Annotated in this window: 45 protein-coding genes and 3 pseudogenes (1 of these 48 running past the window's edge); 27 read left to right on the top strand and 21 right to left on the bottom strand. The window is 69.3% G+C overall.

Annotated features, from left to right (window positions below):
• Positions 1–160, top strand: partial view of a nucleoside/nucleotide kinase family protein gene (locus AB0B96_RS11565; protein WP_362897869.1) — the final stretch only. The gene continues 587 nt to the left of window position 1, outside the view; 160 of the gene's 747 nt are visible here — the last part of the coding sequence; its start codon lies beyond the left edge, outside the window; it ends in the stop codon at positions 158–160.
• Here the strand turns inward: AB0B96_RS11565 and AB0B96_RS11560 are convergent.
• From AB0B96_RS11560 to AB0B96_RS11550, 3 genes are read right to left on the bottom strand one after another with little or no spacing between them, the layout of a single operon-like run.
• The gene (locus AB0B96_RS11560; protein WP_362897867.1) at positions 120–3,503 is read right to left on the bottom strand and encodes a DUF87 domain-containing protein; all 3,384 of its coding nucleotides are present in this window, start codon (positions 3,501–3,503) and stop codon (positions 120–122) included. The two genes, AB0B96_RS11565 and AB0B96_RS11560, sit on opposite strands and share 41 nt — an antisense overlap.
• Positions 3,500–4,321, bottom strand: coding sequence for a hypothetical protein (locus AB0B96_RS11555; RefSeq protein WP_362897865.1), 822 nt, complete (start codon positions 4,319–4,321; stop codon positions 3,500–3,502). The genes AB0B96_RS11560 and AB0B96_RS11555 overlap by 4 nt, the downstream gene beginning before the upstream one ends.
• Positions 4,311–5,525, bottom strand: a complete 1,215-nt coding sequence (locus tag AB0B96_RS11550) for a DUF559 domain-containing protein (RefSeq protein ID WP_362897863.1) — start codon at positions 5,523–5,525, stop codon at positions 4,311–4,313. The genes AB0B96_RS11555 and AB0B96_RS11550 overlap by 11 nt, the downstream gene beginning before the upstream one ends.
• A 282-nt stretch (positions 5,526–5,807) precedes the next feature.
• Here AB0B96_RS11550 and AB0B96_RS11545 point away from each other — a divergent pair, with 282 nt between their 5' ends.
• Together AB0B96_RS11545 and AB0B96_RS11540 are read left to right on the top strand one after the other, a co-directional pair.
• Positions 5,808–6,050 carry a hypothetical protein gene (locus tag AB0B96_RS11545; RefSeq protein ID WP_362897861.1) on the top strand — a complete coding sequence of 81 codons (243 nt, stop codon included), beginning with the start codon at positions 5,808–5,810 and terminating at the stop codon, positions 6,048–6,050.
• A 266-nt stretch (positions 6,051–6,316) separates the two neighbouring features.
• A complete protein-coding gene (locus AB0B96_RS11540; RefSeq protein WP_362897859.1) occupies positions 6,317–7,108 on the top strand; it encodes a TIGR04282 family arsenosugar biosynthesis glycosyltransferase in 792 nt (263 codons plus the stop codon).
• Positions 7,109–7,387: 279 nt separating this feature from the next.
• Here AB0B96_RS11540 and AB0B96_RS11535 read toward each other — a convergent pair whose 3' ends face one another.
• Both AB0B96_RS11535 and AB0B96_RS11530 read right to left on the bottom strand, forming a co-directional pair.
• Entirely contained in the window at positions 7,388–8,656 is a 1,269-nt protein-coding gene (locus AB0B96_RS11535; protein ID WP_362897857.1) for an endonuclease Q family protein, read from the bottom strand.
• 270 nt (positions 8,657–8,926) lie between these two features.
• Complete coding sequence (locus tag AB0B96_RS11530) at positions 8,927–9,463, bottom strand: NUDIX hydrolase family protein (RefSeq protein ID WP_350941413.1); 537 nt, start codon at positions 9,461–9,463, stop codon at positions 8,927–8,929.
• Positions 9,464–9,909: 446 nt separating this feature from the next.
• Between AB0B96_RS11530 and AB0B96_RS11525 the strand changes: the two genes are divergently transcribed.
• From AB0B96_RS11525 to AB0B96_RS11505, 5 genes are read left to right on the top strand one after another with little or no spacing between them, the layout of a single operon-like run.
• On the top strand, positions 9,910–11,187 hold the full coding sequence (locus AB0B96_RS11525) for an acyltransferase domain-containing protein (protein WP_362897854.1): 1,278 nt from the start codon (positions 9,910–9,912) through the stop codon (positions 11,185–11,187).
• Positions 11,184–14,147, top strand: a complete 2,964-nt coding sequence (locus AB0B96_RS11520; RefSeq protein ID WP_362897852.1) for an SDR family oxidoreductase — start codon at positions 11,184–11,186, stop codon at positions 14,145–14,147. Before AB0B96_RS11525 ends, AB0B96_RS11520 begins: the two co-directional genes overlap by 4 nt.
• Positions 14,144–16,726, top strand: a complete 2,583-nt coding sequence (locus AB0B96_RS11515) for a KR domain-containing protein (RefSeq protein WP_362897850.1) — start codon at positions 14,144–14,146, stop codon at positions 16,724–16,726. The genes AB0B96_RS11520 and AB0B96_RS11515 overlap by 4 nt, the downstream gene beginning before the upstream one ends.
• Positions 16,723–18,057, top strand: a complete 1,335-nt coding sequence (locus AB0B96_RS11510; RefSeq protein WP_350941408.1) for a cytochrome P450 — start codon at positions 16,723–16,725, stop codon at positions 18,055–18,057. Before AB0B96_RS11515 ends, AB0B96_RS11510 begins: the two co-directional genes overlap by 4 nt.
• Positions 18,054–20,417 carry an SDR family NAD(P)-dependent oxidoreductase gene (locus AB0B96_RS11505; protein WP_362897848.1) on the top strand — a complete coding sequence of 788 codons (2,364 nt, stop codon included), beginning with the start codon at positions 18,054–18,056 and terminating at the stop codon, positions 20,415–20,417. Before AB0B96_RS11510 ends, AB0B96_RS11505 begins: the two co-directional genes overlap by 4 nt.
• A 76-nt stretch (positions 20,418–20,493) precedes the next feature.
• On the opposite strand, the gene AB0B96_RS11500 is transcribed toward AB0B96_RS11505, so the two are convergent.
• Positions 20,494–21,291, bottom strand: coding sequence for an SDR family NAD(P)-dependent oxidoreductase (locus tag AB0B96_RS11500; RefSeq protein ID WP_362897846.1), 798 nt, complete (start codon positions 21,289–21,291; stop codon positions 20,494–20,496).
• Positions 21,292–21,346: 55 nt separating this feature from the next.
• On the opposite strand from AB0B96_RS11500, the gene AB0B96_RS11495 reads away from it, so the two are divergent.
• Complete coding sequence (locus tag AB0B96_RS11495) at positions 21,347–21,946, top strand: helix-turn-helix domain-containing protein (protein WP_362897844.1); 600 nt, start codon at positions 21,347–21,349, stop codon at positions 21,944–21,946.
• Between the two features lie 76 nt (positions 21,947–22,022).
• Here the strand turns inward: AB0B96_RS11495 and AB0B96_RS11490 are convergent, their stop codons facing one another.
• Positions 22,023–22,760, bottom strand: coding sequence for a TetR/AcrR family transcriptional regulator (locus AB0B96_RS11490; RefSeq protein ID WP_362897841.1), 738 nt, complete (start codon positions 22,758–22,760; stop codon positions 22,023–22,025).
• 214 nt (positions 22,761–22,974) lie between these two features.
• Here AB0B96_RS11490 and AB0B96_RS11485 point away from each other — a divergent pair, with 214 nt between their 5' ends.
• Positions 22,975–23,430: a hypothetical protein gene (locus AB0B96_RS11485; protein ID WP_362897839.1), complete on the top strand. Its 456-nt coding sequence runs from the start codon at positions 22,975–22,977 to the stop codon at positions 23,428–23,430.
• A 118-nt stretch (positions 23,431–23,548) separates the two neighbouring features.
• Here AB0B96_RS11485 and AB0B96_RS11480 read toward each other — a convergent pair whose 3' ends face one another.
• Together AB0B96_RS11480 and AB0B96_RS11475 are read right to left on the bottom strand one after the other, a co-directional pair.
• Positions 23,549–24,202 (bottom strand): response regulator transcription factor, encoded by a 654-nt coding sequence (locus AB0B96_RS11480; RefSeq protein ID WP_362897837.1) that lies wholly within the window; start codon positions 24,200–24,202, stop codon positions 23,549–23,551.
• Positions 24,199–26,316: a sensor histidine kinase gene (locus AB0B96_RS11475; protein WP_362897835.1), complete on the bottom strand. Its 2,118-nt coding sequence runs from the start codon at positions 26,314–26,316 to the stop codon at positions 24,199–24,201. Before AB0B96_RS11475 ends, AB0B96_RS11480 begins: the two co-directional genes overlap by 4 nt.
• A 235-nt stretch (positions 26,317–26,551) precedes the next feature.
• Here AB0B96_RS11475 and AB0B96_RS11470 point away from each other — a divergent pair, with 235 nt between their 5' ends.
• Complete coding sequence (locus tag AB0B96_RS11470) at positions 26,552–27,187, top strand: hypothetical protein (RefSeq protein ID WP_362897833.1); 636 nt, start codon at positions 26,552–26,554, stop codon at positions 27,185–27,187.
• 386 nt (positions 27,188–27,573) lie between these two features.
• Here the strand turns inward: AB0B96_RS11470 and AB0B96_RS11465 are convergent, their stop codons facing one another.
• Complete coding sequence (locus AB0B96_RS11465) at positions 27,574–28,074, bottom strand: DinB family protein (protein ID WP_362897831.1); 501 nt, start codon at positions 28,072–28,074, stop codon at positions 27,574–27,576.
• A gap of 275 nt (positions 28,075–28,349) precedes the next feature.
• On the opposite strand from AB0B96_RS11465, the gene AB0B96_RS11460 reads away from it, so the two are divergent.
• Complete coding sequence (locus tag AB0B96_RS11460; RefSeq protein WP_362897829.1) at positions 28,350–29,933, top strand: MFS transporter; 1,584 nt, start codon at positions 28,350–28,352, stop codon at positions 29,931–29,933.
• A 116-nt stretch (positions 29,934–30,049) separates the two neighbouring features.
• On the opposite strand, the gene AB0B96_RS11455 is transcribed toward AB0B96_RS11460, so the two are convergent.
• Positions 30,050–31,582, bottom strand: coding sequence for an FAD-dependent monooxygenase (locus AB0B96_RS11455; RefSeq protein WP_362897827.1), 1,533 nt, complete (start codon positions 31,580–31,582; stop codon positions 30,050–30,052).
• Positions 31,583–31,684: 102 nt separating this feature from the next.
• Here AB0B96_RS11455 and AB0B96_RS11450 point away from each other — a divergent pair, with 102 nt between their 5' ends.
• Positions 31,685–32,314 carry a TetR/AcrR family transcriptional regulator gene (locus AB0B96_RS11450; protein WP_362897825.1) on the top strand — a complete coding sequence of 210 codons (630 nt, stop codon included), beginning with the start codon at positions 31,685–31,687 and terminating at the stop codon, positions 32,312–32,314.
• 240 nt (positions 32,315–32,554) lie between these two features.
• On the opposite strand, the gene AB0B96_RS11445 is transcribed toward AB0B96_RS11450, so the two are convergent.
• From AB0B96_RS11445 to AB0B96_RS11430, 4 genes are all read right to left on the bottom strand, one after another.
• Complete coding sequence (locus tag AB0B96_RS11445) at positions 32,555–33,232, bottom strand: DoxX family protein (RefSeq protein WP_362897823.1); 678 nt, start codon at positions 33,230–33,232, stop codon at positions 32,555–32,557.
• Between the two features lie 166 nt (positions 33,233–33,398).
• Entirely contained in the window at positions 33,399–34,592 is a 1,194-nt protein-coding gene (locus tag AB0B96_RS11440) for an FAD-dependent oxidoreductase (RefSeq protein WP_362897821.1), read from the bottom strand.
• Between the two features lie 329 nt (positions 34,593–34,921).
• Complete coding sequence (locus AB0B96_RS11435; protein ID WP_362897819.1) at positions 34,922–36,583, bottom strand: multicopper oxidase family protein; 1,662 nt, start codon at positions 36,581–36,583, stop codon at positions 34,922–34,924.
• Positions 36,576–37,082: a hypothetical protein gene (locus AB0B96_RS11430; RefSeq protein WP_362897817.1), complete on the bottom strand. Its 507-nt coding sequence runs from the start codon at positions 37,080–37,082 to the stop codon at positions 36,576–36,578. The genes AB0B96_RS11435 and AB0B96_RS11430 overlap by 8 nt, the downstream gene beginning before the upstream one ends.
• 210 nt (positions 37,083–37,292) lie before the next feature.
• Here AB0B96_RS11430 and sigJ point away from each other — a divergent pair, with 210 nt between their 5' ends.
• From sigJ to AB0B96_RS11415, 3 genes are all read left to right on the top strand, one after another.
• Positions 37,293–38,303 carry an RNA polymerase sigma factor SigJ gene (gene sigJ, locus AB0B96_RS11425; RefSeq protein ID WP_362897815.1) on the top strand — a complete coding sequence of 337 codons (1,011 nt, stop codon included), beginning with the start codon at positions 37,293–37,295 and terminating at the stop codon, positions 38,301–38,303.
• Positions 38,304–38,786: 483 nt separating this feature from the next.
• Positions 38,787–39,128 (top strand): YciI family protein, encoded by a 342-nt coding sequence (locus tag AB0B96_RS11420; RefSeq protein ID WP_350941385.1) that lies wholly within the window; start codon positions 38,787–38,789, stop codon positions 39,126–39,128.
• Between the two features lie 21 nt (positions 39,129–39,149).
• Positions 39,150–40,376 carry an RNA polymerase sigma factor gene (locus tag AB0B96_RS11415; protein WP_362897813.1) on the top strand — a complete coding sequence of 409 codons (1,227 nt, stop codon included), beginning with the start codon at positions 39,150–39,152 and terminating at the stop codon, positions 40,374–40,376.
• A gap of 107 nt (positions 40,377–40,483) precedes the next feature.
• On the opposite strand, the pseudogene AB0B96_RS11410 reads toward AB0B96_RS11415, so the two are convergent.
• Positions 40,484–40,594 (bottom strand): annotated as a pseudogene (locus AB0B96_RS11410) (NAD(P)-dependent oxidoreductase); the annotation flags it as partial.
• A 5-nt stretch (positions 40,595–40,599) separates the two neighbouring features.
• Positions 40,600–42,210 carry an MFS transporter gene (locus AB0B96_RS11405; RefSeq protein ID WP_362897811.1) on the bottom strand — a complete coding sequence of 537 codons (1,611 nt, stop codon included), beginning with the start codon at positions 42,208–42,210 and terminating at the stop codon, positions 40,600–40,602.
• A 29-nt stretch (positions 42,211–42,239) separates the two neighbouring features.
• Here AB0B96_RS11405 and AB0B96_RS11400 point away from each other — a divergent pair, with 29 nt between their 5' ends.
• From AB0B96_RS11400 to AB0B96_RS11390, 3 genes are all read left to right on the top strand, one after another.
• Positions 42,240–42,959, top strand: a complete 720-nt coding sequence (locus tag AB0B96_RS11400) for a TetR/AcrR family transcriptional regulator (protein ID WP_362897809.1) — start codon at positions 42,240–42,242, stop codon at positions 42,957–42,959.
• 139 nt (positions 42,960–43,098) lie between these two features.
• Positions 43,099–43,953 carry an enoyl-CoA hydratase/isomerase family protein gene (locus AB0B96_RS11395; RefSeq protein WP_350941381.1) on the top strand — a complete coding sequence of 285 codons (855 nt, stop codon included), beginning with the start codon at positions 43,099–43,101 and terminating at the stop codon, positions 43,951–43,953.
• 4 nt (positions 43,954–43,957) lie between these two features.
• Positions 43,958–44,758 carry an alpha/beta hydrolase gene (locus AB0B96_RS11390; RefSeq protein ID WP_362897806.1) on the top strand — a complete coding sequence of 267 codons (801 nt, stop codon included), beginning with the start codon at positions 43,958–43,960 and terminating at the stop codon, positions 44,756–44,758.
• Between the two features lie 60 nt (positions 44,759–44,818).
• Here AB0B96_RS11390 and AB0B96_RS11385 read toward each other — a convergent pair whose 3' ends face one another.
• From AB0B96_RS11385 to AB0B96_RS11375, 3 genes are read right to left on the bottom strand one after another with little or no spacing between them, the layout of a single operon-like run.
• Positions 44,819–46,039 carry an amidohydrolase family protein gene (locus AB0B96_RS11385; RefSeq protein ID WP_362897804.1) on the bottom strand — a complete coding sequence of 407 codons (1,221 nt, stop codon included), beginning with the start codon at positions 46,037–46,039 and terminating at the stop codon, positions 44,819–44,821.
• 52 nt (positions 46,040–46,091) lie between these two features.
• Positions 46,092–47,489, bottom strand: coding sequence for an L-serine ammonia-lyase (locus AB0B96_RS11380; RefSeq protein WP_362897802.1), 1,398 nt, complete (start codon positions 47,487–47,489; stop codon positions 46,092–46,094).
• 51 nt (positions 47,490–47,540) lie between these two features.
• A complete protein-coding gene (locus AB0B96_RS11375; protein WP_362897800.1) occupies positions 47,541–48,596 on the bottom strand; it encodes an Lrp/AsnC family transcriptional regulator in 1,056 nt (351 codons plus the stop codon).
• 91 nt (positions 48,597–48,687) lie between these two features.
• Between AB0B96_RS11375 and AB0B96_RS11370 the strand changes: the two are divergent.
• The 7 genes and pseudogenes from AB0B96_RS11370 to AB0B96_RS11340 form a co-directional block, all read left to right on the top strand.
• Positions 48,688–48,844, top strand: a pseudogene (locus AB0B96_RS11370) (imidazolonepropionase); the annotation flags it as partial.
• Between the two features lie 76 nt (positions 48,845–48,920).
• Positions 48,921–50,390 (top strand): MFS transporter, encoded by a 1,470-nt coding sequence (locus AB0B96_RS11365; RefSeq protein ID WP_362897798.1) that lies wholly within the window; start codon positions 48,921–48,923, stop codon positions 50,388–50,390.
• Complete coding sequence (locus AB0B96_RS11360) at positions 50,387–51,610, top strand: amidohydrolase (protein ID WP_362897796.1); 1,224 nt, start codon at positions 50,387–50,389, stop codon at positions 51,608–51,610. Before AB0B96_RS11365 ends, AB0B96_RS11360 begins: the two co-directional genes overlap by 4 nt.
• 121 nt (positions 51,611–51,731) lie before the next feature.
• Positions 51,732–52,649, top strand: a complete 918-nt coding sequence (locus tag AB0B96_RS11355) for an ATP-binding cassette domain-containing protein (RefSeq protein ID WP_362897793.1) — start codon at positions 51,732–51,734, stop codon at positions 52,647–52,649.
• Positions 52,646–53,473 (top strand): ABC transporter permease subunit, encoded by an 828-nt coding sequence (locus AB0B96_RS11350; RefSeq protein ID WP_362897791.1) that lies wholly within the window; start codon positions 52,646–52,648, stop codon positions 53,471–53,473. The genes AB0B96_RS11355 and AB0B96_RS11350 overlap by 4 nt, the downstream gene beginning before the upstream one ends.
• A gap of 30 nt (positions 53,474–53,503) precedes the next feature.
• Entirely contained in the window at positions 53,504–54,676 is a 1,173-nt protein-coding gene (locus AB0B96_RS11345) for a histidine kinase (protein ID WP_362897789.1), read from the top strand.
• 32 nt (positions 54,677–54,708) lie between these two features.
• The gene (locus AB0B96_RS11340; protein WP_362897787.1) at positions 54,709–55,371 is read left to right on the top strand and encodes a response regulator transcription factor; all 663 of its coding nucleotides are present in this window, start codon (positions 54,709–54,711) and stop codon (positions 55,369–55,371) included.
• Between the two features lie 345 nt (positions 55,372–55,716).
• Here AB0B96_RS11340 and AB0B96_RS11335 read toward each other — a convergent pair whose 3' ends face one another.
• Positions 55,717–56,094, bottom strand: coding sequence for a VOC family protein (locus tag AB0B96_RS11335; protein WP_362897785.1), 378 nt, complete (start codon positions 56,092–56,094; stop codon positions 55,717–55,719).
• A 372-nt stretch (positions 56,095–56,466) separates the two neighbouring features.
• Here AB0B96_RS11335 and AB0B96_RS11330 point away from each other — a divergent pair.
• Positions 56,467–56,910, top strand: a pseudogene (locus AB0B96_RS11330) (hypothetical protein); the annotation flags it as partial.
• Between the last annotated feature and the right edge of the window lie 761 nt (positions 56,911–57,671).

The following is a 57,671-nucleotide window of genomic DNA, read 5'->3' as shown; positions in this document are numbered from 1 at the left end:
CGAGGCCGCCGCGGCCTGGGCGCTGGGCACCGACCAGCGCAACGCCGACCTCATCGCCACCACCCGCTTCCGCGCCGACCTCGTCGTCCCCGACGCCGTCCTGCGCTCGATCGGCGAGGTCAGCGGAAGTCCGCCACCGGCCTTCCCGCCCTCGCGATGACCTCCTCGGTGCTGAGCGGGTCTTTCGGATGGTGGCTCAGGCACATGGGAACCTGCACCTTCACGAACGCCGAACCCTCGGAGGCCGCGTAGAACTGGCCCGTCCGCAGCCGCGAGATGTCGGTGACGTCGCTCCCCTTGGCCTGGGCCATCTCCCTCGCGGCGGAAATCTGGATCGGGCTGTTCAGCAGGCCGAAGAACTGGGTCGCGGCGTTACCGGGAATCCGGTTGTGCAGTCCCTTGGGTGCCTGGGTCGCGAACACGAGACCGAGCCCGTACTTGCGGGCCTGGGAGGCGAGCGCGAGCGTGCTGTGCGTGCAGGGCGTCATCGTGCCGGACGGCGCGAACGTCTGGGCCTCGTCCATCACGAACAGTCCGCCCAACGGCCGGTCACCGGCCGGGTTCTTCTTGATCCAGGCGAACAGGGCCATCTGCAGTTGGTTCACGAAGCTCTGCCGCTGGTGGTCCGACTGCAGCCCGACAAGGCTGATCACCGAGACGCGTGCCCGCTTTCCAGGGGGAGGGGTGAGCAGGAGTCCGGCATCCACCGGCGTACCCTCACCGCCGAACAACGGGTCGTTCACCATGGCCGCGGTCAGGTTCTGGGCCAGCTCGGACGCGATCTTCTCCGCGTTGTCGAGCCCGCTCACCCCGTCCGGCAGTGCCGACAGCATCGCGATGAGCCCTCTGAGGCCGCTCGCCCCCTGCCTTCCGTAGTGTCTGAGCGTCTCCCTGAGCACCGCCTGCCCGAGCTGGGCCTTGGCCGTTCTCGCATCCAGTTTGACCCGCGGCACGATGGACGCGACGGCCACCTCCACGGCCTCGGTGAACTCGTCGGGGTTGTCGAGGACACTCGCGAAGTCGGGCAGGGGCTGGAAGCTGAGGGGACGTCCCGCGCTGCGACGCGGCGTCCAGATCACGACGTCGGTGTCGGCGAGATACCTCTCGGCCTCCGCGGGGGCATCGGCGTCCCAGTGCGTCGGCGGGTACGGCCAGGGGTCTCCCAGACGTGCCAGGTCGTTGTTGGGGTCGAGCACGATGGCCGACACGCCCTGGAGCGCGCACCTCTCGATCAGGCCGCGAATGAGCACGGTCTTCCCCGACCCGGACCCGGCGAAGATTGCGGTGTGTTTCCTGAGCGATTCCAGGTCGAGATCGAGGGGGGTGCCGTCGGCCATCGCCCTGCCGAGGGTGACGGAAGGCGCGCGGTTCGCGTCGGGTCTCGTACGAGGGCTCGTGTTGGATTCCGTGCCGGTTCCCGTACGACGGTCCGTGTGGTTCACGGGTCCGTGGTTCGTGGGTCTCGCGTGAGGGCTCGCGTCGGACTCCGTGTCGGGCCTCACAGCGGGTCTTGCCACGGGGGAGACCTGCGGTGAGGAAGCGGCCTGGCCGGGGTGCCCTCCGGCGGCGTGCCCCGCCGTCTCGGCATCTTCGAGAGCGACCTGGCCGGACGGCTCGTCGGAGGTGACGGGAGAGGGCGGATCTTCGGGGCCCGGAAGCTCGCCGGGAACGGTCCACCCGTCACCCAGCGCCTCGCTGAACAGCTTGACGTCACCGCTGGGCTTCCGCGAGACGAGCCAGGCCTGCAGGTTCGCGGGGTCCTCGACGAACAGGTCGCGGAGCGCCGTGAGGATCCTGAGGTCCTCGTCGTCCACGCGGAGCACCCTGCCGCCCGCCCGCTCGAACTCCGCGAGAACCTCCCGGGTGCGCGGCCCCTTCGCCCACTCCGCGTTCCGCAGAACGAACAGTTTCCGCTTCGGGACCCCGGCGTCCAGGCCCGCCGCCACCGAGGCGTTGCGCAGGCGGACCAGCGCGGCGTTGGCGTGCTTGGTGGCGATCGCGCGGAAGCACCAGTGCGCCTCGTCCTCGGTGGTCTCGTCCAGGCTGCGGCGCAGACGCGCGTGCAGGGGAGGCTTCGAGCTCGGCGGGGGATCCTGGCTGAACAGGCGTTCCGCGTCGCCCTGTTCGGCGATCCAGGCGTTGAGCCCCGCCGAGAGCAGCGCGGGCATCGTCATGTCCTCGGTCGATGGAGCGGTCGCCGAGGTCACGTCCGCCCTGTCTCGCAGCACGGCGAAGCGGGCGTCCAGCGCCGCGAACTCCTGCGGGGAGACAGGGGGTCCGGGGACGGGGGGCGGATCCGTGGTGGGGCGGGAGTTGAGGCTCTCCAGCTCCCTGATCTCGCCGTCGACCAGGCAGGAGTGGAGATGCCGGTCGACGACCTTCAACAACTGCCGTGGGGTGAAGTCGGGTGCGTCCTCGAACGCGGACGGCCGCACCGGCCACGTCGGATAGGGCAGCGTGAAGTCGATCCCTCGGAACGGCGGGGCAAACCGCCGCTCGACCAGCTCGCGGCCCACCTTGGCGTCGGGAATGGTCATGAGCTGGACCGTCTTCCTGAACCGGTCCTGGACGGTGTCGGTCGCGAGCCTCTCGATGAGGATCCAGGTCGCGGGGAGGCAGGAGACGACCGTGAGCGTCCTGCGGGTGACCTCCCTCAGTGCCATCAAGCCGCCCGCGACCTGCTCGACAACGAGGGCCTGCTGCCAGTCCTGCTCCAAGTCGTTGACACCGGCGATCGAGGACTGCGCGATGAGCATGTCGATCTGGTCGACCGCGATCACGGTGGGGCCGGTGAGCGCCATCAGCCGCGAGATGTCCTTCACGATCTCCTGCGGTGTCTTCTCACCTCGCCGGATCCCCCACGGGGCGCGCTCGCCTGGCTCCTCCTCGGGGATGGAAGAGAGGTAGGAGGTTCCGATGTCCTGGGTCGCGAGGCCACCGGAGGCGAGCAGGACGAGCGCCCGCACGGTGTTCTGGGTGTCCAGGCACAGCGGTCCGTCGAAGCGGTGCAGCGCCTCGACGAAGGCGTCGAGGGCCTCCCTTGTCAACGCCGTGTTCCCGGTCACCGCGCGCCGCACCATCCGGGGAACCTCGACCAGTTCCGACAGGTGCTCCAGGAAGATCTTGAGCTGGTTCGCCCCGTCCTCCTCCCTGACCTTGCGGGAGAGGCTGTCGAGCATCGATACCACGACGCTCTCCCAGAAGCTCCTGGCGTCCAGCAGGCTCACCAAGATGAAATATCCGCCCTCCCTCAGGACCCGGGCGCGCGCCCAGCCCAACAGGTGCGTCTTGCCCGTGCCCCGCTGCCCCTGGACGACCACACCGATCGGGCTTGGTCCCCGGCTCTCCCCTGCTTCGCCCAGCCCGTCGAGCAGGAGCTGGCCGGTGTGGCGGTGCAGGCCTTTCACGTGGAACGGCGAGGTGTTCCACACGTCGTCGACGGTCAGCACCGAGTTCAGCCTGAGCTTGAACTCCGTCAGTAACCTGCGCTCCTCGTTTCTCATCGCGCCTCGATTTTGAGGAGGTGCTTCTCCTGCTCGCCCATGGTCACCGCCGCGTCCCTGTCCTTTTGGGAGAGCGTCTTCTGGTTGGCCTCGGGAATGATGTTCACGTCATTACTCATGCGGTTCATTCGGATGAGAGTCTCGTCGACCGTCGCCCTCGGTACCTCGCCCAGCAGGGGGCGGAGCCTCGTGAGACTTACCCAGGCGCCCGGCTCGGTGGCCAGCTCGCGGTAGGCGGCACGAATGCGCTGCTCGACGTCCGGAGCCGCCGACGCCAGGGAAGCTGCGGAGGTATCTGCGGAAGCGGAGGCCGTGGGGGCTTCCGCAGGGGTGTTTACAGAAGCCGAGGCTGTGGGGGCCTTTGCGAGGGTGTCTGCGGAAGTCGTGGGCGCGGGCTCGTCCGAGGAGGCCGCGGGTGCCGGTGCGGGGTCGCCGGAAGAGTCCTCGGATACGGGGGTGGTGTTTCCGTCGAAGATGTCGGCGAGATTGTCGTCGGTCCGCTTCATGAAGCCCTGCAGGATGCGCAGGGCGGCGCGGAGCGCGGCCCTCTCCGAGCTTGAGCCCTTCGGGACGACGATCCCGGTCCGGAGCTCGGTGTTCAGGCAGGCCCATCCGGCGTCGGTCAGTGTGTGGAAGAACGCGCCGCGCTTTCCCTTCCGGCTCTCCACGAGCTTCAGGTCGTTCAACTTATCGCGCACCTGTTTGGTCATCGTCAGACCGTGAAGCTTCTTGAGCTCCGGATTGGAGATCTCTTTCGCCTCGATCATCAACACCAGCAGTGCGGCGATTTCCGGCAGTGAAAGTGCTTTATCGGGCATGTTCTAATCCTTCCAACGCTCCGGGGCGACGGTCCCGGAGAAATCGCCTTATCTGGTGAAGCACGGTTTTCGTATCGGTGATGACCTGCGCGTTGGTGAAGCGCAGCACGGCGTAGCCGTCGAGTTGGAGCCGTACGTCCCGTTGCCTGTCCGCCGCGTACGCGCGCGGGGAGTGGTGCTCGGGGCCGTCGATCTCGATCACGCACCGCTCGTCCCGCCAGAGCAGGTCCACCCGGATGGGGTTGACGAGCGGGTGCGGCCGGTGGGTCTGGTTCCACGCGCGTCCTGTCGCCCAGTCGCACGTGGCGAGCGCGGCCTCCAGCGTCCGTTCGGCGACGCTCGCCGGATGCGGCCTTCCCGCCAACGCCGGGTAGGTGACCGTGTGCGCCGTACGGGCCTCGGGCTGGGGATCCGCCGGTTCCGGTAGGCCGCGGAGGAGGTCCGTCACCTCGGTCGGCAGTCGCAGGGGCGTCACGGCGATCCGGTCCACGGTGGCCAGGGGGGCGCCGGTGAGCCAGATTCCCAGGCCACCGTGGTGGGCGAGCCATTCGCACCCCGCGACGAGCGCCTCCTCCGCCGAGGGAGAGAGGTCTGCGGGGACGTGTACGAGGATCGCCGCGCGGGACCGGCCGAAGCTGGCGGCGATCACTCGTCCGAGGCCGGCGGCCCGCGTCTCGGCCGTGAATCTGGAGGGGCGCCGCGCTCTCGCCTCGCGGGAGGCCCCTCGTAGCGCTTCCCGAGCGGCCCGCGACGCCCCGCGAAGTGCCTCCCGGGTCGCCGCCTCCCGCGATGCTCGGAGCGCCTCCCGGGCCGTGGCCTCCCGTGACGCCCCCGGTGGCGGGGGAGGTTCGACCTCGTGCAGCGCCCGCTCGGCGAGGTCGGCGAGGAAGGGGCCGAAGTGCTCGGTCGCGGACGCGGCCCGCAGCGCGAGCACGCGTACGGCGCGCCCGCCCGCGCCACCGGGGCCGCCGATGCCCTCGGCGCCGGGCAGCCACGCGGGGAACAGATCGACGGCGGCTTTTTCCAGCTCACCCAGTACCGAGGAGACCGTTTCCCCTGCGGATCGCGTGTCACCCGCGTAGTAGGTGACGATCGCCGGCGCGTCGTCGGGAAGCGGGTCGATCGAAAGGGCGATGGCATCGGGGTCCGCGCCGCGAACGCGCACGACGCGTCCCGTCGGCAGCTCCGCCCATGATCCTGCCACGCCACTTCCTTTTCCGCGTGTTGAGACTTCGCGAGGTTATACGCCAGTGCTGGGTGATGCAGGCGTTTTGCGAGAAGCGATAAAATTCATCCGTTTCCAATGCCCGAAATTTCGTATTTGAGATGATTTATCCCCCGACCATGGAAGACGTGATTCCAGCTGGTGGACAAATCCGGATGATCCGAATGTGACTCGGTGTGAATCTTGATGGTCGGCGTGGTTCGGCTTTCCGGAAAAAAGGCGATATCTCCGTCGGATCATCCGCACGTCATGGGAGAACCCATGCCTGTTGCCCGCTGTATCACCGCTGTCATCGCCCTCACCGCCTCCACGGTGGTGCTCGCCGCGCCGGTTGCGTCCGCCGCCCTCATCCCGCCCACGCCCGCCATGGCGAGCGAATGCTCGCTCTTCGGGAGGGAGACCGTCAAAAACGGCGATCGTACGGAGACCTGGACGTGGGGACCGGGCTACCAGAGCTACCAGAGCAGTGAGAGCAACTCCCGGACGTTCACCGAGAGCATGTAGGGAGTTCTCCCGAACGCGCTCCTGAAAGAGGTCGGGGGCGCGACGCCGGTTGGTGATCGTGGCGAGTAGGGGTATTCGCGCCGGAATTCCCAAACATTCTCCAACCGTGGGCCTGAACCGGTCATTTCTTGGCAGCACGCCCTCGCCCTCACGAGGGAGCCCGCCCACCGGCCTTAACGTCGAACGATGAAGATCGACGTGGTGCCGCAGTGCCCGTACGGGGAGGCGGTTCTGACGCGCCGGGTCATGGCCGATCGAGCGGACGCATGAGCCGTGCCGGGAGCGGACGGTACGGCACCGGCCCGTTCCCTCACATCTGGAACACCGGGAACACCGGGAACGAGACACCTCATGGCGAGGCGTCCAGGAGCCGACGAGCCTGGGGCGGGCCGTCGCGGCGCGTACCGTCCCAGGGCGGGCCGCCCGAGGGGCAGGTGGTGGTGATCGCGAGGGAGCCGGTGCCGGGACAGGTGAAGACCCGGCTGATCCCGCCCTTCACCGCGCGTGAGGCGGCCGCGCTGGCCGCCGCCGCCCTCGAGGACACGCTGCGCGCGGTCGCCCGCGTTCCCGTCGACAGGAGGGTGCTCGCGCTCGACGGCGCCCCCGGCCCCTGGCTTCCCCACGGTTTCGCGGTGCTGCCGCAGCGCGGGGAAGCGCCGGACGAGCGGCTCGCCGCGGCCTTCGACGACGCCCACCGGCTCCTGCCCGTACCGGTCGTGCTCATCGGCGCCGACACCCCGCAGGTCACCCCGGACATGCTCGTCTACGCCCTGTCCATGCTCAGCGCCTACGACGCGGTGTTCGGCCCGACGACGGCCGGCGGGTTCTGGCTGCTCGGGCTGCGCGCTCCCGAGCCCACACTCCTGCTCGGCGTCCCGATGTCGGAGCCGACCGTCGGAGAGATCCAGCTGCGGAGGCTGGAGGAGGCCGGGTTGAGCGTCGCCCTGATGCCCCGCCTCACCGACGTGGACACCGCGGCCGACGCGTTCGTGGTGGCCGCGCAGGCTCCGCGCTCTTTTTTCGCCGCCGCTCTCGCGAGGATGAGCGCGCTGCGGTGATCCGGAGTCCAGGAAGGCCGCACGCACGGAATCGAGGGGCGCGGTCGCGGAGACCGGGACCGAGGGGAAGCCGGGAGGTCGCGGTCAGCGGGGCTGGGTGTCGGGGCAGCGGGCCTGAAAGGCGGTGTCTCGAAGGCAGGGCCTGAAAGGCGGGGACCTGGAAAGTAGTGCCTGGCAGGCGGGGCTGGTGGCCCGTCTCCGAACGTTGACCGGGTATCACGACCGGGTGACCGGCTCTCTTCAGGTCTGGTTTCCCCAGCAAGGTTGTGTGACGGCCCACTAGAAAAGCGTCGGGGCGGTGTCCTCGCGCGCCCGCTCCAGCTCGCCCGGTTCGAAGAGCCGGATCACGCCGTACGTGCCGTCGTACCCGGGTTCCCTGATCACCTCGCCGCGGCGCAGCCGTCCGACGGCCTCCGCGAGCGGCGGTGAGAGGTCCGCGATGTCCTCGACCGGTACGTCCTCCAGGATCCCCAACTCGGGGCCCAGCGCGGCGGTGAGCCTGTCGACCTCCCTGAGGACCTTCTTGCTCTTCGACCCCACGTCGAGGATCTCGCCGACGATCTCCGGCAGCGGTACGAGGTTGCGGAAGCCCGCGACGCCCTCGGGCCGGAAACCGTCGGGCCGGTCGGCCAGCTCCTGGACCCGGTTCAGCACGCCCACCGTGAGCGGCTTCCCGCACACCGGGCAGATCCCGTCGCGCCCGCGCGTCTCCTCGGGACCCATCCGGACGTCGCACCTGCGGTGCCCGTCGACGTGGTATCTCCCCTCCTCGGGGAAGAACTCGGTCGTTCCCGCGTACCCGGTCCCGGTCCGGAGCGCCCGCAGGACGGCGAAGTAGTCGAGGTCGGTCTCGAACACCGTGGTCTCGCGGCCGACCATGGGCGGCGAGTGGGCGTCGGAGTAACTGACCAGCCGGTAGCGGTCGAGGGCGGAGACCCGCCAGTTCATGGCCGGGTCGCTGGACAGGCCGGTCTCCAGCGCGAAGATGTGGCCGGAGAGCTCGCCGTAGCACTCCTCGATCGTGTCGAAGCCCGACTTCGAGCCGAAGACGCCGAACCACGGCGTCCAGACGTGGGCGGGCACCAGGTAGGCGCCGTCACCGCTGCTCAGGGTGATCTCCAGCAGGGCACGGGAGTCGAGGCCGAGGACGGGGTGTCCGTCCGAGCTCAGGTCGCCGATCCGGTCGAGCCTGGCGTTGAACGTCGCGGCCTCGTCGAAGCCCGGCATGTAGACCAGGTGGTGGATCTTGCGGGTGTGCTCGCCGCGCCGGTAGATCGTGGAGATCTCCGCGGACAGCATGAACCGCACCTCATCGGGGCCGACACCGGCGGGCAGCGGTCCGAGGGCCTCCGAGGCGATCTCCTCGCGGGGCCGGAACAGCCCCGGCTCCGCCGGTACGAGATTTTCGCGTAAATGCTCGAACCACGCCGGATGCGTGAAATCACCGGTGCCCAGCAACGCGACGCCCTTGCGCCGAGCCCACCACGTCAGGTGCTCCAGGTCGCTGTCTTTGCTGCAGGCCCGCGCGTATTTCGAGTGAATGTGCAAATCCGCATGAAAACGCATCCATCGCTTCCTGTCCCGGGAAGGCCGGCTCGGCGAGGGCCACCCGTAGGCGTCGGTGAAGCCCTCATACCCAGACCGTCATGACCCAGACCGCCACAGCCCAGGAAAAAGGATCATGGCCGTACGTCGCCGAAGGTGATCGACCTGTGCGGCGGTCGGGAAAGCGGTCGATGCGTGCGGCACCGGCCCGAGTACGACGACCGGTCGTTTCCCCAGGGCGTGCGACAGGGCGTGCGACAGGGCGTGCGACGGTCAGGAAAGGCAGCCGACGTGTGCGAGGGCCTGCTTCAGCAGGAGGCCCTGCCCGCCGAGCATCTCCTGCTGCACCACCGGTGAGGAAGCCTCCTCGGGGGTGAACCAGACGAGGTCGAGGGCGTCCTGCCGAGGACGGCAGTCGCCGGTGACCGGGACGACGTAGGCGAGGGAGACCGCGTGCTGCCGGGGGTCGTGATAGGGCGTGACGCCGTGGGTCGGAAAGTACTCGGCGATGGTGAACGGCTGCGGGGAAGGGGGGATGCAGGGCAGTGCCGTCGGACCGAGATCCTTCTCCAGGTGCCGCATGAGCGCGTCGCGGACGCGCTCATGGTGAAGCACGCGGCCGGAGACGAGGGCGCGGCTGACCGCTCCGTCCGCTCCGATGCGCAGCAGCAGGCCGACGCGCGTGACCGTTCCCGTCTCGTCGACCCGTACGGGGACGGCGTCGACGTAGAGGATCGGCATCCGCGCGCGGGTCGCCTCCAGTTCTTCCGGAGCGAGCCAGCCGGGCGTGGTTTCGGTCATTTCGGTCATTGACCGATGGTACTTCGCGGTCGGCTCGGAAAGACGTCGGAGCGGCCGGTTCTTCCCGGCGAGCGCGGTCGGATCGGCATTCCGGGACACGACCAGATCGTAGGTCAAGGCGAAGCTCGCCGCGGGATGCTCCACCGGCTACAGGCCGTTCCCCGGCGACTTGAACCATGATCTACGAATGTAGTTAAAACCTTAGGGGTGCCCAGTGCATCATGATCGCGGTTGTCGTCAAAAGAGTCAATCCCTCGCACGCATTTTTTCGTGGGGACTGCAATGGGCGACGCGTTTGCCTGTTCTTCATGCTCGGGGAGGGAAAGGAAATGCTGGGCACCGTAGAGATAGTGGTCGGCCTTTTCCCGGGTCAAGGCGCATATGTGCCGAACGCCCTGCGATGGTTGAAGGACCATGGAAATGGTGCGACAGAAGCGATTGAAATCATCGACGAAGTGGCCAGGGGAATGCTGGGCAAGGGCCTGGATCGCGCTTTTTCCGGTGATTCCCCGGAGCGGTTGCTGAATGAGGCGCCGGATGTCCTGCAGCTGGCCGTGTTCGCCGCGTCCACCGCGGCTCACCGCGCGCTCACCGAGGAGGGAGCACGGTTCAGCGTGCTCGTCGGGCACAGCCTCGGCGAGATCGCGGCCCTGGTCGCCGGCGGCGCGCTGAACATCGCCGAGGGGGCGGAGATCCTCTGCCACCGCATCATCGTGCTGCGCGAGCACGACAGCAGCGGCGGCGGGCTGCTGGCGCTGGGCTGCGCGGCGGAGCGGACCCAGCAGATCCTGGATCTGCTGCCCACCTCCGGGGCCGTGATCGCGGTGGACAACGGGCCGGATCAGACGGTGGTGGCGGGGCCGGCCGACGCGCTGCGGCGCACGTCCGCGATCGCCGACGCCGTGGGACTTTCCGTCACCGAGCTGCGCGCGCCGCACCCGTTCCACAGCCCGCTGCTCGCCCCTGCCGGGCGGGAACTGGGCCGTAGGCTCACCGGGTACGGGCGGCGCGGGCTGGACGTGCCCGTCTTCTCGCCCATCCTGAGCCGTTACTATCGCGACTCGGACGACCTCGGCGAACTGCTCGCCTCCCACCTCGTCACCCCGGTGCGCTTCGGCGCGGCCGTCGAGCGGCTGCACCGTTCCGGCGCGGGCGTCTGGGTGGAGGTGGGCGCGGGGCGGGCACTGACGTCACGGGTGCGGTCGGCGCACCGGGCCGCGTCCGTGTGCACGCCGCTGCTTCAGGACGTGAACACGTTGCGGGAGACCGGACGTTTCCTGGCTCCCGCCGCCACCTCCCGGTCGGTGACCGCGGAGAATCCCGTTACTCGGTCGACGACCATCGAGAACCCCGCTGTCCAGACGATTTCCGCCGACAGCGCCGTCGCCCGGCCGGTGACCGTCGATGTCCCCACCACTCAGGTGGCCGTCGAAGAAAGCACCGCCGTATCCGCCGGAGGCGCGGCCTCGCAGTCGAGGGAGGCGATCGCCGCCCGCGTGCGCGACCTCTACGCCACCGCCCTGGAGTACCCGGAAGAGGTCTTCGAGGACCATGCCGAGCTGGAGGCCGACCTCGGTGTCGACTCGGTCAAGCGCGTGGAGCTCATGAGCCGGATCAACCTCCTGTTCGAGCTGGGCAGGCGCCCCGAGGACCTGCGAGTGTCCGACTACCGCACGTTCGGCCAGGTGGTGGACTTCACGGTCGACTCGCTGGCCAAGTCGGACGCGGCATGACGGTGTTCGAGGGCCGGGTGGCCCTCGTCACGGGCGGGGCGGGCAGCGTGGGAGCGCACCTCGTGCGCTCGCTCGCCGAGGCAGGCGCCACGGTGGTGCTGAACTGTTTCCACTCCTACGACGCGGCCAAGGAGCTCGCGGCCGAGCTGGGCGGCGGCGTCCGGGTGATCCGGGCGTCGGTGGCCAAGCAAGACCAGGTGCGTCGGATGTTCGACGAGGTGACCTCGGCGTACGGACGGCTGGACCTGCTGGTCAACAACGCCGCCACGGGCACCTTCGTCGGCTGGGACGAGCTCACCGAGGAGCACCTGGACCAGGCGTACGAAACCAACGTCAAGGGCGCGCTGTGGTGTGCTCGCGCAGCCCGTCCGCTGCTGGCGCGCTCGGACGGGGGCTGCGTCGTCAACGTCTCCTCGGTCGGGGCGGCGTACACACCGGCGAACTACCTGCCGGTGGGGTTGTCCAAGGCGGCGCTGGAGGCGCTGACCCGCTACCTGGCCGCCGAGTTCGCGCCGGACGGGATCCGCGTGAACACCGCCTCCGCAGGGCTGCTGGACAACCCTGTCGGACGGATGTTCCCCGGCTTCGACTCGATGAGCGCGAACGCCGTGGCCGCGACCCCGATGGGCCGGCTGGCGACCCCGGCCGACCTGGCGGACCTGGTGCTGCTGCTGGCGTCGCCGGGTGCGGCCTGGGTCACGGGACAGACGGTGGTCGCGGACGGCGGCCTGTCGCTGCACCGCGCGGCACTGTCCCCGGGCCCCGGGCCGGAGCCCGCGCGGTCGCGACCGGAGCCCGGGCCGGAGCCCGGGCCGGAACCCGGGCCGGAACCCGGATCCGAGTTCAGACCCGTGCCCGAGGCGCGCACAGAGCGGATCCAGGGCGTGGATCCGATCGCGGTGGTCGGCATGGGGCTGGCCGTGCCGGGAGCCAACGATCCCGACGCGTTCTGGCGGCTGCTCACCGAGGGCGCCGACCTGTTCGTGGACGTCCCACCGGACCGTTGGCCGCTGGCAAGCTTCCACGACGACGACCCCGGCGCCCCCGACAAGACCTACCAGCGCCGCTCCGGCTTCATCACCGACTTCACCCCGCACCCCGCCCTGGCCGCGGAACGCCCGGACGCCGGGCTCGACCACACCACGCTGTGGCTGCGGCACAGCGTCCACCAGGCGCTGGAGGGTGTGACCAGGCGGGACGCCGATCGTTTCACCGCCTGCTTCGGCTACACCCCCGACGGCAGCCAGCACCTGGTGGAGGCGCTGGTGGACCTGGAGCTCGGCGGCCCCGGTGTGCTGCCGCACGGCGACGCCCTCCGGTCGGAGCCGCTCCCGCACCGGGTGGGCGCGAGCGCGATCGACGGCCTGCTCCCGGAGGACACGCGGCTGCTCATGGTGGACACCGCGTGCTCGTCATCCCTCTACGCCGTCGATCTGGGGGTACGCGACCTCCTGGCGGACCGGGCCGAGGTCGCCGTGTGCGGCGGTGCGTTCGCGCTGGCCCCCGGCGGTTCTGTGCTGTTCTCCAAGCTCCACGGCCTGTCGCGTGGTGGCGAGGTGCGCGCCCTGGACAGGAACGCGGACGGCGTGCTGTTCTCCGACGGCGCCGGCGTCGTGGTGCTGAAGCGGCTGTCGCGGGCGCTGGCGGACGGCGACACCGTGCACGGCCTCATCGCGGGTGTCGGGCTGTCGGCGGACGGCAAGGGCAAAGCGATCTACGCGCCTTCCAGCGCGGGCCAGGAACTCGCGATCGCCCGCGCCTTCGACAAGTCGGGTGTCGGCGCCGACGACGTCGACTGGGTGATCGCGCACGCCACGGGCACCCCGGCGGGTGACGAGGCCGAGTTCCTCAGCCTGCGTGCCGCCTATGCCGGCACCCGTCAGGTGCGGGTGACCTCGAACAAGTCGCTGATCGGCCACACCGGCTGGGCGGCGGGCGTGGTGTCGGTCATCCACGCGCTGCTGGGGCTGCGGCACGAGACGATCCCTCCCCAGCATCGCTTCTCGGCCGCGCCGGACTCCTTCGGATTGGCGACCTGCAATCTGACCATCCCCACGCGGCCGGTGCGGTGGCCGTCCCGGCCCGATGGGCCGCGCACGGCTGCCGTGTCCGGATTCGGGTTCGGCGGCACGAACGCGCACCTGCTGGTGCAGGAGTTCCTCCAGGACCGGCCCGCTCGTGCGGGTTACGGGGCCAGGAACGACGAGCCCATGGTGATCGTCGGTTGGTCGGCGCACACGCCGGGGGCCGAGGACAACGAGCAGGTAGGCGCGTGGGCGCGCGGACGGCACCTCCAGCCGGACTCGTTCGGCGACCGCTATCCGCATCCGCCGTTCGCCCGCCTGCGGTTGCCGGCGTCCACGATCCGGGCGACCGACCGTACCCAGCTCATGATCATCGAGTGCATGCAGCGGCTGGAGCCGCGCGTCCGCGAGTTCTGCGCCCGTCACAACCGCACGACCGGCGTGGTCGTGGGCCACACCGGTCCCACACGCAACGCCGTCCTGTACGCCGTGCGCGCCTACCTGGACGAGCTCGATCACCTGGCGGGTGAGCGGGCGGTGGAGCTGCGCGAGCGCGTGGAGGGGCTCATCGGGCCGCCGGACGAGGACTCCTTTCCCGGTGAGATGCCGAACGTCATCGCCGCCCGCCTGTGTGGCTATTTCGACCTGCGCGGGCTCAACATCGCCGTGGACGGCGGTGCCGCCTCGCTGGCCGACGCCTTCGACCTGGCCGGACGCTACCTGGACTTCGGCGACGTGGACGTCGTTCTGGTGGCGGGAAGTAACGGCAACAGCCTGCGGTCGTGGGGCGACCTGCTCGGCTGCGGGCCGATCGGCGAGGGCACGTTCCTGTTCGCGGTCACCCGCGAGTCGCTGGCTCTGGCCGAGGGACTGCCGGTGCTGGCCGTGGTGTCCGTCGAGGCGGTCGCCGAGGACAGGCTGGAGGCCACGGCATGAGCAGGGCGAATCTGCTGGGCGCGCAGGGCGCCCGCGAGTTGATCGCGTTCCTGGAGGGCGGGGGAGACGGGGCGATCGAGCTCAGGCCCGACCCCGGCGCCGGCGCGCGCCTCATCAAACTGAGGAGACCTGACACGCAGGACCCGCGGAAGGCAGGGGCCGCCGTGCGGGACGCGCGGTCTCCGGGGTCCGCCGCACAGCACGAACCGCGACGGCTGCTGGACCGTCACGTGTTCGAGCTGGCCCCCGACCCGCGCCGCCCTGTCCGCACGGCACCCCCCGCGATCCCGGCGGACGCCGTCGTGCTGACCAACGCACCGCGCTTCAGGACGGGCCGCGACGACGGTGTGTCCGCGCACGTCAGGGTGCTTGTGGACGCGACCGACCCCCGTCTGCGCGCGGCTCGCCGGTCGGAAGCGGTCGATGAGCTGCTCGACCTGCACGAACGCGTGTTCTTGAAGGCCAAGGAGTGCGCCGCGTATCTGGACGGCGGCTCGTTCGTGGTGAGCGTTGTGGGCGGTGTGACGGAGGCGGGCGTGCCGCTGCCGTTCACGGGCCTGTTCACGGGCCTGGTCAAGAGCCTGGCGCTGGAGTTCCCCGGCGCCGACGTGCTGGCCACCGTGCACGAGGACGTGCCGCTCGACGAGGTGCTGGCCACGGTGAGCGCCGAGCTGGGCGCGCGGCGGCTCATCCCGGTGACCTACCACGCGGGAGGCATGCGGCTCACACCGAGAGCGGTGCCCACCCCGGCCCCGCCGTCCGAGGTCCCGGCGCTGGGCGAGGACGCCCTGGTCGTGGCAGCCGGAGGGGCGCGGGGCATCGGCGCGCCGATACTGGAGGCGCTGGCCGCGCGCCACCGTCCGCGCCTGGTGGTGCTGGGCAGTTCCGAGTTGCCCGACGACGCCGGTGAGGAGCTCGACCGCAGCGCGTTCATCCGCGTCCAGGTGCGGCGGGGAGTCTCGGTGTCGGAGGCGAACGCCCGGTACGACCGGCTCGGCGAGGCGCGGCAGACCCGGCGTACGCTGGCCGGGCTGGAACGGCTGTGCGGGCCGGGACGCGTCCGCTACCTGCGCTGCGACCTGCGTGACGGCAACGAGGTCGGGCGCGCGCTCGCCACCGTGGACGGCCCCATCGACCTGCTGCTCAACATCGCTGGTACGAACCGGGCCTCCGACGTCACCGCCAAGTCCGTCCAGGACTTCCGGGCGGTGCGCGACCTCAAGGTGCGTGCGTACCTGAACCTGAAGGAGGCGACGCGGGGCCGCGAGCCACGCCTGTGGTGTAACTTCGGCTCGTTCATCGGGCTGACGGGCCAGCGTGGCGAGACCGACTACGGCGCCGCCAACGACTTCCTCAACACGGCCGCCGTGAACGCCGCCGGGGAGTTCACCATCGGCTGGACGCTCTGGCGCGACATCGGACTGGGCGCGTCGCCGTTGATGCGCGACTTTCTGGAAGGCAGCGGAGAGTTCACGCCGACGCCGACCGAGGAGGGCGTCGAGCACTTCATGGCCGAGCTGGCCGCCGCCCCGGACGCGCCCGTCACCGTGTTCTTCGGCGCCAAGGAGCGGGCCGCGATCAGGGCCGCCGTACCGGAGTTCCTGGAGTTCTCCGCGGGCGCGAAGCGGCTCCTGCCGTTCATCGACCGGACGTTGCGCCACGACGCCGCAGAGCTGGTGGCCGAGCGGACGTTCTCCCTGGACCGGGACGGATACCTCGACCTCCACCGGGTCCGCGGCTACCCGACACTGCCTGGCACGTTCGTCCCTGAGCTGGCGGCGCAGGCCGCGGTCTCGCTCGTGCCCGACCGGGTGCCCGCCGTCTTCGAGGACCTGCGGCTGGAGTCGTTCCTGCGCGTCTACCGCGCGGACCGGCCGGAGGTGAAGCGGCTCACCGCCAGGCTGGTGCGCGCCGACGAGCGTGAGTCGGTGGTGGCCGTGCGGGTGTTGGGGGACGTGGTCGCCCCGAACGGTGTCGTGGTCGCTCGCGACCGGCTGCACTTCTCGGTCACGGTGCGGCTGCGCGACGCGGCGGTGCCCGGCCCTTCGTGGACGCACTGGGACGAGCACGGGAGCCGGCCACTGCGCGATCCGTACCACATGCCGGGATCCGACGTCCTGCTGCGCGAGGTGTTCGTGTCCACGACCGACACCCGGACGCATCCGCTGGGGCGGCGCGGCCGGCTCGCACTCGACGCGCCCGCGCTGCGCCGCTGGTTTCCCGACCTGTTGGTCCCGTCCGTGACGCTGGACGGCCTGGTGCGAGTGGCCGTCCTGGAGCGGGCGGGGGGCCGCTGGACGCCGGTCGCGATCCCCCGCTCGATCCGCCGCGTCGACCTGTACGGCGGGCACACCGACCTGACGCTGGCCGCGCTGACCGAGCCGGTGGAGTTGTACGTCACCCCGGTCGACCTCGACCTGGAGGACCCCGAACCGGACAACCGGGCCATCGCGGTCGCGTCGAACGGTGAGGTGCTGCTACAGGCGAAGGACATCGTCGGCGCCATTGTCGGCTACGTGGACCAGGAGACCGGTCAGTACGTCGACAGAGAGAGATTCGACCGCGAGGAGCGCCGATGACCCCCGAAGGGACCTGCCCGGTCGCCCACGGCCCGCGAGGGCTGCCGGTGATCGGCGACGCCATCCCCTACTTCAAGGACCCGCTGGCCTACACGCTGCGCATGCAGGAGCGCGACTCGCTGGTGTCGGTCCAGCTGCCCATCCCGTTCGTCCAGGTCACCGAGCCGGAGGCGATCGAGCGGGTGCTGCGCGTCAACCCGGACAACTATCGGCGTGGCACCCTTTACAAGGGGTTCGTCGGCACGATGGGAACGGGCCTGCTCACGCTCGACACCGATGGCTGGCGCGGCCCGCGCAAGGCGGTGCAGCCGGCCTTCACCCCACAACGGGTGACCGGCAGCGCCCGCGAGGCGATCGCGGCCACGGAGAAACTGCTGCGGCGCTGGTCGGAGCACGCCGCCTCGGGCGCGGTCGTGGACGTCGCGCCGGGCCTGATGGACGTGTCCGCACGGGTGATGGGCATGGCCCTGATCAGCCGAGACCTGTCGGGCACCGACTACTCCCGGGCCGCGGGGATCGCCAACAAGGTCATGTACACCAGCACGATCAAGGGCATCTCCGCGCTGATCCCGTCCTTCGTGCCGACGCGTTATCACCGCGACCGCAAGTGGGCGGAAGGGGTGCTCGACGCCATCGTCAGCCAGGTGATCGAGGAGCGGCGGGCCGCGGGCGAGCATGGCACGGACGCCGCCGGACTGCTGCTGGACGCCGGACTGTCCGACGCGGAGGTGTCGGACAACCTGCGCACGCTGCTGCTGGCCGGCTCCGACACCACCGGCCAGGCGCTGGCCTGGACCATGTACGAGCTGGCCCGTCACCCGCAGGCCCGCCGTGCCGTCGAGCGCGAGGTGGACGAGGTACTGGCCGAAGGGCCGCCCGACCTCGAACGGCTTGGCGAGCTGCCCCAGACGACGGCGGCGGTGAACGAGGCTCTCCGCCTGCACCCGCCGGTCTGGCAGTTCCCCCGCGACGCCATCGAGCCGGACACTCTGGCCGGGCGGCACGTCCCCGCGGGCACGACGGTCCTGCTCAGCGTGTACGGCACGCATCGCTCGCCCGAGCACTGGGCGGACCCGGAGGCGTACGACCCGCAGCGTTTCCTGGGCGACGCCCAGGACGAGCGGCACAAGCACGCCTTCCTGCCGTTCGGCGGCGGGCGGCGTATGTGCGTCGGCAAGGGACTGGCGATGGCGACGCTGGTGACGGCGGTGGCGATGCTGTCGCGGCGCTACCGGCTGCGGCTGCCGGGCACGCGCCAGGTGCGCAGCGGCCACTACATCACGCTCTTCCCCAGCTCGGGGCTTCCGGCGGTCGTGCGGGAACGGACGTGACCGTGACGGCGGTCCGGCCGCATCTGGTGTCGTTCGAGACCGGCTCCTTCGTCAGGCCCGTGCGTCGCATGGTCTGGGAGCCGGTGCCGCACCCGCTCCCGCCCCCGTCCCCGTCCCCCGTGGCGCGGCGGCTGCTGGTCATCGGCTCGGACCCGGACCTGGCCGTGCGGCTGGCGAGCCGCCTCGGCGCCGACGTGTGCGCCCCCGGTCGCGAGCCGGAGCACGACGACTGGGACGGAATCGTCGACCTGAACGTCACCGGCGTCCCGTACCGGCTCGGCGGCGGCGAGTGGCGGGACGCGCTGGACAGGACCACCCGCATGGTGCAGCGCCGCTACGCCTCCTGGCGGGCGGAGTCGCGCGCCGACCGATGCTGCTACGTCGCGGTCACCCACCTGGGCGGCCTGATGGGCTACGACGACGGGCGGATCGGCACGCCCCTGGGCGGCATCTGGGCGGGGTTCGCCAAGTGCCTGCCACGCGAGCTGCCCAACCTCGCGGTGAAGGTGCTGGACGTCGACACCGCCGACCCGGACGGGCTCGCAGGGCTTCTGGAGTCCGAGCTGGCGGCGTGGGACCTGTTCGAGATCGGCTACCGGCGGGGCGTGCGCCACGCGCTCACCGCCCTGCCGAGCCCGGAACCGCAGCCGCGCCTGGACCTGGACGCCGACGACGTGGTGCTGATCTCGGGAGGCGCGCGAGGCGTCGGCTTCGCCCTGGCGCGCGGACTGGCCGAGCGGTTCGGCTGTCGCGTCGTGGTGACGGGCCGCGACGAGCTGCCCACCGCGGACTGGCTCACGCTGCCGGACGACCGCTACGCCGCCCACCGCCACGCCCGGATCGCGGCCGCCCGCACCGCCGACGCGCTGAGGAAGACGCGGGCGGCGCTCAAGCGCGAGTCGGAGCTGCGCCAGGTCGCGGCCAATCTGGCCGCCGCCGAGCGGGACGGCCTGCGCATCGCGTACGAGGCGTGCGACTGCGTTCGGCAGGAACAGGTGGACGCCCTGTTCGCCCGTCTCCCGGCTCCGACCGTGGTGGTGCACAACGCGGGCATCGACGTGCCGACCAGGCTCGACATGAAGAGCCCCGAGGAGGTCGTGCGCACCGTGGAGGTGAAGGTGTCGGGGTTCGAGTCCCTGACCAGGGCGGTGCTCGCCACCCCGGAGCGGCGAGCGGCGCTCAAGGTCTTCTGCAACGTGGGGTCGCTGGCCGGCCGGATGGGCGGCATGATCGGCCAGATCGACTACGCGGCGGGCAACGAGGCGTTGCCGAGGCTGGGATTCTGGGCGCGGAACACCTACGGGCTGCCGACTCAGACGCTCTGCTGGCCGACGTGGGAGCGCCTGGGCGTGATCGCCAACTACGACGCGGCGGTCCGGTACGTGTCCACCCTCGACCCCGCCGAGGGCGTGCGCCGCTGGATCGACGAGCTGCGCTCCGGCGGAACCGGCGAGGTCATGTTCATCGGTCAGGTGGGCGGCGCGCTGGTGCCCACGCAGCTGCGCGGTTTCTGGCTGTTCACCGGCCACCCCGACCTGCCCCGGCTGCACGGCCTGGCGCACTTCCTCGGCGACGTCGAGGACTTCCGGCCCTTCCACTCACTGCGCGGCTCGATCGTCCACCGGCAGGGCTCCCATCCCTGCCTGACCGACTTCACGGTGGACGGCCGACCGGCGCTGCCGGTGTCGGTGCTGGTGGAGCAGGCGTGCTCGGTCGCCGACTGGGTGGTGCCGCCCGGCTGGCCGCCGCAGCACCTGGCCTCGGTGCGTGACGTGCGGGTGCACCTGTCGGCGCTGGTCCTGGAGGGCGGCCGGTTCACCACGTCGGCGGTGGGCGAGACGACGGAGGAGGGCTGGACGGTCAACGCCACGATCACCGCCGCCGACGGCGCGGTCGCCGGTTCGATGCGCCTGCTGTACGAACCGGAGCCTCCAGCGCTCCCTCACCACCAGCCCGAACCTCCCGCGCTCTCTCCCCTGATCCCCGCCCCGTCCGCGGTCAAGGCGCGCGGCGGTGGCCGCCTGGCCTGGTCGGGGCTCGTTCTCGGAACGGCGGAGGACCCGCTGCCCGTCGTGACGGCCGCCGACCTGTGGACGACACCCTTCCCGCCGGTCCACGGCATCTCGCCCGCCGCTCTGGAGGCAGCCGTCCGCGCGGCAGGCCCGGTGAGCGGCGATCTCCTCACCATTGACCGGATCGTGCCCTGCCCAGGGGCGCAGCACGTGGACCGGCTGCTGCCCGTGGAAGGTGGCTGGGTCGGGTCGCGGGCGGGCGAGCCCGTACTGTTCGTCGCAGGGGTGATCCCCGGCAGCCGAAGGACTGGGAGATCGGCGGCAGGTTCCCCGCATCGGTCGGGGTGAGGAGCCGATCGTTCGTCAGGCGGTCTCCGATCGCACTTCCCGGCCGGCTCGGAAACGCGTCATCCTCCGATGACCTTTACCGGAGGGCGGGCTGGGCCAGGTCGCGGACGGTCTCCCGCAGGCGCGACGCCTCGTCCGGGTCCACCGTGAGATCGACGGTCCTGCCCCTCTTCCAGACCGTGAGCGGCTCGGCCGGCGGCTCGTCGATGAGCGCGATGATCGGCGGTACGGCCTTCGCGACCGGCTGGGCGAACACCGCGGAGGCCGCCCGTACGAGACCGCGCATCGGCTGCCTGAAAGGCTCGTGCAGTGCGGTCGCGACGACGCCCGGGTTGTACAGCACGTACTTGATGCGCTCGGAGGCGTAGACCGTCCCCAGCAACTCGCACGCCTTGGCTCCCTGCAGGGTCGCGGCGAATCCCCGGTACCTGTTCTTCATCTGGAGGTCGTCCCAGTGGATCCGGCTGCCCTGCCCGGCACCGCACAGGTTGACGATCACCGGTGCCGGTGCTTTCTCCAGCGGGCCACGTAGCCCTTCCGCCATGAGCCAGCGGTTGAGCACGTAGAGGGCGAAGGTGCGCTCGAATCCGTCCTCGGTCTCCACCCGCACCGGATTGTGCCGGTATGCGGCGATCACCAGCGCGTCGATCGCCGGGTACTCGGCGTTGAGCCGTTTCAGCAGGTCTCGGGTCTGACCGAGTGAGCCGAGGTCGCACCTGACGAAGCGGGCGCTTGGCGCCGCCTCGCGCAGGCGGCGTTCGCCCTCCTCGGTGCTGCCCACGGCGACGACCTGGTCGCCCTGTTCGGCGTAGTGGCGGGCGAGGGCTTTGCCGATGCCGTTGGTGCCACCGGTGATCACGATGGTCCGGGTCATAAGTTGAGGCACTCCTCAAGTTGAGATCGACCTCAACTTAGCTAGGATCGAGGGCATGCGCAAGGACGCGGCACAGAACCGGGAGCGACTCCTGCGGGCGGCCCGGCGGCTGTTCGCGGATCACGGGCTCGACGTGCCGCTCGAAGAGATCGCCCGCTCGGCCGGGGTGAGCATCGGGACGCTCTACAACCGCTTCCCCACCCGGGGCGCCCTGGTGGACGCGGCCTTCGCGGATCGAATGGCGATCGTGGACGGATTGGCCGAGCAGGCGCTGGCGATAGACGACGCCTGGGAAGGGTTCGTCGCGTTCCTGACCGGCGTGTGCGAGCTACAGGCGGTCGACCTCGGCTACAACGAGCTCGCCGCGCGCGGGGCGGCCGTGGACTGGGAGCGCGGGTACGGCCTGATGAGCGGGATCCTCGAACGCGCGCAGCGATCCGGGGAGCTGCGCGACGACATCACCCTCGCCGACGTGGCCTTCGTGGCCCGGGGCGTGACCGCGATCATCAAGGCGACGTACCGGGTGGCGCCGGGGGCCTGGCGGCGGCACCTCGCCCTCGCCCTGGACGGCCTGCGCGCCGTCGCCGCCCGGCCGCTGCCCGTCCCGCCGCTGTCGGCCGAGCAGACCCGCGCCACGATGGGGGAGGACTGCTGACGTCCCCCCGCCCTCCCGGCCGATAAACCCTTCCTGACCTGCTAAAAGGTGGCCTTCTGCTCAGGTGGGGCCAGGGTCAGCCGGCGGGTATCCGCCGCTGCGCGTCGGAGAACAGGTTGTGCATGGCGCCGCGGAAGATCTCCGCCTGCAGCGGGCCGATGAAGGAGGTGTGCCCGAACACCTCCAGAACCACGAGACCGTGCAGGTGGCCCCAGACGCTGACGAAGAGGGCGGCGGCCTGCGGTGGAAGCCCGCCGATCATCTCGGGCGGCATCTGCTCGAGGCGGGCACGTAGCGCCGGGCTCAGCGGTGGAACCTCGGTGCGGCCCAGTTGCTCGTGGGTGAACGCACCGAACAACTCCCGGTGGAAGAGGGCCGCGATCCTGCGGGCACCGGCGGTCGTGCGGCCGTCGGCGGGCGCCTCGTAACGCAGCAGCGGTGTCCCGTAGATGAGCTGGAACCGTGAGGGGTTGTCCAGACCCCACCTGCGGAAGGCTTCCGCGGCGACGACGAACCTCGGCAGGTCGCCATGCGGCGGTGCGCCGTCGAGCGCCGACCGTACGGTGTCGGCGAGTTCGTGGTACGCCTCCGTGATCAGTGCCGTGACGAGCTCGTCGCGGCTGGGGAAATAGTGGTAGAGCGCCTGCACCGTCATGCCGAGACCGCGGGCGATCGATCGCAGGGACAGCCCGAAGGGGCCGTGCAGCGCGATCTGCTCCTGTGCCGCGTCGAGGATCTCGCGGGTCGCGGTGGCCCGCCGGCGCTGGCGGAGCGGTACCGGGTCGGCGTCGGGCGTCGCGGAGTCGTCCGTCATGCCCGACACCGTACTGTCTGCTTAACGCTGTTAGGTAAATCTGGCACTGCCAAATCCGGGACGACGTCATTAGCGTCGTTGTCATGGCCGTCGCCGAACAGCACACGGCCGTCCGGTGCCGTCGTCCGGCGCCCTCCGTCCGGCCGTGGACGCCGATCACGGCCGGCCCGCGGTGCTCGACCCGCGGCGATACCCCTCACCACAAGGAGTTCTCATGACCGCTGAAACCGGTGTCCCCGCCACCGCCGGACGCCCGTCCCCCCTGGCGGATCGGATCGGGCGCACGCTGATGGCCGTCAACGCGGCCGCGACGCTCGTCCCGTTCGCGAACGGGATCTTCCTGATGAACAGCTTCTCCGACGACCGCCTCGTCACCGAGGCCTGGCGGACGTTCGCCTACATCGTCTTCGCGGGATTATGGGCCATCCTCGCCGTCGCACCGCGCAGGCAGTGGGGCCTGTGGGAGCTTCTGCTCTTCCAGAAGGGCGCGATCACCGTCTACTGCTTCGTCATGTGGGACAAGCCCGACGCGATGCAGACCGCGTTCATCGACCTCTTCGTCGTGACGACGACCGCGGTGGCGTACGTGCTCTGCCGAGGCTGGATCAGCTGGCGGACCGGTGCCTCCGAGTCGGCCGACGGCCGCCGGCCCGCGACCTCGACCGGGTGACGCGCGTTGATCGGGTCGTCTCGGACGTGCCCGCCGAACCCGCGGTCGATCCTCGTCCGTCGGACAGGCTCCGATCACGAACGGCGCGGCTTCACCGGCTCCACGGACTCCGGGGACTTCAGCGGCCGAGGCCGGCGTCCCGCGCGCGGATGATGGCCTCCGCCCGGTCGGCCGCCTGGAGTTTGGTGAGGACCGCGTGGACGTGATTGCGTACGGTCTTCTGGGACAGGAACAGGCGTGCGGCGATCTGGCCGTTGGACAGACCGGCGGCCACCAGGTCGAGGACCTCGTGCTCCCTCGCGGTCAGGCCGGGGAACGCCGTGGTGCCGGTCTGCGGCTTTCCGGTCATGAAGTCGGCGATGCGTGAGGCGAGCACCGCGCCGAAGACCACGCCGCCGCCCGCGACGGTGGTGATCGCGCGCACCACCTCGTCGGGTTCGGCGCCCTTGAGGAGATAGCCGCGGGCGCCGGCGCGCAGCGCGTCGAAGATGGTGCCGTCCTCCTCGGACATGGTGAGCACCACGACGCCGATCCCGGGGCGCTCCTGGAGGAGGCGGCGGGTGGCCTCGATGCCATCCATACCGGGCATCTGTACGTCCATCACGACCACGTCGGGTTCTGCCCGAGCGGCCTGTTCGAGGGCTTCGACGCCGGACGAGGCGGTGCCGACGACCTCGACCTCGTCGATGCTGCCGAGCAGTGCCGCGAAGCCTTCACGGAACACCGGGTGGTCGTCCACCACGAGGACTCTTATCGGCTGTTCGGGGCTCATATCCCGTTTTCTCCAGTGGTGATCAGTGCCGGTGCCTGCCTGGACGGCGCCAACGGCAGCCGCGCCCATACTCGCGTACCGCCCGGTGTCGCGGGGCCCACGCTCACCGAGCCGCCGAGTTCGGCGGCCCGCTCGCGCAGCGACACCAGCCCCACGCCGGTCACCGCCTCGGCGGCGAAGCCGACGCCGTCGTCGACGATCACCACGTCGAGGCATCCGGCTTCGACGTCGCGGGTGAGCGTGACGACGCACTCGCCGGCCCGGGCGTGGCGGACCACGTTGGTGACCGCCTCCGAGGCGATCCGGTACGCGGCCACCTCGACCGCGGCCGGCAGGCCGGCCGCATCACCGTGCTCCTCGACGCGTACGGCCAGCTCCGGGGGGCGCAGCCGTTCGGCCAGCTGGCGGATCGCGCCGACCAGGCCGACGTCGTCGAGAGCGGGCGGACGCAGGCCGTGCACCAGCCGCCGCACCTCGGTGAGCATGCCGGTGAGCTCCTGGCGGGCGAGCCCGAGGATCGGGTCGGCCTTCTCCGCCGACCGGCGCCCGGTGATCCTCGCGGTGTCGATCAGGGACGCGACCGCGGCGAGGGTCGGTCCCAGGCCGTCGTGGAGTTCGCGGCGCAGACGTCGTCGCTCGTCCTCGACCGCCGAGACGATGCGTTCGCGGCTCTGCTGCAGTTCCTCGGCGAGGCGTACGGCGCGGGTGGCCGCGGCGGCCTGGCGGACCAGGTCGGCGAGGAGTCGTTCGTCGCTGTCCCTGAGACGGTTGAGGCGGGCGGCCTGGCGGGGCAGCAACAGGCGGCCGATCCGCTCACCCCGATAGGTGATGGGCAGGGCGCGGGTCTCGGTGGGAGGTTCGCCCTCTTCGACGAGCAGTCGTTCGCCGTTGACCTGGGTGATCTCCACGCCCACGTACCGGGTGCGGAAGGCCTGGGCCACCGTTCTGGCGAGGGTGTGGAGCTGGGCTTCGGAGTCGTCGGTGCGTTCCAGCCGTTCGGCGAGGCCGGACATCACCTGGTAGGGGTCGTCCCGGTCTCCGGCCACCCGGCGCCGTACCAGCCGCCACAGCCGGTGGCGTAGCTGTGCGTAGATGATCGCGACCGCGAAGACGGCGAGGACCAGGCGCTCGCCCTCGTTCAGGTGTGCCCCGAGCAACCGGCCGACGCCGCCGAGGACGAGCAGGTCGAGGACGGTGGTCAGCGCGAGCAGGATGCCGTAGACGACGGTCCCGCCGAGCAGCCGGTCGATGTCGACGAGGTCGGGGCGCGCGATCCCGATCGCGACCGAGGCGGCCGTGAGGGTGACGGCGACGGTCATGCCGACGGAGCCGAACCAGCTGGGGAGCAGCCGGAACGCCAGCATGACCATCAGGTCGACCACGGCCGCCCACAGCAGCCAGCGCATGCGCATCCGATTGATCCCGGTCGCCGTACGGTAGCGCCGCACCACGAGGATGAACGGCGCGATCAGGCTCAGGGGGAGGCAGAACTGCGCGACCAGCAGCAGTCCGGTCCAGACCTCGTCCGGCAGGGGGAGGTAGAGCGGGTCGAGGTTCAGCGTCCGCAGCGGCGCGGGCATCGGCCCGGCGCCGGAGGTGTCCTGGGCGATGCCGGACGGGGCCGCGATCAGGGTGAGCGGGAGCAGGGCGGTCATGGCGAGGCTGACCAGCGAGACGACCCGCCACCGTCCTTGGGGCAGTCTCCCTTCCGGATACAGGAACAGCACCAGGGGGAGGAGCAGCGCCAGGGCGGCCCCGGGCCGGTGATAGATGTAGAAGGCCGCGGAGGCGCCGGAAAGCGGGGGAGCGGCCACGGTGGCGTAGGCGAGCCACGTGGCGGCCAGTCCGTCCACGCTCCACCAGAGGCCGAAGGCCGACATCAGCCAGCCGAGAAGATGCCGCGGATACCTGGCGAGCACCACCGTGCCGGCCGCCGCCAGCGCGACACCCGCCATCGCGTCGAATCCGCCGGGCCGCAGGTCGATCACGGTGCGGTGGGCCTGCGGCACCCGCATGTCCAGCAGCGCCGCCGCCACCGCGATGATCACGGCGACCACGAGGAACGCGAGGCCGGGCCTTGATCGTAAAGACCGGCAAACCATCACAAACTGCACCCGATGAGTGTGCCTCACCAGGGATGGGATGTCCCTAGGACGCGCGTCCTGTTTGTCCTGGGACACCAGAGGGGTCCGGAGTCGGGACACGACGCCCTGACGGCCTGGGGCGGCGGATCACCAGGATCGTCCTTGTCACCGCGGTGCTCCGTACCGCCAACTGCAGGCGGTGCTCCGTACCGCCGAACCGTACGCGGTGCTCCGTACCGCCGAACCGGACAAGGAACGAAGAACGATGACCGAGACCCTCCGCGATCACACGCAGCAGACCACCCGCGACGCCGGCTCGTCCGCGCAGCCGTCCGAATCGACCGTGCGCCGCCTCGCCCTGTGCCTCTCCACCGGGGCGCTCATCTGGTCGGCCTCCAGCTTCGTCTACGGCTTCCAGCCCACCTCCGAGATCGGCTGGACGTTCACCGACCTGGGCGGCCTGGCGTTCCAGTTCGGCCTCTGGGCCCTCATCACGCTCATGAGCCGCACCGGTGCGATCGGGGTGACCCGCACCGCCCGCGTCATGCTGGTGGTCGAACGGGTACTGCTCGCCCCGGCCATGGTGTGGAGCCTGATCCACGGTCTCTTCCCCGCCGCCCGCGACACGCTCTGGCTGGGCATCCTCGACATCTTCTGGCCGCTCTCGATGCTGGGCATGTTCGTGATCGGCATCAAGGTCGTGGTGGCCGGTCGGTGGCGCGGACTCGCCCGCGTCTGGCCGCTCGTCGCCGAGAGCTGGGCGATCGTGTCCATCCCCGCGATGGGAATCCTCGGCGCCTCGCTCGGAGGCGTCGTCGCCGCGACCCACCTGCTCGTGGGGTACACCACCCTCGGACTCATCATCGCCTTCCGCCCCGAACTGGTACGCGGCGAGAACTGAGTACGCCCCTTTGGCAGCACGGCGTCCGTCGCCACGGGAGCAGGACCCCGAACAACGGGGGGCGAGTCCTCGATCCACAGGAGCAGCCGATCCATGAGGCCGGGACCCCGAGTCAGGGGGACAGGACCCCGCAGAAAGGCCGGGCCGCGCGATGCGGCCCGGCCTTCCGACATGAAACGAGCACCTCGTGCCCCGACCGCGGAGGATCACGCGGCAACGGACGGCAGGGATGATCCGGTCGCGTACCAGGTTGGTCGCTCTCGTGGTGCGGTGGCATGGTCAGGTGCCGGGCGTTCCGGGCCGCTCGGCGGCATGGTCATACTCGGCGTTCCGGGCCGTCTGACGATCGCGGCCGGAACCGGCTCCCCGATCTCGCACCGGGCTCGTTATTCGCCGGTGGCACCGTCGATGCGCTCGCGCAGCAGGTCCGCGTGACCGTTGTGCCTGGCGTACTCCTCGATCATGTGGACGAGGATCCAGCGATGGGTGCACTCCTGGCCGTTGCGGTCACCGAAGGCGTCCAGGGGTTTGGCCGAGGAGATGACGCGGGCGTGTTCGATCTCGGATCGCCAGGTGGCGAAGGCCTCCTCGACGGAGGCGGTGTCGGCCTCGTTGAAGTCGGCGTCGTTGTCGCGGTCCTTGTCCCAGAGCTTGGGGATGTCCTCGCCGTTCAACACGCGGCGGAACCAGCCGCGTTCGACGTGTGCCATATGCCTGACCAGGCCGAGCAGGGACATGGCCGAGGGCGGCACGGAGCGCAGGCGCAGCTGGTCGTCCGTCAGGCCCGCGCATTTCACGGCGAGGGTGGCCCTGTGCCATTCGAGCCAGTTGGTGAGCATGGTGAACTCGTCACCGATGAAGGGCGGCGAAACGCGCGTGTCGATCACGGACACAACCTATCCGCCGTCGCCGGCGACAGCCCGGTGACGCGGGCATCGACGCTTCAGGGGGAGCTTGACCGATCCGGGCGGTGAGTCCGGCACACCATGTGGTCCCTGCGATGTCGGCGCGGGCGGTGAGTCCGGCACACCACCTGGTCTCTGCGACGTCGGCGCGGGCGGCGGGTTGTCCGATGGTGAGCCCCTGGCATCGGAAGGAGACTTGGTCGCGCCCACGGGCTGAAGGTTGACCTCATCTTTGGTTGAGGTTTCATGATTGATGAGTGACAAGATCTTCTGCGGACCCCGACCCGACTGTCCTTGACCGCGCTGGGCGACGAGAGTGGATCGGACTCGCCGTTCTCTCCCTCCCCGCTTTCCTCGCCTCCCTCGAATTGACCGTGACCCATCTGGCGTTGCCCGCCATCGGCAGGGCGTTGGCGGCCGACAGCGCTGAGCTGTTGTGGATCGTGGATGTTTACGCCTTTCTGCTCGCCGGATCGCTGATCACCATGGGTACGCTGGGCGACCGGATCGGCCGCCGACGACTCCTGTTGATCGGTGCGGCCGCGTACGGCATCGCCTCCGTGCTCGCGGCCTACGCGCCCAGCGCGGGTGCGCTCATCGCGATCCGCGCACTGCTCGGAATCTCCGGTGCCACGTTGATGCCGTCCGTGCTCTCCCTGACCGTCGCCATGTTCCGGGACCCTCGGCAACGCACCGTCGCCGTCGGGATCGTCATCGCGAGTGTGTCCGGAGGTACCGCGATCGGGCCTCTCGTGGGCGGCTGGTTGCTTGAGCGCTTCTGGTGGGGGTCGGTGTTCCTGCTCGGCGTGCCGGTGATGGCGCTGCTTCTGGTGCTGGGGCCGATCCTGCTGCCGGAGCGACGCTATGCCGGGGTAGGGCGGTTGGACCCGATCAGCGCAGTACTGTCGTTGGCCGCGGTCTTGGTGGCGGTCTACGGTCTCAAACAGATGGCCGCCGACGGTCCCGGCCCGTTGCCCGTGTTCTCCGTCACGGCTGGATTGCTGTTCGCCGTCATCTTCGTACGCAGGCAGCGTGCGCTCCGCGACCCGTTGATCAACCTGAGGTTGTTCGCGAACCGAGCGTTCAGCACCGCGGTGGCCACGCTGGCGTTCGGCATCTTCGTGTTGTGGGGTTTCAATTACGCCTTCGCGCAGTACTTGCAGTTGGTACGCGGACTCTCTCCGCTGGAGGCGGGCCTGTGGACGGCGCCTTCGGCGGTCGGGGTGATCATTGGGTCGACGCTGGCCTCCAGGATCGTGCGATGGACGGCCCCGGGACCGGTCATCGCGGTCGGACTGGCTCTCGCCGCCACCGGCTTCGTGGTGGTCGCGCAGGTGGGCGTCCCGCCGGTAGGCATGACAGCCGGGACAGGCGACCTGGCCATCCTGGTGGCCGGGGCCGTCATCGTGTCCGCCGGGCTCGGTCCGATGATGGCGCTCGCCACCGACATGGCCGTGGGTGTCGCGCCGCCCGAGCAGGCCGGCGCCGCCTCGGCGATCTCCTCGACCGCTCCCCAGTTGGGCGGTGCACTCGGCATCGCCGTTCTCGGCAGCGCCATCACCGCGGTCTATCGAGACGAAATGAGCGGCGGCGTTGTGGTGGGTTTCCCCGCGGAGGCCGCGTCCGCCGCGACGGAGAGCCTGGCCGGTGCTGTGGCGGCGAGTCGCATACTCCCCGACCGGCTCGGGGACACGCTGCTCGGCGCGGCCCGTCAGGCGTTCACCGCGGGATTCCAGTTGAGCGCCCTGGTCAGCGCCGCGATCGTGGCGGTCATGGCCGTCACGGTCGCGGTCATGCTCGGGCGCGGCAGAGTCGGCCCCAAGCCGACCACAGGACGTTGATCGGACCGCATGTGCCGGGGGCCACGGCGGCCAACGCCGGCGGCCGGCGGGAGATCCTCGGTCCGGAGGTCACCTCCGCCGAGGACGGCGCCAACCGGCCGGCGGTTCGTCCCGGTTCAGGCGACCAGGATCGTCCTCAGGTAGTCGACCACCGCATCGGCTGACCGGGTCCGTACGGCCACATAGCCGTCCGGCCGGACGAGGACGAGCGTGCCCCCGCCGGCGCCGTAGCGCTTGCTCGGAGGTCCTGGCTCCAGCCGGTAGACGCGGATGTCGTCGCCGTGAAGTCTGTTCAGGCGCTCGGCCGGATCCGGCGTCACCGCGCCGAACTGGAGCAGGGTGAAGTGGGAGCCGCGGAAGAGGTCGAACAGCCGCGACCGCTCGCCGGTCACCGGGTGCCGACACGGCGAGTCGGGCGCCCGGTCACCGGGACGGACCTTGCCCTTGTCGCCGACCGACAGCTCGGAGGCGCGGTAGTTCACGTTGAGCTGGGAGGTCCTGCCGACGATCGTCCTGGTCACCGCGGGGCTGCGCATCAGCGGCAGGATGATCCGGTCGCGCAGGAAGGTCATCAGAGGTTTGGTGGAGAACAGCGCGGTCATGCCGGCGCCGCTGGCCTTGAGCACGGATTCGGCCACCGGGCGGCGCTCCAGCTCGTACGTGTCGAGCAGGCTGTCGGGGGCTTGGCCGCGTACCGTGAGGGCCAGCTTCCAGCCGAGGTTGTAGGCGTCCTGGATGCCGGTGTTCATGCCGAGCCCGCCCGCGATCGGGTGGACGTGGGCGGCGTCTCCGGCGATGAAGACGCGGCCGGCACGGTAACGGTCGGCGAGCCGTACCTTGTAGCTGAAGCGCGACAGCCAGGTGGCGTTGTGCAGGCGCACGTCCGTCCGGCCGGTGCGCTGCTCGAACAGGCGCTGGAAAAGCTCAAGTGAGGGCTCCTGACCGGCGCCCTCCTCGCCAGGGCGTACGGTGAGGCCGAACTGCCACGACAGCGTACCGGGCAGCAGCGCGAGGCCCACGGAGGACTCGTCCGCTGCGTACCAGACATAGGAGCCGTCGCGGGGCAGACCGTCGACCTCCACGTCGCCGAGCAGGTAGTGCTCGGTCTCCGACACCAGCCCGGGGAAGGTGATCCCGGCGGCCTCGCGTACCGCGCTACCGCCGCCGTCGCAGCCTACGAGGTAGGAGGCGTGGATCATCTCACCCGTGGCGAGCCGTGCGACGACCTGGCTGTCGGACTGCTTGAGGTCGGCCAGTCGCAGGCCGCGCTCCACGTGGCCGCCCAGCTCGGCCAGGCGGGCGCGGAGGATCTGCTCAGTGCGCCACTGCGGCAGCAGGACGAGCGTCGGGTACGGCACATCCGGCCGCGGGCGGACACCGGCCAGGAGGTGCAGCTCCGCGACGAACCGGCGGTCCATGTGAATCCGCGCCGGCATCTCGGACGCCCCGGCGTCCAGAAAGTCCTGGACCACGCCGAGGTCGTCGAACACCTCCAGGCTGCGCGGCTGGATGCCCTTGCCCCGGGACTGACGGTGGAATTCGGGAGATCTGTCGATCACCCGGAAGGTGACGCCGCGCCGGGCCAGCTCGCAGGCCAGCGTCAGTCCGGTCGGTCCGCCTCCGACGATGAGTACGTCTACGTCGGTCATGTCTTCCCCCGATTCCGGAACGGAACCTATCCGTTCCGTTTGGAGGATAAGCGGCCCAGAAGCTGGGACGCAACCGTTCCGTCTCGTGTTAATGTCGCCGACATGGCCGAGATCCGCCCGCGTGGTCGCGGCGCAGCCGTACTGCGCCGGACAGTCACCGACACCATCCTCGCGGCGGCGGTCGCCGAGCTGGCGGAGACAGGCTATGCCGGGATGTCAATGGGCGCGGTGGCCCGGCGGGCCGGTACGGGAAAGGCCGCGCTCTACCGGCGGTGGTCGTCGAAAGAGGAGATGGTGGTCGACCTCATCGACGTCGTCGCCTCCCGGCAGGTCCCGGTCGGCGGGGCCGGCGACCTGAACGGCGACGTGCGAGCCTACGTCCGAGCGGTGGCGGACACGCTGTCGGATCCCGCGGTCATGTGCATCGTGCTCGATCTGACAGCCGAGGCCGCTCGCAACCCCGAACTCGCCGAGGCGTTCGACACCGCGATCCGGCAACCGCGCAGGGCCGCGTGCGAGCGGTTGCTGAGGAGCGCGATGGAACGCGGCCAGTTGCCCGCCGACCTCGACCTCGACCTCGCCCTCGACCTGCTGGTCGGGCTCACCCAGTGGCGCGTCCTCAACACCGGCCGCACCGTCGACGACTCCTGCGTCGAAACGACGAGCAAGCTGATCATCCAGGCACTTCCGCTCTGCGTGGGCGTCGGCGATGGGCGTGGTGTGCCGGGATGACGGCTCCCGCGCGGGTCTCCGTGCGCCGGACGACGCCAAGGACGCCCCATCCCGCGCTGAGGCGTGTGGGCGGGTGTGGGCCGCGCCAACGGTGCCACCTACGACCTGGCATCCTGCTCTGAGCGTGTGGGCGGAGGGCTGTTCATCAAGCCGAAGGGCGAGAGCGAGCGAACCGTCTCCGTCGCGTGCGGCACCGTTTCGTGCGCCCGCAACGGTGCCGCACGCGACGGAGACGGACCGTTACCCGTCGATCCAGCCGAGCTCAACCGCCCACCCGTGCGTCATGGCTTCGGCCGCGGGCAGCGTGAGGAACGAAACGGCATACAGAACGACAAGGAGCCCGATCGGAACGGCCCAGGCGCGAGTGCGGGCTTCCGGCGGACCTGCCTCATCCTGTCCGGCGTCGGTACGGCGCTCCCGCCGGAACCGCGTCCCCGGGAGCCTGCGGTCGTCGGGCCTCAGCGCCCACGACGCGACGGCGCACACCCCGAACACCAGCGGCACCCCCCACGTCCGAAGACCGTCGCCGACCGTCAGATGCGACACCACGGCACTCGACCACAGGAAAAAGGCGCCCGCGTACGCCCATTCCTTGATCAGCGGCAGCCCGGGCGCGATGATCGCGATGGCCGCGCCCGCCTGCCACGCGGCCAGAACATAGGCGAAGAATTCGGGGTATCCCAGGTGGCGTAACTGGGCTTCCACCCATTCGATCGGCACAAGGTTCCACACCGATCCGGCAACCAACTCGAAGACGATGACAAACGTGGTGGCCCAGAAGGCGACAGGGCGGATCCTGCCCCGATTCCAGCCGCTTCGTGCTGCGGAGGTCGGCTTCTCGCCCGTCGCGTGCTGGAACGTCATGGTCGTTCGAGTTCGCATCGCGGCCTCCTCGTCACGTCGGTCCGCCATGTTCATGAGATTCTCCTTGCGTTGCGAGCGACTTCGGTTCGAAGTCGCAGGTGGCGATCGATTCCACAACGAAGTGGCCGGCCAGGGCTGCTGGCCCGGTGGGGCCGCTGAACGCGACATTCGCCCGCATGCTCGTCAACCCCCGTGAACCGTCCGGGGTGCTCGTCGGTGGTCACGGGGACGCGACCCCGCGCGGAGCGGAGGCGGGCTGCTCGGGACGTGGGCCGCCCTTGGGCCAGAAGCCGGAACCCGGCTTGCGGGCCTCACGGCGGATCCTCGACACCCCGAGCCTGCAGGTCGCCTCCTTGATCACTGCGGCCATGCGCCCGGCGACGTAGAGGTTCACCGCCGTGTCGTCTTTGCGGGCGAGCTGCCGTATGCCGGCGCGCCGGCCGAGGCTGACGCACGATCCGGTGAGGGCCTGGTCGATCACTGCCGGTTCGGTTCCCGCGATGCGGCTCAACACGGTGTTGGCAGCCTGCACCCCGAGCGGCTGAGCGGCCTGGGAGCTCATCCGAAGCGGCCGGCCCGACGGTGCGGCGGCGTCCCCGGCCGCGACGATGCGGTCGTCGTCGACGCTGGTCAGCGTCTCGTCGGTGAGCAGCCGGCCAAGCGCGTCGGTCCGCAGCCCGCTCACGGACGCCAAATCCGGTACGCCGAAACCGGCCGTCCAGATGGTCAGTGCGCTCGCACGCATCTCACCGTCGCCCAAAACCACCGCATCCGGCCGGACTTCGGTCACCACGCCGGCCCCGAGCACGGTGACACCGTGCCGGGACAGCCACGTGGCCACGGATCGGCGAGCGGGAACACTCAGTGTCGGCGCGAGGGCTCGGCCACACACCAGCGTGACCGTGCGTCCTTGTTCGGCCAGCTCGGCGGCCGTCTCGATGCCGGTCAATCCGGCGCCCACCACAGTGACCGGAGCATCGAACGGCAACTCGGCCAGCCGGGCGCGCAGCCGCTGGGCGGATTCGAGTTCAGCGATGGGGAAAGCGAATTCGGCCGCTCCGGATACCGATGACGGTATCGCCGCGATGCTGCCGACGGCGTAGACGACGTAGTCATAGACCAGCGCGCGCCCCGACGCCAGCCGCACTGTGCGGGCGGCGGCGTCGATGCGCGTGGCGCTGTCGACCACCAACCGGATGTCCTCTCCCAGCAGTGAGCCGTAGTCCACCGTGGCCTCGCCGGTGTCGGCCACGAACTGGTGCAGCCGGATTCGTTCGACGAAATCCGGGCGGGGATTGACAAGGGTGATGTCGACGTCGGCACGCATCCGCAGGTGGTTGGCCGCGAGTGCTCCGGCGTAACCACCACCGATGACGACGACCTTGCGGGGTGTGTGGTCTTCGTGCGTGGACATGGCGAGGCCTTTCCTTCTCGACTTCAGGCGGTTCTTGAGGCTTTGCGAATGAGCGGAGTCGGTCTTCCCTCACGAAGTGGCCGCCGCGCGGACGATCACGTGTACGGCGATCCGCATACCTGCCGTGGGTGCCCTGCTGCGTGCTGGACGGTGTCTCGCTGGTTGGACAAGACAGCCCCGCGGAATGTGAGGCGACGCGCCGACCTCACCGGAGGACAGGCTCCGCGACCTGACGTTCCCGGAGCGTAAGGAACGGCAGGTCCGGCATGGTCGCCCGGCGACACAGGGGAGTTCGGCCTGTGGAACCGGCCTTCCGCGGCGCGGTGGCGTCAGACGATTTCAAGGTTGGCCATCATCCCCATGTCCTCGTGTTCGGCGTTGTGGCAGTGGAAGAGATAGCGGCCGCGATAGCCGTCGAAGCGGGTGATGATCTCCACTGATTCGCCCGGCCGCAGGGAGACGGTGTCCTTCAGACCGGCGTCGTGGGGCAGAGGCGGCCGGTCGCGGCGCGAGAGCACCCGGAAGCCGACCAGGTGCAGGTGGACGGGATGGTGGACGTCGGCGATCAGCCGCCACACTTCCACGTCGCCGAGTCCGGTGGTGACGTCGGAGCGGGCGGGGTCGAACGGCAGCCCGCCGATCAGCCATCCGTGACCGCCGTGCATACGCCCGGTGCGGAAGGAGAGGTCGCGCACCCGGACGGCGTCCGACCGGCGCCAGGTCGGGAGATCGGTGGAAAGGACACGCGGGATGCGGCTGTCGTCGGTGGCCTCGCGCGCGACCCGGAAGGCCATCACGTCGCGGGTGCGGCCGGAGCCGAGCCGGTTGACGACTCTGACGCGGCTGCCGACCGGGACGCCGGAGAAGTCGACGACCACGTCGTAGCGTTCGGCCGGCGCGATCGGCAGGAACCGGTGGACGACCGGCGCCGCGAGCAGCCCCTGGTCGGCCCCGATCTGCACGAGGTCGAGCCGGTGTCCGTCGTCGGTGATCGCCTCAAGCTCGTAGTGCCGGGCGTTGGAGGCGTTCAGTACGCGTAGCCGGTAGCGGGCCGCGTCGATCTCGTGCACGGGCCACGGGGCGCCGTTGACCAGGATCACGTCACCGAGGACCCCGGCAAGGTACGGCTCGCGCACGCCCGGCCGCTCCCGCGACGTGGGATCGAGGGCGGGGTAGTCGAGGCCGCCGTCGGCGGCGAACGCACGGTCCACGATCATGAGAGGCAGTTCGCGCCGCCCGGCGGGCAGGCCGAGCGAGTCCTCGGCATCGTCACGGACGACGTGCAGCCCGGCGAGGCCCCGCCAGACGGCGGGGGCGGTGAAGTCCATCCGGTGGTCGTGGTACCACAGGAGCGTCGGCCGCTGATCCAGCGGGAACGTGTAGTCCCGCGACAGCCTGGTCACCACCGCCCGCGGATCGTGCATGACATGTCCCGGCCCGCCCGGGCTCGTGTGCGTGACGTGTCCCGGCCCGCCTGGGCCCGTGTGCGTGACGTGGACGGCGTCCGGCCAGCCCTCGGGCAGGACGAGGTCGGTCGGATATCCGTCGGACCCCGCCGGGGTCCGGCCGCCGTGCAGATGTACGACGGTCGGTACGGGAAGGTCGTTGCGATGCGTCACGGTGACCGGCCGACCGCGGCGCGACTCGATCGTCGGCCCCGGGAAGGAACCCTCGTACGTCCACAGCGGCGTCCTGACACCGGGCAGGATCTCCACGGTCGCCTCGCGCTGGGTGATCTCGTAACGGTCGACCCCGCCCGAAGTGCTGACCGGCGCCAGCACGGAGGGAAGCGGCAACGGCACCTGGAACGCGGGCGGCAGCGGCACGGCGCTGCGCAGCTCGGCCCCGGTGAACGGCGTACGGCGGGCCAGCGCGGCCGAGGCCGACAGCCCGCCGGCCGCCACCAGGCCGAGCGCTCCGCCGATGCCCAGTGCCCGACGCCTGGTCACCGTACGGGCACGGCCGGATCGGTCGTCGTACGGCTCACGCATCGTCGGCTCCCTGCCGCTTCGGCTCCCGCGAGCTCCGTATCCGCTCCCGCTCGTTCCGGGGGTGCTGTCGCCTCCGGAGGGGCCGGCTCCACACGGCGACGAACAACGCGACGAGCGCGACGACGGTCATCACCCCCAGCGGGAAGTGCAACCACAGGGCGCCGTCCAGCCCGGCGAAGTACTGCACCGACTCGGCCGTCAGCAGAGCCGACGTGGCAAGAAACGGCCAGGCCTGACGCAGCCGTACCCAGATCACGATCCCCACGATCACCTGCACCAAGCCGACATAGGTGACGGCGTCCGCACCGGCCGCATGCCAGCGCAGGCCGTCGTAGTCACCGCTCATGTACACCCCGGCGAACACCGGCTGACCGGCGATCGCGACCACGTGCGCGCTGACGACGGCCCGCAGCACCCAGTCGGCGGGCCTCGTCCGATGCGTGGCATCGGATCGGGCCGACATGGCCGCGCGGAGCCTGTTGGCCGCGGTAACCATCAAGCGTTCTCCTCACACCGTTCTCGGCAAGAGACTGTTCTCGGCAAGCCGGTCGGCGCGCCGCCTGGCGAGACGACCAGTGGAAAGGCGTTCGTCCGACCGGTACGACAAGACAGCCCCTCGAAATGTGAGACGACGCGTCAAGCTCACATTTCGAAGGGCTGTCTTGTCGTCCTACTGACAGCAACCGCGACAAAAGAAGTCGGGGACACCGTGACCACCCAGCCCGAGCCAGGAGACAGACCGCTCGATCCAAGCCTGAGCGCGATCACGAGCGAGCGGCGTCGGCTGATCAATCTCGCCTACCGGCTCCTCGGCTCGCTGTCGGAGGCCGAGGACGTCGTCCAGGAGACCTACGCCCGCTGGTACGCCATGACCCGGCAGCAGCAGGACGACATCGCGTCCCCCGGCGCCTGGCTGTCCACCGTCGCCGGCCGGATCTGTCTCAACGTGCTCACCTCGGCACGGGCCCGGCGAGAGACCTACGTGGGCGAGTGGATCCCCGAGCCGCTACCCGAAGCCACGGAGTGGATCAGCGGGCGGCCGGGCGGCATCACCGTCGATCCGGCCGACCGGGTCACTCTCGACGAGTCGGTCAACATGGCCTTCCTCGTCGTGCTCGAATCGATGACCCCGGCCGAGCGCGTCGCGTTCGTTCTGCACGACGTCTTCCGTTACTCCTTCGCCGAGGTGGCCGAGATCGTCGGCCGTACCCCGGCGGCCTGCCGCCAGCTGGCCTCCTCGGCCCGCCGCCGCATCCGTGCCGCGCGGGCGTCCACGACCCCGGCGGCCCGGCAGGCCCGGATCGTCAGGGAGTTCAAACAGGCATGGGAGGCCAAGGACATCGACGCCCTCGTCGCCCTGCTCGACCCCGGCGCCACGGCGACCGCCGACGGCGGCGGCGTCGCCGGCGCGCTGCTCCGCCCGGTCGAAGGCGCCGAGCGGATCGTGCGCTCCCTGGTCCAGCTTGAGGGAAGGCTCCGCGACCTGACGTTCCTGGAGCGTACGGTCAACGGCCGGCCCGGCCTGATCGCCCAGGAAGACGGCGTCACCGTGTCGGTCTACGCGTTCGAGGTGGCAGACGACCGGATCAAGCACATCTGGGCGGTACGCAACCCCGACAAGCTCCGCTCATGGACGGCGGAACCGCAGCGGCCACCACTGGAAACGCCGGCTCCGCCACAACAGGATCCAGATATGGATCAAGAAAGACGACTGCGATAGGCACACGAGCATCGACACGTACCGACACCCGTAGGACTCCGCGGACGAGACCACCGCGCGGCCGTCGATGCCGCTTCGCTCCTCGACGACGTACATTCCGAGACCCTGTGGGCCGACGGGGAGCAGACCCCGGCCGTGCTCGCGAAGCTCTTCGTCGAGCGCCCGCTCGCCGAGCACCGCCAGGCGTGGCCCGTCGTGACCTCTCGGCGTCATCGTGTGGTCCGGCCCCGAGAAGGTCTCCACGTGAAGAGTCGCCGCCCCGTCCGCGCGCGGGACACGCCCCCCGGCCGGCTGCGCGAAAGAATCTTGGTGTGGGCTGTAGTGGAGGGCCTTTCCCGTTCGTCATCCACATGACGCACGGGAGAGGAGGGCACCCATGGACACGCATGGGCATGGTCACCGGTGCACAATCGCCCTGTGCCGAAACATGGCCACCACGATCGCCGTGATGGTCACCGCCGGCTACACGATAGGAGCAACCCGATGAAGTACCTGATGCTGGTGTGCACCGACCCGGCCTACACGCCCGGCCAGGACGACGGCGCCCCGGATGTGGAGGACTGGGTCACGGAGATGGACGGCAAGGGGATCCGGCTGATGGGCAACCGCACCCGGCCGGCGAGCGACGCGACCACGGTTCGCGTCCGCGACCGTAAGGTGCTGCTGACCGACGGCCCGTACGCGGAGACCAAGGACCAGATAGTCGGCTTCGACGTCCTGGAGTGCGGCGACCTCGACGAGGCCATCGAGGTCGCGTCCAGGCACCCGATGGCGTGGGCCGGGATGATCGAGCTGCGCCCGTTCTGGCCCGACGGCGAGGACTGACGGCCAAGACGGACGACGTCGATGACAGCTCAGGTGGCTCGGGTGAAGGACCGGATCGCCGGGATCTACGCCGACGGGTGGAGTCGGATCGTGGCCACCATGATCCGATTCACCGGCGGAGCCTGGGACCTGGCCGAGGAGTGTACGCAGGACGCGTTCGCGCAGGCACTCCAGAGGTGGCCCGAATCAGGCGTACCGGATCAGCCACTGGCGTGGCTCACCACCGCGGCACGCCACCGCGCGATCGACCGGATGCGTCGCGCGTCGACCGAGGCGGCGAAACTACGGGAGGTGGCCGCGTTGGACCTGGAACCGTCGCCCTACTCGAGCGACAGCGAGATCCCCGACGAGCGCCTGGAGCTCATGTTCACCTGCTGTCATCCGTCGCTGAGCCTCGAAGCCCAGGTGGCGTTGACCCTGCGGAGCCTGACCGGCATGAGCACCGCCGAGATCGCGCGTGCGTTCCTGGTGCCGGAACGCACCATGGGCCAACGCCTCTTTCGCGCCAAACAGAAGGTCGCGCACGCGGGCATCCCGTTTCGGGTGCCGCCCGCGCATCTACTGCCGGACCGCCTTCCCGCCGTACTCCACGTGCTCTACCTGCTCTTCAACGAAGGGTACGGAGACCCGGAAAAGGCCCGGCTGTGCCGGGAGGCCATCCGTCTCGCCCGGGTGGTGACGGCGTTGATGCCCGACGAGCCGGAAGCGCACGGCATGCTCGCGCTGATGCTGCTGCACGACGCCCGGCGGCCGGCGCGTACGGACGCGGCCGGCGACATGGTCACCCTCGCCGAGCAGGACCGCTCGCTGTGGGACCGGGCGCAGATCGCGGAGGGTGCCGCGATCTGCGAACGAGCACTACGGCGACGCCGCGCCGGGCCGTTCCAGCTCCAGGCGGCCATCGCGGCGTGTCACGCCACCGCGCCGGTCGCCGACCAGACGGACTGGCCGCAGATCGTCGGGCTGTACACGCGGCTCGCGCGGATGGCACCGAGCCCGATCGTGGATCTGAACCGGGCCGTGGCGATCAGCATGGCCGACGGTCCCGAGGCGGCGCTGCCCCTGGTCGACGCGATCGCCGGGACCGGACAGCTCGACGACTACCACCTGTTGCACGCCACCCGCGCCGACCTGCTGCGACGCGCCGGCCGTACGCGGGAGGCGGCCGACGGCTACCGCGCGGCGATCGACCTCGCACCCACCGACGCCGAACGCCGTTTCCTGCGCAACCGGCTGCGGCTTCTCTGACGGCCTACTCGGCCCCCGCACGCGGCGAGGATCCTCACCGCGTCGCTCGCCCTGACCATGTGCGCGGATCAGCCATCGCCAGGCGATCGTCCTCCGTTGAGGGGCCGTCAGCCCGGGAGGGTCTCACCGCCGATCGGCGCCAAGATCTCGCCTGTGTAGTAGGACGACAGCCGCCCGGAGGCGAAGAACACGTACGACGGGGCGATCTCGTCGGGGTCGGGGCTCAGGCGGGCTGAGCCGCGTTTCCACGCGTTGCGTCACGGTCATGTGGTCGACGGCGGGAGATCGCCAGCGCGACGATGGTCGCGACGGCGAACAGCACGAGCGTCACGAGGATGTAGAGGGAGACTCCCGCCGCGGAGTTCACCGGCTCGCCGTTGCCGGTGAGGGAGGTCGCCCGGAGGATGCTTCCTCCGATGATGTTGAGGATCACCGCGCCGACACCGAGCATTACCTGGACCAGAGCGGCCACGATCCCCTGTTTCTCCTCGCTCACCAGCGTTGTCGACAGATTGAAGCCGGAGGTGACCACGGCCCCGGCGGTGAAGCCGAGGAGTCCGGTGGAGATGACGGCGGGGAGGAAGGCGGAGGTGGAGAACAGCAGCCCGAGTGTGGCGAATGTGCCGATGACCATTCCGCCGGCGAGTGTGCGGGCTGGGCCGATCCGTCCGGCGAGCCATCCGGCGAGGATCCCGCCTGTCATCGCGCCGAAGGACGGCACGGCGAAGAGCAAGCCGAGCGCACCCGACGCGCCGGCGAGCCCGTACCCCAGCCCTTCGTCCACGGAGGTCTGCGCGATCAGCCCGACCAGCTGAAGGAGTGCCTGGTAGGCGCCGGCGCCGAGCACAACGACCACCAGGGTGGCCACGACGGGACGAGTGAGCATCCGCAGATCGATGACGGGTTCGGGCAGGCGCAGCGCCGTCAGGATCCATGCGCCAAGGAGGACGATCCCGACGATAAGCAGGGCGATCATGCCGGCGCTCATCCAGCCCAGGTCATGACCCAGGCTGATGTACGCCAGGATGCCCGCGAGGCCCGCCCCGAGAAGAACGGCGCCGGCGACGTCCACGCGGCTTCTCACCTTGATCGGCGACTCGGGCAAGAAGATGCGGACGGTCAGCGCAGCGAAGAACGCGAGCACCGCGGACACGACGAAGACTGAGCGAAAACCGTACGCACCTACGACGATCTCGAAGAGGAAGGGCGAGACGATGCCAAGGATCGCAGAGCCAGAGGTGACGATGCCGACGGACGTCATACCGACGCGGGGCGGGAAGACCTGGCGGATGAACACGACGGTGATGAACACGGAGCCGACGGCGGCGCCTTGAATCACGCGGCCGACCAGGAAGATCCCGATGTTGGGGGCCAGGAGGCAGACCAGCGCGCCGATGCCGCCCACGAGTAGTGCGAGGACGAGCATTCGGCGTTTGCCGAAGACATCGGCGCTCTTGCCGAGGAGCGGTGCCCACATCGCGCCGGCGAGGATCGCACTGGCGTTGAGCCACGCGCTCTGGTCGGTTCCGAAGAACTCCGACATCTGCGGCAGCACGAGCAATGGTGCGACGACGACCGTGTCAACCAGCGTGTTGGCGATGATTAGGATGGTGACCCACCAGAGGATCCGACCGCTCCACCCGCTGCCTGGAGTCTCGGTCTCGGAGGGGCTCGTGGGTGTCTGGGTCATGGCCACTTCCCTGAATCTGGACTCGATCGGGGCATCGATCTGAGATTCCGGACATTGTCGGCCTGCCCGGTCGGCGCCCCTAGCGTTTGCAGGAAAGTGGCCATGGTTGGCGACTCGGCGCGGGAAACTGCCGGGATTGAGCACCTCGCGACCGTTTCGGGCGACATCGTTGCATGATCGTCTGGTCACTACGATCGGGAGTCGCCGACGAGAAGCGGAGGGAGAGTCATCGATGCGGCCGTACCGGCCGACAGAACACGCAGGTGGGCCGGATCCGCGTCGATGCGACGAGAATGAGTGCAGAACTACAACCGGCACGCCGGCCGGGGGGCCGCACGCGGCTGGTCAGCGAGCGTCTGTGGGCGGCCACGCTCGAGATCCTGGCCGAGAAGGGGGTTGACGGCCTCCAGTACGAGGACCTCGCCGCGCGAGCACAGGTCGCTCGGGCGACGGTGTACCGACGCTGGCCGAATCGAGGGGACCTGTTCCGCGACATACTCGCGCGGTTCGCGGAGACCTTTGTCCCCCTCCGCGACTCCGGTGACATCCATGACGATCTGGTCGCGTTCGTCTGTGCCTTCGCCGAGGCCTCCGCTACCCCGGAAGGTCGCGCGGTCCTGCAAATCCTGATGCGGAGGGCCGACGAGAACGACGGCCTGCGCGAGATAGGCCTGGAACTCCTTGAGCGGCGCACGGATGATCTGCAACTCCGGCTCGATGCGGCAGCGGCCCTTGGTCAACTTCCGGCCGTCGATGCGCGTTTCGTGAACATGATGCTCGCCGGACCTGTGCAGTGGTTCCTTGTCCGCCGGACTCGACCGTTCACCAGAGACGACGCGGACAAGATCGTCGGCATGGTCCTCGCCGGTTTGCGGCAAGGAGGTGCCGTATAGGGCGCGAAATCTTCGCAGGTGCGCGCGTTCGAGTGCCGTTCTCTGCGCACCGCGTGGCGGAGACCGACCGACGGCAGTTAAAGAGATACTTTGTCTCATTAACGAGCGAGGTCGGCTCGCTTCGGCGAAAGGAGCCATGATGGCGAATGCGTCCAGCTTCGGATGGGCCGGTCACGTGCCCCCCACGACGTTCGAGGAGTACTCCGAGAGGTACGCGGCGTTCTTCAAGATGCGTCGCGAGAACGGGATCATCGAACTGCGGCTCCACACCGACGGCGGCCCGTACGTCCACAACTGGGCCGCCCACAACGCGTGGAGCCGCGTGTGGCAGGACGTGGGCAACGACTCCGAGAACCACGTGCTCATCATCACCGGCACGGGCGAGACCTGGTTCCAGGGCGACCCGCGACAGACGTGGCCGAAGCCGCTGGTCGAGGAGGAGCCCGACTACATCTTTCAGCAGACGATCGACGCCTGGAAGCTGATCGAGAACTTCGTCAACAACATCGACATCCCCACGATCGCCGCGGTGAACGGGCCAGGCATTCACACCGAGTTCGCACTCATGTGCGACGTCACCCTGGCCGCCGAGGACGCGGACTTCATGGATCCCCATTTCATGGCCGGCACCGCCCCCGGTGACGGTCTCGCGCTCGCGCTGCAGCATCTCATGGGGAGCAAGCGCGCCGCCTACGCGATCTACGGGGGCACCTCCATCCCGGCACCCAAGGCGCTTGAGTACGGGCTCGTGAGCGACGTCCTGCCCCGCGAGGAACTGCTGCCCAAGGCGTGGGAGCTCGCGCGCGACATCATGAAGCGGCCGCGATTCGCACGATGGGCGACGCACAACATCGTCAACCGCCCTTGGCGCAAGCTCGTCGCGGAGGACTTCGGTTTCCACTTCTCGCAGCAGTCGCTCGCGACGGTCGGGTCGAAGGCGTTGATCCCCGTCCCCGATCTGGTCGCGGACGCACGCCAGCGCAAGGTCTGGTGAGACGGTGACCGGAGGTGAGGGTGCGGTCACCGTTACCAACGGTGGCCGCACTTCCTTCCGGATCGACGGAGCGGGGCCCCCGGTTGTCCTCGTCCACGGACTGCAGATCGGGCAGGACCTCTTCGACGCATTCCGCCGTTACCTCATCGACACGTTCACGGTCGTAACGTACGATCAGCGCGATCGGGGTGCCAGTGTCTTCGCCCCGGAGCCGTACACGATCGACGATCTCGCTGACGATCTCGCCGCGCTGATCTCAGCTCTCGGCTTCGACCAGGCCCACGTCCTGGGCACCTCCTACGGGGGAATGATCGCGCAGGCGTTCGCACTGCGGCATCCGAATCGATTGGACCGGCTCATCCTCGGCTCCACGAATCGGTTCCCCTTCGATCCCGCCCGGCTTCCTGACGGCGTCCGTGCCCTTCTCGGGGCGCTTGAAACGGGCGATCACGCGCGAGCCCGGGCTCTTCTGGCTCAGATGGCCCCCGCCGTCGGCCGCGCCGCTGCGAGATCGCGGGATTCGGAAGGGGAGACGCCGGAGTCCGCGAGCGAACAGCTCGTGCGACGGTTTGCCGCCACGCGCGGGTTCGACACGCGTGGCCTCCTCGGCTCCGTCACGTCGCCGACCCTCGTGGTGCACGGTCGACGGGACGCGACGATACGGGTCGCCGACGTCCTGGCGATGGCGGACGAGATCCCCGGCGCCAGCGTTCTGCAGCTCGCGGACGCGGGTCACGCATGGGAGAACGAACGACCCGAATCGGCCGCCGCGCTGATCGCGGCCTTCCTGACCGGCTCGGATTAGTACAGGGAACGGATCCCCGCCGGGGATCCGTTCCCTGTACGACGTTCCCTGTACGAGCTCTCAGCGGACGCGAACACCCGCGAGCCACACCTGACGGATCCGGCCGCGAAGGCCTCGAAGATCGAGCAGGTCGCCGTCCACGACGACGATGTCAGCCAGCCCGCCCGGCTCGATAACGCCGAGATCGTCGTACCCGAGCAGCTTCGCCGCGCTCGACGTCGCGGCTCGCCACGCCTCGATCGCCGACATGGAGGACGCCTCGGTCATGAGTCCCAGCTCGTCCAGGTTACTGGCGGACGGGCTCCAGTACGGCGGGGTATCCGTTCCCATCGCGATCTTCACGCCGGCGTTGACCGCCAGCGCGAAACTCGCGCGGTGAGCCTCGAGCGCCTCTTGGGCGAGCGCGAGACTTTCGGCCGGTATCGGCACCCCGCTTGCCGCCGCGTCGATGATGGCACGCGTCGCCGAGAGCGTCGGGACCAGCCAGGCCTCGTTCTTCAGCATGAGGGCGACCGCCTCGTCGTCGAGATAGTAGCCGTGCTCGATCGAGCGAACCCCGTGACGCAATGCCGCTTTGATCCCCTCGGTCCCCTGCGCGTGAGCGAAGACGTAGGTTTCGGCTGCCGCGGCCTCCGCCACGATGGCTGCGAGCTCGTCGTCACGGAAGTGTGAATGCCGAGGATTGTCTCCCAGCGACATGACCCCGCCAGTCGTAGCGATCTTAATCACGTCGGCGCCGGCGCGCAGGACCTCCCGGACGCCACGCCGAACGCCGCCGGGGCCGTCCACGCCGTCGACGATCGAGCGTGGTCGGCCGGGATGTTCGAGCATCATCGGCACCGAGCGTTCTCCGCCCGATGGGAGATGCAGATCGCTGTGCCCTCCGGTCTGTGACAGCATCACGATGGCGATCTGCAGCCGCGGCCCCTCGATGAGCTTGCGCTCGATCGCCTGCTTGATGCCGAGGTCCGCCCCCGCAGCGTCTCGCGCGGAGGTGATGCCCTGGTCCAGTAGCAGGGACAGATTGCGACCGGCTTCGAAGTACTGAAGCGAGAAGGCTTGCTGTTCGGTGCGCGCGACGTTGAGATCGCGCGCCATCACGTGGACGTGACAGTCGAACAGGCCCGGAACGATCGACATTCCGGTGCAGTCGACGACCTCGTCGCCATCCAGGTCCACGCCTATCGCGACGACGCGGTCACCGGCCACGGCGACATCGGCGTCGGAGACGGACGTGCCATCGAAGACGACGCCATTCTTGAACACGGTACGGGAGTGCATGTGGGCTCGCTTCTCCTGGACTGATGATCTGGCTGGGGCGTATTGGCGCCGATCAGCATTCGACGACGTTGACGGCGAGGCCGCCGCGGGCGGTTTCCTTGTATTTGTCGCTCATATCCGCGCCGGTCTCCCGCATAGTCGCGATGACCTGGTCGAGGGAGACATGGTGTTCACCGTCCCCCCAGAGCGCCATGTTCGCGGCGTTGATGGCTTTGGCCGCGGCGATGGCGTTGCGTTCGATGCACGGGATCTGGACGAGTCCGCCGATAGGGTCGCAGGTGAGGCCGAGATTGTGTTCCATGGCGATCTCGGCGGCGTTCTCGACCTGCTGGGGGGTGCCCCCGAGGATCTCGGCAAGGCCGGCGGCGGCCATCGACGAGGCGGAGCCGACCTCGCCCTGGCAGCCGACCTCTGCGCCGGAGATGGACGCGTTCGCCTTGTAGAGGGTGCCGATCGCCGCGGCGGTGAGCAGGAACCGTTGGACGATGTCGTCTTCGCCGGTGGTCGTGGATCGGCCGGCCGGCGTGTAGTGCAAGGCGTAGTACAGCACGGCGGGGATGATGCCCGCGGCACCGTTCGTGGGTGCCGTGACGATACGTCCTCCGCTCGCGTTCTCCTCGTTCACGGCGAGGGCGACGAGGTTGACTCGTTGCTGCCAGTATCCGTTGGCGTGGTCGGGGTCTTCCGCGGCGAGACGGGCGGCCCATTCCCCGGCGCGGCGACGTACGCTAAGACCGCCGGGCAGAATGCCGTCGCGGGCGATCGACGAGCGGACACACGACTCCATGACATCCCACAGACCTCGCAGTAAGTGCCGGATGTCGGTTTCCGAGCGCAGGACCCGTTCGTTCGCCATCATTACCTCGGCGATGCTGAACCCGGTCTCCTCGCAGATGGTGAGCAGCTCGGCCGCGGTGCGGAACGGAAAGGGCCGACGCGCCGCCGGAGGTCCGGCGTTTTTCTCGTCACCGTCACGCACGACGAAGCCGCCACCGATCGAGTAGTACGTATCCGTGGCAAGCTCCGCGCCGGTGGAGTCGAACGCGGTGAAGGACAGCGCGTTGCTGTGCCGGGCGCGGACCGTCAGCGGGCGGAGGATGAAGTCTTCGACGCGGCAGTGGATGCGATGACGGCCGCCGAGAGCGACAAACCCTGTGTCTTCGATCACGGCGAGCTTTGCGGTGATCTCCGCTGGGGTCACCGCATCGGGCCGGACTCCCTCCAGCCCGAGGAGCACGGCACTGAATGTGCCATGTCCGGCACCGGTCGCGGCGAGGGAACCGAAGATCTCCACGCGTACCTTGTCCACCCGATCGATGATCGTCTCGCCCGTGAGACGATCAACGAACTCGGCGGCGGCTCTCATGGGGCCCACCGTGTGCGAACTCGAAGGGCCGATACCGATCGTGAAAAGGTCGAACACGCCGACAGTTGGCTCCGAGACAGTCATGAATGAGGACCGTACGCACCATGGCGGTCCCGATCCATCCGATGCAGGTTTCTATCGCGGAGGCGCTCCCGCATGCGGGAAAGACATCGGAAGCGGCGTAAAATCGCCGGTTGCGTTCCCGTTCGCGTCGAGGTGGCGGCCCTCCTTCTTGAGCGTCCGCAGCACCAACGATCGATCCGCGATAGCCACTTCCGGGATGTTCTCCTCGATCGCCACCTCGAGCCGCTGAATGTCCGCCAGCGTCTTCATCCAGACGGAGAGGACGAGATTGGACGGGCCGATTGTCGAGGCGGCGAGGCGGATCTCACTGATGCCGGCGAGGGCCGTCCCCGCCCGAGCGGTCAACCTGGCAGGGACCCGCAGGAAATACCATGCGTGCACGGGCCAGCCGGAGTGCGCTCGCGCGAGGTCGAGACGAACCGTCAGGCGGCCGCCACTCGCCAGCGAAGCCATGGTCTCCCGCACGCGCCGCTCACTGACATCGAGAACCCTCGCCATCGAGGCGATGGTCACACGCCCGTTCACACCGAGCAGTTTCAGGAGCTCACGCTCAAGTTGGGAGTCGATGCGCGCCGGTTCGGGCGCGTCGGCCGAGACCGTGCGTTTGACCGCGGCGACCTCGGCGGCGCTCAGCGAGCGGAGTCGCCACTGACCCGCGTCGGTGAACGGCGAGGAGAGGAGATGTGTCCGCGTCGCGCGGACGCCCTCAAGCCGACGCATCCGGGTCATGACGTATTCGCCGAGGGCGTCCAGGCTCTCGGCGCCCGCGATGACCAGCATGTCGCGGCCGCCTGCTGTGAGGTCGACGGTGAACGCCTCCCGGTCGGCCGCCAACGCCTGAGCGATCTCAAGGGTCGAACCAGGGTGGGATTCCACTTCGAGGATCGCGGAGGGTCCGCGAGCGTCAGCCCCCGGATGCCCGGCGACCCAGGCAAGACCGTCGCCGGACAAGCGTTCCCAGCGGCGGGAAAGCGTCACCGAATCCACCCCCACGATTGGTGCGATCGCCGCCCATCGCGCCCGAGGATGGATCTGAAGCGCGTGGATCAGTCGCCTGTCGATCTCATCCAGGCCGCGAATCTGCGGATTAATGTCTTTTTTGTCCATAAACTGTCACTTTAGTGTCGTTGGTGTACGACTATCAGCACATAACCGGACTGAAATAGTTTGATCATGATCTCGGCGATACGGTCACCGCGAGGACGTGGAGAACCTCGGCGGCACGCTTGTTACGCCGGGCCTGATCGACGCCCGCACCCACCTCGTCTACCCGGGCAACCGCGACGCCGAGCGCGATCACCGCGGCCGGTGGCGGCATCGGCTCCACCGTCACCGTGACACGCGGCACCGCCCCGTGAACCCGCGCGACGGCGTGCGCGAGCGCCTGCGTGAGACGAAGCGTCTATGTCCGCGCTGACACTGGAGTCATTGATGATGCGATTCGCCTTCCGCTCCCGATCGCCGTTCGGTGTCGTGGGCTTTCTGGTCGTCATGGAGCTGGGGAGCGGCATGCTGCAGGGGTGGTTCTCGCCTCTGCTCGCGGCGATCGGGCAGCAGTTCTCCGTCAGCGCGGGCTCCCTCAACTGGGTCAACGCGATGTACATGCTGGTCACGGTCGCGTGTGTCCCGATCCTGGCGAAGCTCGGGGACATGTTCGGCCACAAGCGGCTCCTCGTCGCCGCGGCGGCACTCGTCGCCGTCGGCTCGCTGGTCGTCGCTTTCGCGCCGACCTTCGAGCTGTTCCTTCTCGGTCGCGCGCTTCAGGCGCCGCTGGCGGCTTTCCTACCGCTTGAGTTCGCGATCGTCCGCTCCCGCGACGCGAAGTCGGCAAGCAGGAACATCGGCGTCCTGGTCGGTGCACTCACTCTCGGCGCGGCTGTTGGCTCACTCGCCTCTGGCCTGCTGTACGCCTCGACGCAGAACCTGAACGTGGTCCTGCTGTTCCCCGCGATCTTCATCGCCCTGTGCGTTCCGGTGGTGATCTTCCTCGTGCCCGAGACGACCGTACGCAAGAAAGGCCGCATCGACTGGACGGGCGCGATCCTGCTCACGGCCGGTCTCCTCGCCACCCTCACGGGAATTTCGAACGGCGGCGCCTGGGGCTGGCTCGAGGCGAGGACCCTCTCTCTGGTGCTCGGCGGCGTCGTCGTGCTCACGCTCTGGGTGTTCGTGGAGCGCCGGGTGGAGAACCCCCTTGTCGATCTGTCGATGCTGGCGAAGAGCGGCATCGGCCTGCCGATCGTCGTATCCGCCCTCTTCGGAGCGCAGACCTACGGCGGGCAGACCGCGAGCTTCCTCTGGCTTCTCAGCGATCCGGCCCGGGAGGGATACGGACTCGGTCTGCCCCCGGCCGGTGCCGGCGCCATCATCGTGCTCTACGCGATCGCCGCGTTCGCCGGGACGCTGCTCGGCGAACGCCTTGCGCGGTGGGTCACCCCGCCGAGAGCCGTCGCGCTGGCCGGCGTCGTCGCGGGGGCGAGCTTCGCCCTCATGATCATCTTCTCCGGGTCGACGGCGATGTTCATCGGTTGGATGGCCTTGGGCGGTCTTTCCGCCGGTGTCCTCCTCGCCGTCCTCCCCTCGATCGTGGTGCGCAACGCACCCGCCGATTCCGTGGGCATCGCCTCGGCTTTGTTCAACACCGCGCGCACTGCGGCGGGCGCGGTCGCGGGCGCCGTCTTCGCGCTGGTGATGTCCCTCTTCGTCACCACGCGGAGCGTCGAAGGATCGACCGCGGTGAGTTCGACGCCCCTGTCGTTCTTCGCCGTCTGGGGGATCTGCCTGGCGATCTCCCTGGCGCTCTCCGCCCTCGCCCTGCGGATGCGCGTGGCGAGAGAACCTGACACCGACGAGACATCCACCGTCGAATCCCCCACCGCCGAACCGATCGAGGAAAGATGACCATCGCAAAACGCCCTTCCCATCAGGAATTGTCCAACTCCGTCCGGGAAGCAATCCTCGCCTCCCGGACGGAATGGGAGGAGTCCGCGATCGCACTCAGCCGAGAGATACACCGAGTTCCCGAGATCGCCTTTCAGGAGCGCTACGCGTCGACCCTCGTCGCGCGAGAGCTCGAGGCCGCGGGCTTCGACGTCGCGATCGGCGCGTATGGACTCGACACCGCGGTCGAGGCGACCTATGGGAGCGGCGACGTGACCGTGGCGATCTGCGCCGAGTACGACGCGCTCCCCGGTATCGGTCACGCGTGTGGTCACAACATCATCGGCGCGGCAGCCGTCGGCGCGGCCATCGCACTGACGGCTGTCGCCGATCGAATCGGCCTCCGTATCAAGCTGCTCGGCACCCCCGCGGAGGAGCACGGCGGCGGAAAGGTGATCATGCTGGATGCGGGCGCGTGGGACGACGTCACGTTCTCCCTCATGGTGCACGGTGCTCCCGGCGAGGACGTCCGCTGCCTCGATGTCCGCACGCAGGCCGTGTGCCGATTGCACATCACGTTCCAAGGCCGGCCGGGACATACGGGCGGGCCTACTCCGAGCAGCGACAACGCCTCAAACGCGGCGACAATCGGACTCGTCGCCCTTGGTCTGCTCCGCCAGCATCTCCCCGACGGCGTTCGCGCCAATGCGTTCGTTTCCGAGGGCGGGCAGACGACCAATGTCGTCCCCGCCGCGGCCGCCGTGCGTGTCGAGGTTCGGGCCGACACCCTTGAGGACCTGCAGGAGACACGACGACGAATTCTCACCTGCTTCGAGGGAGGAGCGACGGCGGCGGGATGCACATGGAGCTGGGATGAAGCGGAGCCGACATACGCCGACATGCGGCAGGATCCGATCCTGGCAGCCGCATGGGACCGCAGCCTTGCATCGCTCGGCCGCGAAATACGCGAACAGCCGCGCCCCGCGGCCGGGTCCACCGACATGGGAAACGTGTCGCACGTGGTGCCATCGATTCACCCTCTTATCGCGGTCCTCGGGAGTACGTCCTGGCCGCACACCCCCGAGTTCACCGCGGACGCGACAGGCCCGGCCGCGGAACGCGCCGCCATCGACGGCGCCCTGGCGATGGCTCTCACCGTCGTCGACGTCGTCACGGGACCTCACCTCGGTCAACTCTCACATGAGGCGTTGCGCGCGGGTCTCGAGCCCACCGGGACGTGAGTCGGGAACGCGCCGAGCGCCATCACCGGTACTGCGGTCATCGGAGGTCGGTACCACGGACACACCCATGTTGGTACTGAGGGCAGATGTCACACCGTCGACGGATTCCTAGCGTGGGGGGGTGATCGTTTCTCAGAATCTGACCAAACGCTACGGCGAGAAGACCGTCGTCGACGACCTGTCGTTCACCGTCCGTCCCGGGGTGGTGACCGGATTCCTCGGGCCGAACGGCGCGGGGAAATCGACGACGATGCGGCTGATGGTGGGCCTCGACCGCCCGACTCGCGGCGGCATCACGATCGGAGGCTGCCACTACCATGAACTCCGCGACCCGATGCGGCACCTCGGGGTGATGCTCGATGCGCGATCGGTCCACCCCGGCCGGAGTGCGCGCGACCATCTGCTCGCGGTCGGGGAGACCCACGGCATCGGCCGGGCTCGCGTGGACGAGGTCCTCGAGATGGTGGGTCTCAGAATCGTCGCCGGCCGTCGTGCCGGCGGCTTCTCGCTCGGGATGAGCCAGCGACTGGGGATCGCGACCGCGCTCCTCGGTGATCCGGCCGTGCTCGTCCTCGACGAGCCCGTGAACGGTCTCGATCCCGACGGTGTGCTCTGGCTGAGACACCTGCTTGTGCGACTCGCAGACGAGGGAAGGACCGTCTTCCTCTCATCCCACCTGATGAGCGAGCTGTCCCTGGTCGCTCAGGATCTTGTCGTCATCGGGCAGGGCAGGCTGCTCGCGTCCGGCTCGATAGACGACGTCATCGATTCGGTCGCACCCCAGGCCACGCGCGTCGTCTCGCCCGACGCCCTCAGCCTTGCCGACGCCCTGCGCGGCGAGAACGTATCGATCCGGCAGACCGATCGTGACACGCTCCTCGTCCGCGGGCGGACCGCGCGGGAGGTCGGCACAGTCGCGGCCGCCGAAGGAGCGACGCTCTTCGCGCTCGTCGAGGAACGCGCATCCCTTGAGGAGGCTTTCATGCACATCACCCGCAACGCCGTCGAGTACTCCACCCACCGAGAGGTCGCCTCGTGAACCTCGAAACCATCCCCGCTCACCTCGCCGGCGACGACGCGTCGTACGATCCCGGATCGGTGCGAATCACGGCCGGAGGGCTCCTCCGGTCGGAGTGGCGGAAGCTGTGGTCCGTGCGCTCGCTCTGGATCACCCTCGCGGCCGGGTTCGGTCTGATCATGGCCCTTTGCGGCTACATGATCCTCGATGGCCGAACGCTGGGCCGCGGCCAGGCTGCCGACATCCCGTTCGGCTGGACGGCGATCTATCCAGTCGGAATGCTCGTGCTGGTGGTGCTCGGAGTGCTCAGCGTGAGCACCGAATACTCCAGCGGGTCGATCCGGACGAGCCTCACCGTCAACCCTCGTCGCACCGGCGTGATGCTGGCGAAGGCGGCCGTCGTCACCGGCATCGTCGCCGCGCTTGCGGCCGTCGCATCGGTTCTGCTCTATCTCTTGCTGCAGGCAGCACGCACGGTTCCCTCGGCGGTGGGCATGTCGCTCTTCGCTCCGAACATGTTCTGGGGAGTCCTCGGGGGCACGCTCATGCTCCCGTACGGTGCGTTGTTCGGCGTGCTCCTCGGCTGGCTCATCCGTAACGCCGCCGGCGCGATCTGCCTGTACTTCGGCGTGTTCCAGATGGGGCCGCAGATCCTGCCCGCACTTCTTCCGGAGCCGTTCTCCGGCATCAAGGACTTCATGCCGCTGGCAGCGATCAACGTGATGCGTTCCGGTGGACTGGCGACGGAGCCCTACCGCCTCGGAGTGGCGATCGTCGTTCTGATCTTGTGGTTGGCCGTGCTCGGCGCCGCCGCCTGGTGGCGGTTGAAGAGGCGTGATGCGTGACGAAGACGAAACGGAACGAGGTCGGCGTCCGTGAAGCGATTCCTCATCCAGGCGAAGGCCTTCGACGGGCGTCATCCGTGGTGCGGGGACGTCGCGCTCGCGCTGGTCTCCGCAGCGGCCTCGGTCAGCGCGTCCCCGGCCCTCGATTCGCTCACGGTACCGTTCGTCGTTCTGGTGAACGGTGCCGTGGCGTTCCGGCGGTGCTGTCCGCTCACCGCCCTCGTGGTCGCGGTCGGCGGGATCACGACCTTGGCCGCCCTGGCCACGGCCGGCCGCCTGCCGGCGCCGTGGACTTTCCTGGCCGCGTGGATACTGCTCTTCGCAGTAGGGCGCCGACGACCTGGGGCCTTCATCGTCGGCGCACCGCTCGCGGCCGTCACAGCGTTGGCTGCGTTCCTCGCCCCCGCCGGGACCCCGGAGGCCGCACTGACGGAGCGGTGGTCATCCTTCCTGCCCATCGCCGCGATGAGTCTCGCGGCACTGCTGGCGGGATCGCAGGTCCGCATTACCAGCGAGACGATCATCCGGCGGCGCGAGGAAGCCATGCGCGCAGCCGTGAACGACGAGCGCGCGCGGATCGCCCGCGAGATGCACGACATCATCGGTCACAACCTCTCAGTGATCACCTCGCTGGCCAACGGCGGATCGATCGCGGTGCGCTCGTCACCGGGTGATGCCGCACGGGTGTTCGCCGAGATCGGCGCAGTCAGCCGCACTTCGCTGAGAGAAGTGGCGGACGTCCTGCGACTCCTGCGCGCTCCCGACGAACGTCTCGAGGCTGCGCCCCCGCCACAACCCAACTGGCGGCAATTCGCCGCGCTCGTCGACAGCGTCCGATTCGCCGGGCTGCGGATCTCCTTCGAAAGCAGCGGGGAGCTCTCATCGCTCTCCGCCGGCCGTCGACTCGCCGTCTACCGCATCGTTCAAGAGGCGCTGACGAACACCCTGAAACACGCCGGGCCGGGCGCCTCCGTGACCGTGACGGTCGCTTCGGACAGCGAGGCGACCTTCGTAACGGTGGCGGATGACGGCGGCCCCGGTGAACACGCCCGCTCAGCACCTGCGGCGAAGCCCGGGCACGGCCTTATCGGGATGCGCGAGCGGACGGAGGCCTTCGGAGGGTGGCTCGAGGCAGACGGAACGGTGTGCGGGTGGCGCGTTCGGGCGTGCATCCCTCACGAGCGACCGGAGGGTCTCGGATGAACGAGGTCAGGGCAGCGACAGTGCCTGTCTCAGTGCTGCTTGTCGACGATCAACCCCTTCAGCGCATGGGCATGCGAATGTTCCTCGCAGGCCAGGACGACCTCGACGTCGTCGGCGAGGCTGTGGACGGCGACGATGCGATCCGTCAGGCGGAGCGGCTGCGCCCGGACCTGGTCATCATGGACGTGCGGATGCCCGGGACAGACGGCATCGAGGCCACCCGGCAGATCATTGCCGGCCTACGCGAGACCAGAGTCCTTCTCCTCACGACGTTCGACGTCGACGAGTACGTGATCGCGGGGCTGGAGGCGGGCGCGAGCGGGTTCCTGACCAAGGACGCGGAGCCGACGGAGATCCTCTCTGCGATCCGGGCCATCGCCGCTGGAGATGCGGTGATAGCGCCGAGCGCCACTCGGCGTCTGCTCGACCGGCTCGCCGCGACACCCCTGTCGTGGCGCGACAACGAGGATCGGTCATTGGCGCTCGCCGCGGTCACGGCCTTGACGGACCGGGAACGCGAGATCCTCGTGGCAATCGGCGAGGGCGCCACGAACGCGGAGATCGCCACGCGCCTGCATCTCGCGGAGTCGACTGTGAAGAACTACGTAGGGCGGGTGTTCGCGAAGATCGGAGCTCGCGACCGGGTGCATGCGGTCATCATCGCGTTCCGCGCCGGTGCAGTTCCGTACCGCTGAGATCGCCTCTGCCGACCGTCTTTGGCCAGGGCTTGACCCTTAGCCGGGCTGTTCAGGGAGGAGAGAGCCCCGCCGGGTCGCTCTCGAGGGTTGTTCTGTGGCCGTCATGTGCGTCCGGCTTCGTGTGAGGGCCCGCGGCGATGTTCCCGCTGCGCGGGGGACGTACCAATGAGCAACCGGCGAGCAACCACGGCCGATCTCGCCTCGCCGCCGAGGCCCCAAACCGGCCCAGAATCACCGGTCAAATTAGGTCATAAGTGGTGGGGCGCCAGGGATTCGAACCCTGAACCCACGGATTAAAAGTCGTGAGGATCTATGTCGGACCCAATCTCTCAGATTCCGCGCTCACCCTCCATACGGGCGAGTGATGATCTCCAGGTTGTGGCCGTTGGGGTCGGACCAGTACAGGCCGCGACCGCCGTCGTTGGTGTTGATCTGACCCGGCCGCTGGTGGAACGGGTCGGCCCAGAAGGTGAGTCCGCGGCCCTTGATCCGGCCCCAGATCTGGTCGAACTCCTCCTCAGTGACCAGGAAGGCATAGTGCTGGGGATGCACGGGACCATCGGCTCCGGCGACGTCGAGAGACACTTCGTTGCCGAGATCGACGACGAGGAACGGCCCGAAGGCCGTCGCGGGCGGCAGGCCGAGGATCTCCACCAGAAACGCGGCGGTCTCCTCGCGGTCACGGGCTGTCACAATAGTGTGATTCAACCGCACTGACATGTAGATCTCCTTCCCAGACGGTCCCTACGCGGGGGTACGACAAGGGCCGCGACGTCTTTCGCCTCCTCGTTTCCATGATAGGAGCGGCCGCCAGGCCGGGTGAGTGCTGGCCGGAGCAGCGGCGCATGGGCCAGATTGGGGGCCGAACGTTCGATTTCGGCGGCGGCTGCAGCCCAGTTGTTCTCCGGTGGGCCGGTCACGAGCCGGAATGTGACGTTGCTGTGCTGGCACCGTGCCCTGGTGAAGCGCCAGTAGACCTACCCGTCCCAACGCCCGGGTCGTCGTCGATGTCGGCGAAGCCGTCCATGGCGATCAGGCCGTCGACACCCTCGTGGGTGGTCGGGACCTTCAGACGGCGGGCGCAACGAGGCGTCGCCGGGTGAGATCAGGGACGTGCTCAAAGAGGCGGGCGCCGACCTGAGCCGCGTCGTCATGGGGCACATGGACCGCCGCGGCTACTCGCTCGACACCCGGCTGGCCCTGTTCGACGACGGCGTCGTACTGGAGTACGACGTGTTCGGCATGGAGGGCTACTACTCGGCCGCGGCGGCCCTGGCCGAGAACCACCTGCCCACCATGCCCAACGACGTCGCGCGCGTCCTGGAGATCGCCGACCTGATGGAGCGCGGCTACGGCGACCAGATCGTGGTGGGTCACGACATCCACACGAAGATCCAACTCGCCAAGTACGGGGGCTGGGGCTATGGCTATTTCCTACGGACCGTCGTGCCTCTCATGGAGGTGTATGGACTTGGCCCTGACGTCGTGGAAAAACTGACGACCACGACGCCTTGCCGGCTTCTCACGATCGAGTGACACCGTTTCGGAGGCGGAGTATGAAGACACCGATCATCTCTCGAAGGTGCCAACCGGCATCAGGGATGCGTGTCATCGACCAGGTGCTGGCCGCCAAGGATTCTGGCGATTCGTCCAGGCCGAACCGCGGTTGCGGTTGCCGCAGGCCGAGTAGGGCGAGCCCATGCACGGTGGCGCAGATGGATCGGTCCATCAGTTCCGGCGACGGTTTCGTGGGAATGTGTTCGGTCTCCTGCGTGTCGACGACCGCCCGCAAGAAGACGTGCGAGAGCCGCGCCCGACCGGGGCGGCCGGCTTGCGGTACATCGTCGTGAGCAGGTTGAGGTGGTCGTGCGTGAAACGCACGTGTGCCCCTCAGAAGCACGCGTCGATCCTCAAGTCCCTAGCCGGATGCGCGCTTGCCCCGGGGCTGACGACAGGGGTACCCATGCCTTCGGAGGCTTCCCCGAATGGCGCGATGGCGAAGCGCGGTGTCTGGCGTCATCGACGATGACAGTGACCGGCTCCCTGTCATATAGCGCTCCGTGACCACTCGCCGGACACGTCATCGAAGTTGGCTGTGGCGAATGATCTTGACCTCCGATGTTCCTCGGACTCGCCGCTGTCGTGCCGTTTGAGGAGTTCATGCCCTGGAAGGTGCCCCCGGGCGGGAGATCGGGCCGTCCAGAGTATGCGGCGGGTGCTGTCGGAGAGCGACGACGTCTCTCCCCCGGGATCTGGTGTCGCAGGCGGCGGGGACGCTTGGGCCGGACCTGTGAGAA

The sequence above is a fragment of the Streptosporangium sp. NPDC049046 genome, from assembly GCF_040649155.1.
Classification (GTDB): Bacteria; Actinomycetota; Actinomycetes; order Streptosporangiales; family Streptosporangiaceae; genus Streptosporangium.
This window is presented reverse-complemented; position numbering and strand designations above follow the sequence as displayed.

Coding starts and splice junctions, on each gene's coding strand:
- AB0B96_RS11555 (WP_362897865.1), bottom strand. CDS start 4,321: ATGCCCGATAAAGCACTTTCACTGCCGGAAATCGCCGCACTGCTGGTG.
- AB0B96_RS11400 (WP_362897809.1), top strand. CDS start 42,240: ATGATCGTCTGGTCACTACGATCGGGAGTCGCCGACGAGAAGCGGAGG.
- AB0B96_RS11335 (WP_362897785.1), bottom strand. CDS start 56,094: ATGTCAGTGCGGTTGAATCACACTATTGTGACAGCCCGTGACCGCGAG.
- AB0B96_RS11455 (WP_362897827.1), bottom strand. CDS start 31,582: ATGACCGACGTAGACGTACTCATCGTCGGAGGCGGACCGACCGGACTG.
- AB0B96_RS11495 (WP_362897844.1), top strand. CDS start 21,347: ATGCGCAAGGACGCGGCACAGAACCGGGAGCGACTCCTGCGGGCGGCC.
- AB0B96_RS11515 (WP_362897850.1), top strand. CDS start 14,144: ATGAGCAGGGCGAATCTGCTGGGCGCGCAGGGCGCCCGCGAGTTGATC.
- AB0B96_RS11435 (WP_362897819.1), bottom strand. CDS start 36,583: ATGCGTGAGCCGTACGACGACCGATCCGGCCGTGCCCGTACGGTGACC.
- AB0B96_RS11365 (WP_362897798.1), top strand. CDS start 48,921: ATGATGCGATTCGCCTTCCGCTCCCGATCGCCGTTCGGTGTCGTGGGC.
- AB0B96_RS11480 (WP_362897837.1), bottom strand. CDS start 24,202: ATGAGCCCCGAACAGCCGATAAGAGTCCTCGTGGTGGACGACCACCCG.
- AB0B96_RS11440 (WP_362897821.1), bottom strand. CDS start 34,592: ATGTCCACGCACGAAGACCACACACCCCGCAAGGTCGTCGTCATCGGT.
- AB0B96_RS11470 (WP_362897833.1), top strand. CDS start 26,552: ATGACCGAGACCCTCCGCGATCACACGCAGCAGACCACCCGCGACGCC.
- AB0B96_RS11545 (WP_362897861.1), top strand. CDS start 5,808: ATGCCTGTTGCCCGCTGTATCACCGCTGTCATCGCCCTCACCGCCTCC.
- AB0B96_RS11360 (WP_362897796.1), top strand. CDS start 50,387: ATGACCATCGCAAAACGCCCTTCCCATCAGGAATTGTCCAACTCCGTC.
- AB0B96_RS11385 (WP_362897804.1), bottom strand. CDS start 46,039: ATGCACTCCCGTACCGTGTTCAAGAATGGCGTCGTCTTCGATGGCACG.
- AB0B96_RS11500 (WP_362897846.1), bottom strand. CDS start 21,291: ATGACCCGGACCATCGTGATCACCGGTGGCACCAACGGCATCGGCAAA.
- AB0B96_RS11395 (WP_350941381.1), top strand. CDS start 43,099: ATGGCGAATGCGTCCAGCTTCGGATGGGCCGGTCACGTGCCCCCCACG.
- AB0B96_RS11415 (WP_362897813.1), top strand. CDS start 39,150: ATGACAGCTCAGGTGGCTCGGGTGAAGGACCGGATCGCCGGGATCTAC.
- AB0B96_RS11490 (WP_362897841.1), bottom strand. CDS start 22,760: ATGACGGACGACTCCGCGACGCCCGACGCCGACCCGGTACCGCTCCGC.
- AB0B96_RS11485 (WP_362897839.1), top strand. CDS start 22,975: ATGACCGCTGAAACCGGTGTCCCCGCCACCGCCGGACGCCCGTCCCCC.
- AB0B96_RS11540 (WP_362897859.1), top strand. CDS start 6,317: ATGAGCCGTGCCGGGAGCGGACGGTACGGCACCGGCCCGTTCCCTCAC.
- AB0B96_RS11530 (WP_350941413.1), bottom strand. CDS start 9,463: ATGACCGAAATGACCGAAACCACGCCCGGCTGGCTCGCTCCGGAAGAA.
- AB0B96_RS11380 (WP_362897802.1), bottom strand. CDS start 47,489: ATGACTGTCTCGGAGCCAACTGTCGGCGTGTTCGACCTTTTCACGATC.
- AB0B96_RS11520 (WP_362897852.1), top strand. CDS start 11,184: ATGACGGTGTTCGAGGGCCGGGTGGCCCTCGTCACGGGCGGGGCGGGC.
- AB0B96_RS11560 (WP_362897867.1), bottom strand. CDS start 3,503: ATGAGAAACGAGGAGCGCAGGTTACTGACGGAGTTCAAGCTCAGGCTG.
- AB0B96_RS11445 (WP_362897823.1), bottom strand. CDS start 33,232: ATGAACATGGCGGACCGACGTGACGAGGAGGCCGCGATGCGAACTCGA.
- AB0B96_RS11450 (WP_362897825.1), top strand. CDS start 31,685: ATGGCCGAGATCCGCCCGCGTGGTCGCGGCGCAGCCGTACTGCGCCGG.
- AB0B96_RS11510 (WP_350941408.1), top strand. CDS start 16,723: ATGACCCCCGAAGGGACCTGCCCGGTCGCCCACGGCCCGCGAGGGCTG.
- AB0B96_RS11420 (WP_350941385.1), top strand. CDS start 38,787: ATGAAGTACCTGATGCTGGTGTGCACCGACCCGGCCTACACGCCCGGC.
- AB0B96_RS11375 (WP_362897800.1), bottom strand. CDS start 48,596: ATGGACAAAAAAGACATTAATCCGCAGATTCGCGGCCTGGATGAGATC.